Genomic DNA, 45777 nt, shown 5'->3' on the forward strand with positions numbered 1-45777 from the left:
ACCGGTACACTTTTACTCCGAAATGAACGGACCCCAAAAGACCCGTCAGTGGTACATTTTTACTCCGCCGTTTATACCGGTAGCGGGAACAATGCCGAACGACGATCTTTACTTAAACGTCTTGTCGGGCGTGCATCGCGGGTTCAGATGTAGCCTTTCATACTCGCCATGCGAATGAGAAAAATGATGCATATATCACGACGCACCCTGATCGGATCAACAGGCGTCCTCGCTATCGCCAGCATCGCGGGTTTCCGCATGTTGGACGAATCGGCAGAGGCGAAGGAGGGGTTCGAACTCAACCTGAGCGAGGAGGAATGGAAAAAGCGCCTGACGTCACAGCAATTTGCCGTCCTGCGCCGCGCCGCAACCGAGCGTCCTTATTCCAGTCCCTTGAACAAGGAACATCGCAAAGGACTATTTCTGTGCGCAGGCTGCCGCCTGCCGCTTTTTTCCTCAACCACCAAATATGACAGCGGTACTGGTTGGCCCAGCTTCTGGAAACCCTTGCCCAATGCGGTGCGGACGTCCACAGACTATGGGATCGGCTATCCCCGCACGGAAGTCCACTGCCGCCGTTGCGGCGGGCATCTGGGCCATATTTTCGATGATGGTCCAAAGCCCACAGGCAAACGTTATTGCATGAACGGCGCGGCGATGCTCTTCAAACCAGCGGCGGCTTAATTGACGATGCGATAGACCCGAATGGCCTGATCCTGTCGCATTGGGACGGGTTGAAGCCAGGTGGGGACCTGCCCTGCTTCCAATCGTGCGGCAAGGCCGGTTGGAGCATGCTTCACATATTGGCCGATTTCAGATTTTTGGGGGCAATAAACCAGATAGTCCGCGCCAGTACCCATCACCGTTTCACGGGCTTCTGGTTCCGCACTCATAAACGCCGTGATGACAGTCGCCATGGCATGATGATTACGGTGGTGAGCTGTCGCGATAACTCGGTGATGGGTATGGACCAGCAGATATGGTCCAATATCGAGAGGCGCAAACAACGTCGCAGGCGGCAAGGCAGCAAGATATCGCAGTCCGGATGGCGTCGTGCATTGCGCCTTTTCCGAGCCATGGGCGGTCGCAGTTTCCCGAGAGAAAGCATTGGCAAGCAAGGCCGTTGGCAGGGCGGGAATCAGAAGCACGGTTGCCACCGACGCAATGATCCTCGTTGATGTCCGGTACAGTGTCCGCGCCCTGCTCATACCGGTCAGGAACAGCCAGGCATTGCCGGGAAGCATGAAAAGATGGGCAATCGACATGGCCCGCATGACCAGAAGGGAGAGTGTGAAAGCGCCCGCTGCCACAAACAGCGATTCGATCCATCGCGCACGTTTTGCGGCATCTTTCTGGGCACGAATAGCAAGTGCATACCCCACTGCACCCAGTATCGGCGCGACAAGAGTCATGAATATGGTAGCGGCTTGCTGATCCCAGATGGGAAGGCCTTCGCTAACCTTCAGATACCAGAAACGATAGACCAGAGGGTCAAGCGTTTCGAATGGCCCCGCCATGCATTCGCGTCCGGTCAACGACAATGCAATCAACGCGCCTGCACCTGGCACTGCAATGATGGCCACCCGATTGGTCGGATGATGATCAGGCAACAGGGCTTTCAGCCCCAAAATCAATAGCGCGGCCGTCCCCATGGGAATCAAAAAAGTTGGCGACATGGTGTCACAATAAAAGCGCAATGAAACAGACAGGCCGCGGGTAACCAACAGCAAAGCAGCGGCACCCAGCGTAACCGTCCATAAATATGCGGCCAACCGATCCCACTGATCGGGATGGCGCAGATATTTCAGGGCATACAACGCGCCAAACAGCGCGGCATAGGGCAGCGCTTCGCTGGATATGATAAGCCAGAACGCAACCGCCAGCCCCGTCAAAATGCCACTCTTGCGCGGGGAAGGCAGCAGACTGGCATAGAACGCCCATGCGGCCATCACAATCTGCCAGCCATGATGGTCAATCCGCATGGGCATGAGCTGGATCAACACTGGCATGGTAAGGCCAAGAAGCACGACGGCCAGGACGGCCAACGCAGCACCCGCCAAACGCCGGACTGCACAAGCGAAAATACCGAACAATAGCCCCATCACCAGCAACGGATAGACCGCAAGAACGGCTCGTTCCGAATCGATCTGGTTTAAAAATGAAGATGTGAACCAGAGAAGAGCGGCAATAGGAAGATCGATCAGGCGCGACCAGTGCATCGGACCACCCTCAGGCGGATTTATCCGATATTGGGTGACATCGAACCAGCTTTGGCCCGCCATCCAGTCGCGAATTTGCACCAATCGCAGCGCATCATCGGCATCGCGGAAATCCAGAATCGCGATCAATCCATAGGACAGAACCAGCATTGCCGCCGAACAGATCAGCCATATGGCAAAGATCGCCAGCGGAAAGCGGCGGCCTGAAAAAAGGCCGTCCATCTTCATCTGGCAAAGACCACCTTCTTGCGCATCAGATAGGTCGCCTGAAAGCTGACCGCGATCGCAGCCAGCTTTGCAAGGCGCGGATCAAGTCCCAGCATATCGGCCGCCCCGACCATCGTCGTGGTGATGGCAAGGCCGACCAGTGCCGAACCCAGAAACAACGCCTTCTGTCGCGCGCGCGCGCTGCCCCGCACCGCTACCGCATCGGTAAATACCGCACGGCTGGAAAACATCCAATGCGCCGCGATTCCAACCGCATAGCCCAGTGCAGAAGCAATGACAGGCAAAAGACCCAGATGAAACAGCGCAAGAAAAACCGCCATATCCACGGCCAGCGCACCCGCACTTGATACTATGTAGCGCAAATAGGTCCAGTTGCTGAAAATGGAGCGCATTGCCGGCAGCATGACGTCAGGCTGCCCGGATGACGCGGTTGGGAACCATCCGTTCGGACGCCAACGCCGCACGCTGCCCCTCATCACCGGACTCATGATATTCCGCGTCTTCATTGACGGCCCATATGTCATACACGCGTGCGCCCGCCTCAATATTGCGGACGGTCAGCATCGCCGTCATCATGGCGTGATCCTGGTTATTGTAGCGGTGCATGCCGTTGCGCCCCACCATATGCAGCGTGGGATAGACCCCTTCGAGTTCCTTACGCATGTGAAGGACGTTTTCGGCATAGGCATCATCATAGACGGGATAGGCCTTTTCCTGTCGGACAACCGCGCCGTCAACAACGTCCTTCGGGTCGCACAGGCCGAGAATTGCCATTTCCTTTGCGGCCAATGCAATCAGGTCGGCATCGCTCGATGACCAAAGCCCGTCACCTTCGAAGCAGAAATATTCCAGTCCGACACAGGCGATACCCGCTTCGGGCACCATTTCGGGAGACCAGCTACGGAAATTCTGGACACGGCCAACCTTCACCTTGCTGTCGTGGATATAAATCCAGTTGTCCGGGAACAGATCGTCCGAACGGATCATCAGTGCGACGGTCAGGAAATCCCGATATTTCAGGTCCAGCGCCTGACCCAGTGTGGCAGGCAGCGGATGTATGCGTCCGGCCAGTTCGCGCATCGGCGCAGAACTGATCACATGAGCGGCGTTGATCGTGATCACAGCGCCATCGCTCGTCGTTGCTGCGACCTTCCACCGACCAGTCCCCTGGTCGCGGACAAGCTGTTTGAGCGCATGGCCCATCAACACCCGGTTACCGCCCTTCACCACGAAATCGCGCGCAGCATCCCACATCATGCCGGGACCCTGGCGAGGATAGCGGAAATTTTCGAGCAGGGTCTTGGTCGCCATGCCGTCATTGGGCCGCTTGTTAAGGCCGAGTGAGCGCTTGAGACCATCGATCACCGCCGCGCCAAGGCTCAACCCTTTGATCCGCTGCGCTGCCCAGTCGGCGGACATTTCATCGCAGGGCATGCCCCACACCTTTTCGGTGTAGGTCTTGAAAAAGATCGAATAGAGCTTGTGACCGAACTGGTTGACGACCCAGTCTTCGAAACTGCGGACATTCTGCCTGGGCTTCAATTTCCAGCGCAGATAGCTGAGCATGCAAAGTGTCGACCGGAAAATCCCCAGATTACCCAGCGCCTCAAAGGCACGCAGGGGGTAACTGTAGAATTTGCCCTCATAGTAGATACGGCTCATGCGTGGCCGCTGAATGAAATCGTCGGGCAGGATCTCGTTCCACAGGTCCACTACTTCTTTCGATTTGGAAAAAAAGCGGTGGCCGCCAATGTCGAATCGAAAGCCCTTATATTCCACCGTCCGGCTGATCCCGCCGACATAGACCGGGTCCTTTTCTATAACGGTGACGCTATAGCCCTTTTTTGTCAGCAGATAGGCCGCAGTAAGGCCGGCAGGGCCAGCGCCGATGATGGCGACGTCCACAGCTTGATCAGCGCGTGACATGCGGGATTCCCCTGTTTCAATGGTCCTGAAAACAGGGGTGAAGGAAATCTTCTAATGATTGGTTAACGGCGATTAAAGAAGTCCGCGATTGTGCCGTTCATTGGATCGCGCGGAGCCAAATCGTTCGTCCCGCCCATATGTAGGTGCGGGGCGAACGATTTGGCAATATCCCTGTTAGTGGCGGAAATGCCGCATGCCCGTAAAGACCATGGCCAGCCCCGCCGCATCGGCTGCCGCAATCACTTCATCGTCGCGGATCGAACCGCCCGGCTGAATCACCGCCGTCGCACCTGCCTCGACCGCTGCCAGCAAGCCATCTGCGAAGGGGAAGAAGGCGTCCGACGCGACAGCCGAACCAGCGGTGCGCGGTGCGGCCCAGCCATTTGTTTCCGCTGCTTCCTGCGCCTTGACAGCGGCAATGCGGGCGCTGTCCCGGCGGTTCATCTGGCCTGCGCCAATGCCTGCCGTCGCGCCGTCCTTGGCATAAACGATGGCGTTGGATTTTGTATGTTTGGCGACGGTCCAGGCGAACAGGCAATCGTTCAGCTCCTGCTCGCTCGGTGCGCGTTTGGTCACAATCTTCAACTGATCGCGCGTCACTTGCCCGTTGTCGCGGTCCTGAAGCAATACGCCGCCAGCAATTACCCTGACCTGCTGCCCGGCGCGTGCGGGGTCAGGCAGGTCGCCGGTCAAAAGTAGGCGTAAATTCTTCTTCTTGGCGAACACCGCCTTTGCCGCATCGTCGGCATCGGGAGCCGCCACGACCTCGGTGAAAATCTCGCTGATCGCTTCGGCGGTGGGGCCATCGAGCGGGCGGTTGACCGCAATGATGCCGCCAAAAGCCGATACGCTGTCGCAAGCCAGCGCCTGCCGATAAGCGTCGATCAGAGTGTCGGCGCTGGCCACGCCACAGGGGTTGGCATGTTTGACGATGACGACCGTGGGCGGGCCATCGCGGAATTCGCTGACCAGTTCCAGCGCGGCATCGGCATCGTTGAGATTATTGTAGGACAGTTCCTTGCCCTGCACCTGGCGCGCCTGAGCGATTCCACGCGCGGCAGGTCCGAACGGCAAATAGAGCGCCGCGCCCTGATGCGGGTTTTCGCCATAACGCAGCGACATGGAAAGACGGCTAGCCATAGTCCGAACGGGAGGAAATTTCTGTTCCTGATCGACGTAGGCGAACCAGTTGGCGATCATGCTGTCATAAGCCGCCGTCGCGGCATAAGCCTTGGCTGCCAGCATCCGGCGAAAGTCATAGCTTGTAGCGCCGCCCTTTTCGTCCATTTCGGCGATCAGGCGCGCATAGTCGACCGGGTCCGTAACGATGGCAACGCTTTCATGGTTTTTCGCCGCCGAGCGAACCATGGAGGGACCGCCAATATCGATATTCTCGATAATTTCATCCCGCTCCGCGCCACGCGCAACCGTTTGGGCGAAGGGATAAAGGTTGACGATGACCAGATCGATGGCGCCGATGGCATGTTCATCCATGGACGCGACATGTTCGGGGTTGTTGCGCACAGCAAGCAGGCCGCCATGCACCTTTGGGTGAAGCGTCTTGACGCGCCCGTCCATCATTTCGGGAAAACCCGTCAGGTCGGAAATATCCTTCACCGCCAGCCCTGCCTCGCGCAACGCCTTGGCCGTGCCGCCAGTGGATACCAGTTCAACGTCATGACGCACCAGCGCCTGACCCAGTTCAACAAGCCCGCTCTTGTCAGACACCGACAACAGCGCCCGCTTCACCTTCACTTCGTTCATCATTTCCCTTTATCCGACCCGTTTGAGCAGCCAGCCGACACTTGCGCCGCCCGCCGCCGTTTCTCCGGTCACAACCAGTTGCTTTGCCGGGTGAGGTCGGCCTTCGCCATCCACCCAGAGACTATCCTCTATCGTCAGCGCCCCACCGCCCGCGCGGAACTGCCACAGCGGACCCATTGCGATACGCAGCAATGCCCCCTGCTTGTCTGCCGTTAGCGTCGGTTCCACATCGGGCGCAAGGTGAAAGCAGACGGCAAATCCCGTGGCGGCTGGTTTGCGCCGCCCAACAGGCAGCAACATATCCTCGCCGCGAATCTCGCGCCCGTCCGTCCCCATCAGCAGCAAACGACGGTGCAGAAAACCCAGCCTGCGAACATAGCCGTCATGGCTGATTTCCAGGCGGCTGCCCTGCTCCAACTCCTGTCGGTCAAGCTCCACTTCAGTCACGCCACGCCCCAGCGTGCCGTCATTCAAAATGGCCGTGCTGTTCCGATCGTCCAGCACGAGCGTGCTGTGCGCCGCCGTTGTGCGCAGGCCCTGTGCCAGATCTTGAGGAATAGTCCCGCCAGTCAACGCGGCGCCGCCGCAATTGACGATCAGCCGATGCGGTCCATCGCTGATTTCCATGGCATTGGTCGATGCACAGCCGGCAACCGCCAGATGCGACACCGGCGGCGGCGCTGCATCGACAAGCAGCACGGTTTGTCCCGCCGACAAGCGCTGATAACCCCAGTCGCGCGCCTGTCGCAACGGCCGGGTCCGCACACCGCTCGCAGCGACAACGGCTTCGACCAGGGTGTCGGCAATGGCCGCGCTTCCCTGCCAACTGCCCAAACCGCCATCACCATGAGCGATGCCGAGCAAGGCTGGCACTGTGCGATGGAGGGCCATTTGGATGAAATCGGGAATGTTTTCCCGCCGGACATCATAAACCGCGCCCAGCATGGACAGCAGCATGATTCCTTCAAGTTGTGCCGCAGGCGATCGTGACACGCTGCCGCCATCAGCGTGAAAGGCGCTGTCGATTGCCCGCTCCAGTCCCGCCTCACCAAAAATGCGGCGCGGACCGCCGCCGGGTATCAACAATGATGCGGCAACAATGCCACCCCAGGCAACGAGGCGCGGCAAACCGGCTTGCGCCTTGTCTGCTCCCCGGTCGAGATGACGAGCGGTACGAGCGATGCAATTAAGCACAAGCGAGCGATAGACGAGATCCGTGCTCGATAGAATAAGCGGCGCATGCGCGGTCCAGAACAACAGCCGCCAACCCGCATTGTCCGCGCGCCATGCCGGTTCGCTGGGGCGTTCGGCATGAACTGCCAGCCATTTCCGCACGACCGCTTCGGCAATGGGTGCGGCCTGTTCGCGCGTGGCCATGGTGGACAGATCGCGGAGCCATCGAAAGCTGTGAATATAATCGGCAAAGGCCGGGTCGATATTCAGATTGGCGAAATCCAGCGTGTCGATTGGCTGCTTCATCCCCCGAAAGAGGAAATAACCCGCGCGCAAAGCCTTGCCCGCGCGTGCGTCGCCGGGAATGGCATCATTGGGCACCGCCAGCAGCTTCAGCGGGTATTTACCCCGGAGCCGCATGGAATGCAGCGGCGTACGCCAGGTCAGGCGATAAAAGTTATTGGCGAGGCGTTCGGCAAGCGAAAGGCCCTTGTCACCGGAAAGGCGGATCAGCCTTTTGCCCTGCTCAATCCCGTCCTGGGCGAAATCCGGTGGCGTCTGATCGTTCACCCGCCCCTCAATGCCGCAATATTCGCCGCATAGGCCTCAACACCGCCACGGAAGGTCGCGGTGCCTGCCACCAGCACATCAGCCCCAGCCGCGATGGCGCGTGGAGCGGTATTGACGTCGATGCCGCCATCGACTTCCAGACGGATGTCCTTGCCGGTTTTGTCGATCATCTTGCGCACCGCCTCGATCTTGCGAAGCTGGCTTTCGATGAAGCTTTGGCCGCCAAAGCCGGGGTTGACGCTCATGATGAGGACAAGGTCGATATCCTCTATCAGATAATCGAGCATTTTGGCGGGCGTCGCCGGGTTCAACGATACCCCCGCCAGCTTGCCCAGCGACTTGATATGCTGGACGGTGCGGTGCGTATGCGGCCCCGCTTCCGGATGGACGGTGATGATGTCGGCGCCTGCCGCCGCAAAGGCATCGAGATATTGATCCACCGGCGAAATCATCAGATGAACATCAAAAATCTTGGCCGTGTGCTGACGCAACGCCTTTACCACGGCCGGACCGATCGTGATGTTAGGGACGAAATGCCCGTCCATCACATCGACATGGATCCAGTCGCACCCGGCCGCATCAATTGCGCGCACCTCCTCCCCCAGTCGTGCAAAGTCGGCGGAGAGGATGGATGGTGCGATCTTGATAGGGCTATGCATGGAATTGCGCATTACCTGCAGGGCGTCGGGTTCGCAACTCCTGTGACAGCAAAGTTGACGATCCGCATTCTTTTTGCGGTCATTCAGTTTTTTTCAGGCGTGCGATGAAAAATCCGTCAAGCCGCCCTTGCTCCGCCAGCATGGACGGCAACGTGCGGACCCAGCCTTCAGCCGCCGATACGATGCCCGCCGGCAGTATCTCCGCTTCGACCGGATCGAGCGCAAAGGCATCTGAGGCGGTGAGGAGACGTTCAATCTGTCGCTCTCCTTCAGCCTGTTCCAGCGAACAGGTGGCAAAGACCAGAACGCCGCCCGGCTTTAACCAGTCTGCGACACGATCAAGCAATGATTGCTGTAGTTCCGCCAGTTCCGCGATCTGGCGTTCGCCGATGCGATGAAGCACGTCCGGATGACGACGGAAAATACCAGTCGCAGTGCAGGGCGCATCGAGAAGAATGGCATCGACCGGCGCTTCAGGCTGCCACTGGCGCAGGTCGGCCTGCACGGTTGTGGCGGACAAGCCTGTTCTGGCCAGATTCTCGTCCAGCCGCACCAGACGCTTTTGTGACTGGTCCACCGATGTCACGCGCCAGCCATGGGCAGCAAGCTGCATCGTCTTGCCTCCCGGTGCGGCGCATAGGTCAAGTACATGACGACCGTCACCCTGCCCAAACAAGCGTGCGGGCAGGGAAGCTGCCAAATCCTGAACCCACCATGCACCATCAGCAAAGCCAGGAAGAGATGCGATGTCGCCCGATTGCGCCAATCGGACATGCCCAGGCAAAAGGCTGGTTCCACCCAGCCTCTCACACCACAGGTCGGTTTCCAAGCTGTCCTTCAGCGTAAGATCGATGGCAGGGGAGGCCGCCAGCGCTTCTTGTGCCGCCTGCACCATGTCTGCTCCCCACTGCTCCTGCCAGCGCACGGCTACTTCGGGCAATAGCGAAGGAATCTCTGGAAGGCTTGCTCCAGCACGCATCAAAGTGCCGAATACGCCATGGACCAGTTTGCGCGGTCCCCCATCTACCAGCGGCAGTGCGGTTGAAATCGCCGCGTGGGGGGGCGTCTTCAGGACAAGCACTTGTACAAGGGCAAGGCGCAAAACAGCGCGCGCCTTTGCATCTGGCGGCAGAACTCTGCGTGTGGCCCCATCGATCAGGGCATCGAGATCAGGCATATGGCGCAACACTTCAGCGACAATCGCATGGGTGAAGGCCTTGTCCGCTCGATCAGCAAGGCCCTGCGTTGCTCCATGGAGCGCCAGTTCCAAAGGTTCGCCACGGCGCAATATGGCATCAAGCAGCTTCAAGGCAGCACGACGGGCCGGAAGGCCTGCCGGATGAGCGGGATAAAGTGACATGCGCGAGGCCCTAAGCGATTTTACGTTTTGTTCAAGCCGCGCTTAAAACCATTTAGTAACGGAACCGTTACGAAAAACTAATGCCTGTTATGAGGATCGAGTGCGCTGGATCGCCGTGGCACTGGTCTGTCGTGGGGAAACAGGGCTGATCTGCAGCCATTTCGCGGCATTGTGGAAGGAAGCGCAACCTCTGGCAGGACCCCCATCCCCGCCGCCATTTGTTCCAGCGCCGCAATGCGACTTTCGGTGGCCGGGTGGGTGGAAAAGAGTTGGCTGACATGGGCCGGAACGATGTAAAGTTGGGCAGCCGCCGGATTGCGCTCTGCAACCGGATTGGGAATTCGTTCTGCACCGCTCGCAATTTTTCGTAGCGCAGAGGCCAGCGCGCGTGGATTGCCGCTAATTTCCCCGCCTGCTCGATCCGCGCCATATTCGCGCGTCCGGCTGATCGCCATTTGCACGATCATCGCCGCGAAAGGCGCAACCAGTACCGCCAGAATGCCCGCGAAGCCAAACCCTCTGCCATCGCCATTGCGGAAGAACAGGCCAAAATTGGCCAGCATCGAGATTGCGCCGGCTATGGTTGCCACCATGGTCATGATCAATGTGTCACGATTACGCACATGACCCAGCTCATGCGCCATCACGCCGGCGATTTCATCCCGGTTCAGCATGGATAGCAGACCAGTCGTCGCCGCAACCGCCGCATTCTCAGGATTGCGCCCGGTAGCAAAAGCGTTGGGATGCGGACTGTCGATCATATAGACTTTCGGCATTGGCAGGCCCGCACGCTCGGCCAACTGTTGCACCAGTCCATAAAATTCAGGCTCCGTGCGACCGTCCACCTCTCGCGCATGGTGCATACGCAGGACGATCTTGTCGGCGTTCCAGAATGTGAAAAGGTTCATCCCCGCTGCAACCAGTAGTGCAAGCGCTGCACCACCAGCCCCGCCAAATGCATAGCCTAGGACCATGAACAGCGCCGTCAGCGCCGAAAGCAGCATCAAGGTTTTCAAGCCGTTCACTTGCCAAGTCTTCCCATCAATGATCAGTATAGTGTTCGGCCATGAATGTTGGGTGACATATCGACCCGTTCAAGATGAAAAGGATAGAAAATGGGCAAACGTCCCGATCATGTAAAACCCCCGGCTCACCTGTCAAAAAGTCCGCCCGTGCCCGAGCCGGATCCCGTCGACAAGGACATGACGGCAGACCGGAATGATCCATCAAACCCGGTCCGTTATGGTGATTGGGAACGCAAGGGTATCGCGATCGACTTCTGATCCTGCCCAAATGGCTTATAAACCCGCCCCCATTGCCCACCAGTCGTCGCGTTTTTTACACACTATTCGACGGTTCGTGCGATCCATGCGAGCAGCGGGCGTGCAGTATCATGTGGTCACACCTAGGATTCAAAGAATAACCAAACAGACCGGGCCTTCGGGAGATCGCAATATCATGCTGCAGTATAATGATTTTTCCCTGTCCGGGCGCCACTGCGAACCCAATGGAAATGCCATGGACGATGCCCCGCTTCGCCCCGATCCTGCGCAGGGCAATATCGACCCCGATGATGCGCTGTTCAAAGCTATTGGCAAGCTGATTTATAGCTGGGGCAAGCTTGAGTCCCAATTGGAAGGGAAGATCGGCGAACTGCGGCAAATCGCGGGAGACGTTCGCCTTACGGGGGCGCGGACCAAGCCTACAATAGGCAAGATGCTCGCGGAACTTCGCGCCATAATTTCGATGCGCAACCGGCGCGACAATCAACAGCTTGTGGAAATCACGCAGATTGAATGCGTGATCCAGAAAATCGACATGTTTCGCATGCTGGTGATACAGGGCTTTCAATCCCCCGCCGACCAAAGCGAAGCAGGAGGCCGCTCCTTCCTGTGCCGGGATGCCAAAAACAATGTCGTGTGCATTGCCCTGGAAGAATTGAACGAAAAAGTCTCTCGCCTCGACGATTGCCGGAAACGTCTGCTCGCATTGTGATGTGCACTGACATTATTTCGGACAATGTTGCCCTTCGACTGAATTAACAATTCCACCATGCTTGACCTTGCGAAATCGAACCGCAATGGCTGTGCTCTATTCTGTGCGCGGCAACAGCAAAAGGATGATCGATGACCCTGAAAAAGATCCGAAAGGCCGTGTTTCCCGTCGCAGGCCTTGGCACGCGATTTTTGCCTGCGACCAAGGTCGTGCCAAAGGAAATGCTGCCGGTGGTCGACCGCCCGTTGATCCAGTATGCCGTCGATGAGGCGCTGGAGGCTGGCATCGAACAAATGATCTTTGTCACGGGCCGGGGCAAAGGCGTGATCGAAGACCATTTCGACATCGCCTATGAACTGGAACATACCATGTCGGCGCGCGGCAAGGATCTGTCGATTCTGGCGCCGACTCGATTAATGCCGGGAAATGCGGCCTTTGTCCGCCAACAGGAACCAATGGGCCTTGGCCATGCCGTATGGTGTGCCCGCGAAATTGTCGGCGATGAACCCTTTGCCGTGTTCCTCCCCGATGAATTCATGGTTGGGACGCCCGGATGCATGAAACAGATGGTCGATGCCTATGAAAAAGTCGGCGGTAACCTGATCTGCGCGCTGGAAGTGCCGATGGACCAGACGTCAAGCTATGGCGTGCTTGATCCCGGTAGCGTCGACGGCACGTTGACGGAAGTCAGGGGCCTGGTCGAAAAACCCGCGCCAGGAACCGCCCCGTCCAATCTCATCATCGCCGGCCGCTATATTCTCCAACCGCAAGTCATGCAGCTGCTTGAGCGACAGGAAAAGGGCGCTGGCGGGGAAATCCAGCTAACCGACGCCATGGCCGCGATGATCGGCAATCAGCCGTTCCATGGGGTGACCTTTGACGGCCGCCGTTTCGATTGCGGGTCAAAGGCCGGATATATCGAAGCCAATTTCGCGCTGGCGCTGGAACGTGAAGACATGCGCGATCACATCCGCGCATTCGCCATGGATTTGCTCAAACTATGACCCCCTTTCCCCTTGGGAATCATACCGTTGCGACAAGTAGGCTGGGCTCGCCATCATAGCCCTCTGAAGGGACTATTGCATCATTCGTGCATTTCCTGATTTTCGTCGTTCCCGCGAAGGCGGGAACCCATCTCCCGACGTAAAATCAAGCGGTCAGGTCAGGAAATGGATCCCCGCCTTCGCGGGGATGACGGTAAAATGAAATTATGCAACGATCCCCACAGGGGAGAGGGAATTCAGATCAGAACGGCACTTCATCATCCAGGTCATTGTCAAAGCTTGGACCGCTGCTGCGCGCACCGCTGCTTTTGGCACCGCCCATGCCGCCATCGTCATAGCCACTGCTTGATGCGCCCCAGCCTTCGTCACTACGCCCGCCGCCACTCGATCCGCCCGACGATCCGCCTTCACGTCCATCGAGCATCACCAGCTTGGCATCGAATCCCTGCAGCACCACCTCTGTCGAATAGCGGTCAGCGCCCGATTGGTCCTGCCATTTGCGCGTGCGGAGCTGGCCCTCGATATAGACCTTGCTACCCTTGCGCAAAAAGCGTTCGGCAACGCCGACCAGACCTTCTGAAAAAATGGCGACGGTGTGCCATTCGGTCCGGTCCTTGCGCTCACCCGTGTTGCGGTCTTTCCAGCTTTCCGATGTGGCAATGCGGATATTGCACACCTTGCCGCCATTCTGAAAGCTGCGGACTTCCGGGTCGGCGCCCAAATTCCCAAGGAGAATCACCTTGTTGACGCTACCTGCCATGCTGTCTCCTGTCGTCTCGCAATTGCTGGAGCGACGCCGCGCGCCGCATTTGGAAACCGCCCTTATAGCCCCAGCGCGGTTGCCGTCCAGAAGGTAATCCCGGCAAATACATAGGCGAGCACGAACAAATAGCCGACCATGAATGCCGGCCAGCGCCAACCATTGGTTTCACGACGCGCAACCGCAATGGTGGAGATGCATTGCGGCGCGAAAACGAACCAGGCAAGAAAGGCGAGAGCGGTCGCCAACGACCAGCGGCCCTGCAAACGCTGACTCAGTGATCGCTCGGTGGCGATTTCATCGTCGCTCTGTTCAATCGAATAGACCGTGGCAAGCGCCGACACCGCGACTTCACGCGCAGCCATGGCTGGAATCAGCGCCAATGAAATGTCGCGGTTGAACCCGACGGGTTCCATGACCGTACTGAGTCCGCCCGCAATCCGGCCCGCGATGCTGTAATCAACGGGCGACACCGCACTGCCTTCAGGCGGCTTGGGAAAGCTCAGCAGCGCCCAGAGAACGACCGTGGAGATAAAAATGATGGTCCCGGCCCGCTTCAGGAAAATCGCGGCGCGCTGCCACAATCCCAAAATTATATCACGTGGGCGCGGCCACTGATATTTCGGCATTTCCATCAGGAAACCACTGCTTTTGCCCCGCGTGACGCTCCGCCGTAATACCAGCGCCGTTACAAGCGCACCGGCGATCCCGCTGACATACAGGATGAAAAGCACCAGCCCCTGAAGGCCAATGCCGCCAGCCAACGTCCGGTTGGGAATGAAAGCGGCGATAATCACGGCATAGACGGGCAAGCGCGCCGAACAGGTCATCAATGGCGCGATCAATATGGTCGTCAGACGATCCTTGGGATCGCTGATCGTCCGTGTCGCCATGATACCCGGAATAGCACAGGCGAAGGACGACAAGAGCGGGATGAAGGCGCGGCCAGACAAGCCCACGCGCGCCATCAATCCATCCATCAGAAAGGCCGCACGGACCATATAGCCAGTCGCTTCCAACATCAGGATGAAGAAGAACAGGATCAAAATCTGCGGCAGAAATACGATCACCGAACCGACGCCGTTGATGACCCCGTCAACCAGGAAGGAGCGAAATATATTGTCGGGCAGAACGGCGGTCACCATGTCCGCCATCGCCGCCGCCCAGCCTTCGAGCAATGCCATCGGCGGCGCGGACCATGAAAAGACGGCCTGAAACATGACAAAAAGCAACACCGCCAATATGACCGGCCCCAGTAACGGGTGCAGCACCACAGTATCGACCGCAGAAGTCAGCCGTCGAACCGGCGTTTCCGAACGCACCGCATTTTGGGCAATCCGGCGCGCCCGCGCCTGCACATCGGTAAAGCTACCGGCCGATTGCGGCGCCGGGTTAGGCGCCTTGCCGTCGCCAAGGACAACCGCCAGTTGCTCGCGAAGATCATCAAGGCCCCGCTTGCGCACCGCGACAGTCGGAAGCACTGGCACACCAAGGTCGCGGGACAAGGATTCGGGGGACAGTTCCAACCCGTCCCGCTTTGCCAGATCCACCATGTTAAGCGCGGTCACAACAGGCAGATCGAGCGCAATCAACTCCAGCGCGAATCGCAGGTGATTGTCCAGATTGGCGGCGTCCAGCACAATGACCAGCGCATCAGGTTGTCGTTCGCCCGCTTGCCTGCCCATAACGACATCACGCGTAACCTGTTCATCGGGGCTGGCCGGATTAAGGCTGTACGTGCCGGGAAGGTCGACCAGTTCAACCGGGCGGCCATCGCTCAGCATCAAGCGTCCCGACTTCCGTTCGACCGTTACACCTGGATAATTGCCAAGTTTCTGCCGTGCGCCCGTCAACGCATTGAACAGGGCGCTTTTGCCGGCATTGGGATTGCCGACCAGCGCGACCAGCGGAATACTGCTCATGCTGCGTCCTTCACCTCCGCAGAGGGCCGCACGGTAATGGCGGCAGCATGCAAGCGGCGCATGGCGACGATCATGCGTCCCACCCGGCATGCGATGGGACCGCGCCCAAACAGACCGCCATGATGGAGCGCTTCAACAATGACGCCCTCGCTAATCCCTAGCTCCTGCAAACGCTGCCCCTCAAGGTCGGACAGTTGGGACCAGTTCACCCTGTCGATACAGGCTGGTTGGCGAAGCGGAAGCTGGTCAAGGCGCACGTGCGAAACTTTCAATGCTCAACGGGAACAAAACGCAATCTTGCGATTGATTATCAATAACCGTGAGAAATTACCAGTCCCACATGCAAACCTGTCCACTTATATTGCCGGATACCGCAAACGACCAATAAACCGCGTCAGGCTGGGCCGCCGTTCGGCACGCGCCTGCCATTGAGCCTTGGCCTTTTCGAATCGCATGATCCCGTCGATCCGCCGTGCCAGAAACTCGCGGGTTTCCGCCACGTTTTCACTTTCATCGTCCAGAAATACCAGAAGCGTCGCGGTATAGATGCCCCCCAGAATTGCCCGCTTGCTGTAATGGTTGAAATCCGTCGTGCTATCTCCGGCAAGGCGCCACATCTGATCTGCCGCCCGCCAGCCCATCCGCGCAGCCTTTATCATATTCTGCGGCATGGCCAGAATTGCCTGCGCCCTGCGTAATGCCTCACGGTTCGGTGTAAGCCGTTCGAGTCGCGCTTCAACAAGAGTGGTGATTTTCTCACGCACCTTTTGCGACGAGAGCCTTTCGGGTGAAACGTCCTGCGCCATTGCCTTGTCGAGCCATTGGAACCAGGCGTCGATCATATCGGTCGTACCGCCGGGGAATGCCAACGCCACCATCGCCGGGTCAAGATTCGCCTCATACGCCGCACTGGTCAGCGCCTTGTGGTTCCATCCATCAAAAGCCGCATGGCCGGGCAGCCGCGGCGCAAGATAGTCGCGCACTTCATCAAGGGTGGGAACTTCGGGTAAAGGCATCATGCTTGTCTCCCTCTCGAATCCGCCGGGATCAGGCTGCGAACTTCTGCCCGATCTCGAACATGGCAATGGCGGCCTTGGCCGCTTCGCCGCCCTTGTCCTTTTCGGACATGCGAGCACGGGCAAGAGCCTGTGCTTCATTTTCCACCGTCAAAATGCCATTGCCAATAGCAATGCCATCCATCGAAAGCGCCATCAGACCGCGCGCGCTTTCATTCGATACGATTTCGAAATGATAAGTTTCGCCACGAATCACCACCCCGATCGCAATGAAACCATCATAGCGGCCCGACTCGGCCGCGATAGCGATCGCACCGGGAATTTCGAGAGCGCCGGGCACCGTCAGTACATCAGATTTATGGCCCGCCTCGTGCAATGCCGCCTGCGCGCCTTCGATCAACATGTCATTGAGATGATCGTAGAAGCGCGCTTCGACGATGAGAAATTTGGCCATGGCTTGGTCCTTCAGTTTTCGATGCGCTGTTCGCCAACCACGGCAAGGTCATAGCCGTCAAGCGCAACAAGGCTGTGATGGCTGTTGGTGAGCAGAATCATGTCATGCACGCCCAGTTCGGCCAATATCTGAGCGCCCACGCCATAATCGCGCAATTCATCCATATTTGTCTCTTCTATTCCGGCCTTCATGCGAAACATACGCGTGAAGGCATCGGCGGTGTGCCGGTTCAGCACGACGACGATGCCGGATCCCGCCTCCCCGATAATTTCCATCGAAAGGGAAAGAAGCGTACTGCGCGATCCCTCCTGCCCCAGAAGATCGGAAAAGGGCGAAAGCTGATGCATACGGACCAGGGTTGGCTTGTCAGGATCGATTCGACCCTTCTGAAGCACGATTTGTTCTGTGCCCGTAGCCTTGTTGTAAAAGGTCATCGCGGTCCAGGCCCCGCCCCAACGGCTGACAAATTCCACTTCCGCACGCTTTTCAACCAAATGATCGTTCCGGCGGCGATAGGCAATGAGGTCACGGATCGTCCCGATTTTCAGCCGGTGCTTTTGCGCGAAGGGAATCAAGTCGTCCATGCGCGCCATGGTGCCGTCGTCCCTCATGATCTCGCAGATCACACCTGAAGGATTAAGGCCCGCCAGTCGCGCCACATCGACGGCCGCTTCGGTATGCCCTGTGCGGACAAGAACGCCACCATCACGCGCAACCAGCGGAAAGACATGGCCGGGCGTGACAATATCTTCGCGCCCGCGCGCCGCATCGATAGCAACGGCGATGGTCCGGGCGCGGTCGGCGGCACTGATACCCGTAGTTACGCCCTCACGCGCTTCGATCGAAACGGTAAAGGCCGTTTCATGACGCGTCCCGTTATGTCGACTCATCAGATCAAGGCCCAGCGCCTCCACCCGTGCCCTGGTCAGCGTGAGGCAAATCAGGCCGCGCCCGTGGGTAGCCATGAAATTGATTGCATCGGGTGTCGCCATTTGCGCGGGAATGACAAGGTCGCCTTCATTTTCCCGATCCTCATCGTCGACCAGAATGAACATACGGCCATTGCGCGCTTCGTTGATGATTTCTTCGGGACTGGCCAGTGCCGTGCCACCTGCGCGTTTCAACAGATACTGTTCCAGTTTCCCCAATGTGTCGGCAGTGGGATTCCAGTCCGTTTCATCCATTTTGCGCAGGGAGTTGGCATGAAGGCCCGCCGCACGGGCGAGGCCGGAGCGCGACATACCACCATCGGTGATGAGACCGCGCAGCTTTTCCATCAGATCAGTGCTCATGCAGGCCTGTTATCACATTAAAATGTGATATTGAAGCCAAAACTTCACATCTCGGTTCAGCTATCGGGCGTCACTTGCCTCATCCGCGCCAGGTAACGCGCCAGAACATCGATTTCCAGGTTGAACATCCGTCCAGCAGGCAGTGCTTCAAGCGTCGTCATCTGCGCTGTGTGCGGAATGACATTGATGCCGAAATGGACACTGCCATCGGGCTGATCTTCAACCTCGTTGACGGTCAGGGAAATGCCGTCAATGGCGATTGAGCCTTTGGGCGCCAGACTTGGCGCCAACTCCTTTGGCGCAGATATGACAATACGGGTCGAATCACCCTGTGGAGTTGCCGACACCAGCGTGCCGACGCCATCTACATGGCCGGTTACAATATGCCCGCCCAATTCATCGCCTACGCGCAACGCCCGCTCAAGATTCAGCCGCGCACCGGGGACCCACATTCCTGAGGGAGTCCGGGACAGGGTTTCACTGGAAACGTCCACCGCGAACCAGTCGTCGCCCTTTTCAACAACGGTCAGACAGACACCCGAACAGGCGATGGACGCGCCGATCGCGACGCTATCCATGTCATAATTGCTTGCAATGCGCAGATGCAGGTCGCCCCGCTGTTCCGCGCTTTCGATCTGACCCATATCCGTGATGATGCCTGTGAACATGTGAAGGTTCCTAGGATGCGTCGACGCGCTCGTAAAGCTCCATCCGATCCGGGCCAAGCATTCGGGTATCGGCAAGTCGCCAGCGGCCATGCGCCGCTGACAGGCTTTCAAGCCCGATATCGCCTAACGCCGCCTTGCCAGCTCCAATTAAAATCGGCGCGCGATACAGCAACAGCCGGTCCACCAGATCAGCCGCAAGGAAAGTGGAAGCCGTCCTCGCGCCGCCCTCGACCATCAGAAAATCCGTATCCGGCAAAGCAGAAATGTCGTCTGGCGCAACTATTGCCGTCCACCCCTTGGGCGGCCTGCCGCTTCCCAGCATGATCGGACGCGGTGAGCGAGTCTCAAGCCCTGGCAAGCGCACATCAAGCCGGGACTTGTCGGCATCAACCGTTCCACGCCCCACCAGAATGGCGTCATGACGTGCGCGCTCCAGATGGGTATGCGCCCGCGCTGCCGGCCCCGTGATCCAGCGGCTTTCGCCATCGGCCCGCGCAATCTGTCCATCCAGCGAGGTCGCCAGTTTCAATGTGACATGCGGTCGGCCAAGCACCTGCCGCGTGAAAAAGCCTGCCATGGCAGCGCGCGCTCTATCTGCCAGCACACCAGTCACGACCTCCAGGCCCGCATATTGCAAGGCCGCCTCGCCCTTTCCATTGGTCCGCCCGTCGGAATCACGAGCGGCAATCACAACACGTTTCACGCCAGCTTCAATAAGCAATCGGCTGCATGTCGGACCGCGCGGCGAATCGTGAAAACAGGGCTCCAGCGTGACATAGGCCGTCGCTCCGCCTGCCTGTTCACCGGCCTGTTGCAGCGCCATGGCCTCGGCATGAGGCCGCCCGCCTGGCTGGGTCCAGCCACGCCCGGCAACGCGCCCGTCGCGCACGATGATACAGCCGACATTGGGATTGGGTGCAGTCCGCCCCCGCCCGCGTTCGGACAAGCTGATGGCAACGGCCATGTAGGCCTCATCCGACAGCACGGCTATCGGGCGGCTTCCCGGCTTGCGGCAGCGGCTTGCTCTTTCGCCAGGGCCTGTGCCTCCATTTCATCCAGTTTCGCCCGCAATCTGTCGATGGCCTCCTGTTCCTTCCGGTCGCCGACCTTTGCTTCCTTGCGCCATTCTATTCCCAGTGCGTCCGCCGCTTTTCGAAATTGGGCCTGCTTGGCCTTTGTCACAACTATGCGACGCTCCAGATCCAGTTTCTGTTGGGCAATGATATCGGCGTCGGATCGGTCGGCTTTCCAGTTCTGCACATAGATGATCTGCGGCCCGGGCATGATGTTGGTTTTCGCATCGATCAGGAACGCCCAGACAATCGCCCATGTTGCCGCCACCGACAGCAATAGAAACAAAACCTTGTGTCGGCGGCCCTGGAGAAAATAGTCGCGCAGGTCGATCCAGGCACGCTTGGGCGAAACAGGGCGGGGGAAAATGGCCATGGCTCCTAAATAGGCCATGTTCCGTCGCGATGCCAGAGGGGTCGCGGCCAGACACGAGACAAGTCTCGATCTATGATGTTGCGGGGGCCAGTCGAGCAATTGCGGCATCCCGACCGATCAGCGGCAACAGAGCCGCCATCTCAGGGCCATGATCGCGGCCAGTCAGCGCCAGACGCAGAGGCAGAAACAATGGCTTGCCCTTGCGGCCCGTTTTCTCCTTGAGTGCGGCAGTGAGGGATTTCCATACGTCCTGGCTCCATGGCAATTCCGCCAGCAGGTCAGCGGCGAGCGCCACAAATACGCGGTCATCCCCTTCCAGACCGGGCGACTCGACCGGCCCGGTCACGACACGCCACCAATCGCTCGCCTGAGCCACCGTTTCCAGATTGGGACGGATGGCGTTCCAGCCGACTTCCCCCATGCCTTCGGGTAAACGGTCCCTGATCGCCGCATAGTCCAGCATGTGGACAATGCGCTGGTTGAGCGCGGCCAGCTCTGCCTCATCGAAGCGGGCGGGTGCACGGCCAAAGCGGCTGAAATCGAAGGTGTTGAGAAGCGGCGCGACGTCCACCACCGGCTCAACGGGATCACTGGTGCCGATCCGGGCGAGCAAGCCGACAACCGCGACTGCCTCCATGCCCTCTTCCCGGAATGTCGATACGCCCAGCGACCCCAGCCGCTTGGAAAGTTTGCCCTCGGTCCCGACCAGCAGCGCCTCATGCGCGAACGCAGGAGGCGAAGCGCCCATGGCGGTGAACATCTGGATCTGGGTTGCGGTATTGGAGACATGATCCTCTCCCCGCACCACATGTGTCACACCCATATCCACGTCATCAATCGCAGATGGCAGCATATAGAGCCACGACCCGTCCTCGCGCCGGATCACCGGATCGCTGATCAGCTTTGGATCGAAATGCTGCTCGCCACGGATCAGGTCGATCCAGCCAATCGGTGCCTCATGATCCAGCCGGAACCGCCAATGCGGCCGCCGCCCCTCTGCCTCCAGCGCACGGCGTTCGACATCGGAGAGGCTGAGCGCGGCGCGATCATAGACCGGCGGCAAGCCACGCCCGAGTAATATCTTGCGCTTGAGGTCAAGTTCCTGGGCTGTTTCATAACAGGGATAGACTCGCCCGATCTCCCTCAACGCCTCGAACTTTTCCTCATAGAGCGCAAAGCGCGCGGACTGCCGTTCTTCACCGTCCGCGCTCAAGCCAAGCCACGCCAGGTCAGCGCGAATCGCATCGACATATTCTTCTTTCGACCGCTCGGTATCGGTATCGTCGAGCCGCAACAGAAATCGCCCGCCATTCTTGCGAGCCCACATCCAGTTGTGAAGCGCAGTGCGGATGTTACCGACGTGCAAATGGCCGGTTGGTGACGGAGCGAAGCGGGTAATGACTGTCATGTGGTCCTGAATGCGTTGGTGATGGGATAGCGGCGGTCGCGGCCGAAATTGCGGGTGCCAAGCTTCACGCCCGGCGGAGCCTGTCGGCGCTTATATTCAGCGACGTAGAGCAGGCGTTCGATCCGCGCGACCGTCTGTTCGTCAAAACCCCGGGAGACCAGTTGGGCGACCGACAATTCCTCTTCCACCAGCCCATAGAGGATGGGATCGAGCACCTCATACGGCGGAAGGCTGTCCTCATCCTTCTGGTCCTCGCGCAGTTCGGCGCTGGGTGGCTTTGTAATGATCCGCTCCGGCATCACCAGCCCTTCGGGGCCAAGGCCAAGTGAAGGCCGGTTTTCATTGCGCCACCGCGACAGGTCGAAGACCGTCGTCTTATAGGCGTCCTTCAGCACGGAATAACCGCCCGCCATGTCGCCATAGATGGTGGCATAGCCGACCGACATCTCGCTCTTGTTGCCGGTGGTCAGCAGCATATGGCCGAACTTGTTGGAAAGCGCCATCAGGGTAACGCCCCGGATACGCGACTGGATATTCTCTTCGGTGAGATCCGGCTGCCGATCGGCAAAGGCGGGCACGAGCATCGTGCCGAATGCCTCAACCGCCGGGCCGATGGGGATGCTGTCCAAACGGCATCCCAGCATCGCCGCGCACGCCGCCGCGTCCTCCAGGCTCTCCTGACTGGTGAAGCGTGACGGCATCATCACGCACCACACCCGGTCCGCGCCCAGTGCATCGACGGCGACGGCAGCACTTAACGCACTGTCGATTCCGCCCGACAGGCCGAGCACGACGCCCGGAAAGCGATTGCGATTCACATAATCGCGCAGGCCCAGTACCATCGCGTTATAAATGTCCGCCGGATAGGGATCGAGTTCGGCAAGCGCACCGGACGCGCAGGTCCAACCATCCGGCCCCTTGCTCCAGTGCGTCATCACCAGCGCCTCGTCCCAATCAGGCAACTGGTGCAGTAGGCTCCCGTCCGCGCCCAGTACGAAGGACGCGCCATCGAAAACCAGCTCATCCTGCCCACCGACACGGTTGAGATAGGCGATCGGCAATCCGGTTTCCCGCACACGCGCGGCACAGATGGCGTTGACTCGCCGCTCATCCTTGTCGATCTCATAAGGGCTGCCATTGGGCGTGATCAGGATTTCCGCGCCCTGTTCCCGCAAATGCGCGCAGACGAAGGGAAACCAGACATCCTCGCAAATTGGGAAGCCCAACTTCACCCCGCGAAAAGCTACAGGTTCCGGCAAAGGCCCTGGCGCGAACAGACGCTTTTCATCGAACGTGCCGTAATTGGGCAGCTCGCGCTTCTGGCGGATGGCCGTGACCTCTCCTCCATCAAGCAGCGCGACAACATTGAACAACACACCCTGCGCCGCGACGACAGTGCCAACCAGCATGGCCGGACCGCCATCGGCTGTCGCCTTCGCAAGCCGCAACAACTCCTCACCCGCCCGTTCGATCAATGCGGGCTTCAGCACAAGATCCTCTGGCGGATAGCCGATCAACTGCAATTCGGGGTAGACGATCAGGTCTGCGCCCCGCGCCTTTTCCCGCCACAGCAGCATGGTGTCCGCGTTGCCACGCAGATCGCCTACGGACTGGGTGATCTGGGCCAATGCAATAGTTAGTCGTTCGGTCATAGTGCAGGTCCGTAGAACATTTCGTCGAAGCTTGGAATTGGCTTGCGGAACTTTGCATACCGATATCAAAACATTCGTCGTTCCCGCGAAGGCGGGAACCCATCTCCTGAACCATCCACCTGACGCACGGGCTGGAAATGGATTCCCGCCTTCGCGGGAATGTACGGTCGATACAGCCTTTCCCAATCCGCATTTGGAGTCTAAAGGGTCGCCAAAGAGCGCGTCACAATATTGTCACGGGGTGCAAAAGCCATGAAATTGATGTCGGGGAATTCCAACCTGCCGCTTGCGCAGGCGATTGCCGATTATATCGAGCTGCCCCTGATCGATGCGAGTGTTCGCCGCTTCGCCGATGAAGAAATATTCGTTGAGATTCATGAAAATGTCCGCGGCGAGGATATTTTTGTCATTCAATCGACCAGCTATCCGGCAAACGACAACCTGATGGAACTGCTGATCATGATCGACGCGCTCAAACGATCGTCGGCCCGGCGGATCACGGCCGTTCTGCCTTATTTCGGCTATGCCCGACAGGATCGCAAACCCGGCCCCCGCACCCCGATTTCCGCTAAACTTGTGGCCAATCTGATCACCGTCGCGGGTGCGAATCGCGTGCTGTCGGTCGATCTCCATGCCGGTCAGATCCAGGGCTTTTTCGATATTCCCACCGACAACCTTTATGGTGCGCCGGTCATGTCGGCGGATATTCAGGCACGTTTCGGCGACAAGAATATCATGGTCGTATCGCCCGACGTGGGCGGCGTCGTCCGCGCCCGGGCACTCGCCAAGCGGCTCGACAACGCCCCGCTGGCTATCGTCGACAAGCGCCGCGAACGCGCTGGCGAATCGGAAGTGATGAACATTATCGGCGACGTGAAGGACCGTTTCTGCATTCTCATCGATGATATTGTCGATTCGGCCGGTACGCTGTGCAATGCCGCCGCCGCGCTGAAGAATGAAGGCGCGGAGGATGTCGTCGCCTATGTAACCCACGGCGTCCTGTCGGGTGGCGCAGTCGCGCGGGTCGATGCGTCGCAGTTGCGCGAACTGGTCATCACCGATTCGATCCTCGCCACGGACGCAGCATGCGATTCAAACTGCATCCGGCATCTGCCCATCGCCCCGCTGCTGGGCGAAGCAATCAAGCGGATTGCGGACGAAAGTTCGGTGTCCAGTCTGTTCGATTGACGGTATGACGACCAAAGCCGATCTTGATCTTGCCCAGCGCCTTGCCGATGCGGCAGGCCAAGCCATCCTGCCCTTTTTTCGCGCGCGTTTCGATGTTGAGACAAAGGACGATATGTCGCCGGTAACACAGGCCGACCGCGCCGCGGAAGCCGCGATGCGCGCCATTCTTGAAAAAGAACGCCCTCATGACGGCATCATCGGCGAAGAATATGGAGCCGAGCGTGAAGATGCCGGACGAGTGTGGGTCCTCGATCCTATCGACGGCACGCGCAGCTTCATTGCGGGGCGGCCGATCTTTGGCACATTGGTTGCGCTGATGCAGGAAGGCTGGCCCACCATCGGCATCATCGATCAACCGATCACGCGCGAACGCTGGTGCGGCATGGCAGGTCAGCCTAGCCTCTTGAACAAGCAGCCTATCCACACGCGCCCCTGCCGCGCGCTCGACCAGGCGATCCTCGCCAGCACCGGCCCGCAATATTTCCCCGGCTCCACGGGCGAACATTTTTCTATCCTCGCGGGGCAATGCCGCGACACGATCTGGGGTGGCGACTGCTATAATTATGCGCTGCTGGCGAGCGGCCATATCGACATTGTGGTCGAATCGGGCCTCAAGCTCTATGACATCGCCGCTTTGGTGCCAGTCGTGGAGGGCGCGGGCGGCCATATGTGCGACTGGCAAGGTAATCCGCTGGACCGCGACAGCAAAGGCGACGTGGTCGCCATGGGCGACCTCGCACGCATGGACGACATATTGGAGGCATTGGCGCACGGGCATGAGGGGCATTGACCGTTATGCCTTGCCAAAGCGCGCCATCCCACCTATAGGCGCGCCTTCCTGAGAGAAATCTACAGGATTCTGAAGGGATGGTCCGGCCAGTAGGGCTGCCGAGTCCGTCCACAATCGTCAGACCAAGGAGACGAAAATGCCCAAGCTCAAGACCAAGAGCGGTGTGAAGAAACGCTTCAAATTCACCGCGACCGGCAAGGTCAAGCACGGCGTCGCTGGCAAGCGCCACCGTTTGATCAGCCACAACGCCAAATATATTCGCCAGAACCGCGGCACCAAAGTGCTTTCGGACGCTGACGTTGCCCATGTGCGCCTCTGGGCGCCCTATGGCCTGAAATAAGGAGCATTAGGACATGGCACGCGTCAAACGGGGTGTTACCACCCGCGCCAAGCACAAGAATATTCTTGAACAGGCAAAGGGCTATTATGGCCGCCGCAAGAATACCATCCGGATCGCCCGTCAGGCAGTCGAAAAGGCGGGCCAATACGCCTACCGCGACCGCAAGGTAAAGAAGCGCAATTTCCGTGCGCTCTGGATTCAGCGCATCAACGCCGCAGTCCGCATGGAAGGCCTGACCTATGGCCAGTTCATGCACGGACTGAAGCTCGCTGGTGTCGAACTCGACCGGAAGGTCCTAGCTGACATCGCAATGCACGAAGGCGATGCCTTTAAAGCCATCGTTGCTCAGGCCCAGGCAGCCCTGCCGAAAGCATAAGCCAGCGATAGCTGACAAAATGAAAAGGGTGCCGCGGCAATGCTTCGGCACCTTTTTTCTTGTTTTACCGACCCCCATTTCGTCATTCCCGCGAAGGCGGGAATCCATCTCCCGAGGTCGCCTATGCGGGAAGATTTCCAGCCAACCATCTACATCATGGCTAGCCACAAGAACGGAACACTTTACACTGGCGTAACCTCAAACCTGCTCAAGCGCGTCTATGAACATCGTTTGGGCTTGATTCCCGGCTTCACGACAGACTACGGCGTCAAGCGGCTGATATACTTCGAACAGCACGCAACGATGGTCAGTGCGATCGGGCGGGAAAAACAGATCAAGAAGTGGGTACGGCAGTGGAAGGTCCATTTGATCGAACAGAACAATCCTGATTGGGACGATATAGCTGTTACGTTCGGATTTGATCCTTTGCCATCAAGACGTGCCGACTAGACGCAATTACAAATTTCAAGGTCGGGAGATGGATTCCCGCCTTCGCGGGAATGACGAAGAGATATGACTGATCAATCCAAATCGACATATATTCTCGATCCCAATTTGGGTGAGCAGCTTGTGCATGAAATCAAGGCGGGAACACGAGATCGAATGCTCGTTGCCCTGAACGCCTGGGCTGAAGCCAATTCGGCAGCAGTCTCTTCAACTTCTTCGGTAACCGAATTGGAAAGCGTTCGGGTAAATGCGTTGGGAAAATCGGGCACTGTCACACAACTTTTGAAAAGTCTCGGTTCATTATCCCCCGAAGATCGCCAAGAAAAAGCTCCAGACGTTCACCGCCTGCGCGAAGCCGTGACCGCCGCGATCGCCGAAAAGAAGGAATCATTGGAAGCCGCCGCACTCGATGCCCGCCTCGCGTCCGAAACGCTCGACATGACGCTGCCGACCCTGCGCGAGCAGCAGGGTTCGGTGCATCCGGTAAGCCAGGTGATGGACGAACTGGCCGAAATCTTCGCCGACCTTGGTTTTTCAGTCGCCACCGGGCCGGAAATTGAGGACGACTGGCATAATTTCAGCGCACTCAATATCCCCGAAACACATCCCGCGCGTGCGATGCACGATACTTTCTATTTCCCCGATGAGCATGATGGCCATCGCATGTTGCTGCGCACCCATACCTCGCCGGTTCAAATTCGCACAATGACCAGCCAGGAACCGCCGATCCGTATCATTGCGCCCGGGCGCGTCTATCGATCCGATTCAGACGCCACCCATACGCCGATGTTCCACCAGATCGAGGGGCTGGTGATCGACAAGGGCATCAACCTTGGCCACCTCAAATGGACGCTGGAAACTTTCCTGAAGGCATTTTTCGAGCGTGACGACATCGTTCTGCGCCTGCGCCCCAGTTACTTCCCCTTCACCGAGCCATCGGTCGAGGTCGATGTCGGCTATTCCATCGAGAAGGGTCAGCGCGTCATCGGCGGATCGGAAGGCTGGATGGAGGTGCTGGGCTCCGGTATGGTCCATCCCAACGTCATTCGCGCTTGCGGGCTTGATCCTGTGGAATGGCAGGGCTTTGCCTTTGGCACCGGCGTCGACCGGCTAGCGATGCTGAAATACGGGATGAACGATTTGCGCGCCTTCTTTGATGGCGATTTGCGCTGGTTGCGCCACTACGGATTTTCGGCGCTCGACGTCCCCACACTGTCGGGGGGAGTGGGCGCATGAAATTCACCCTGTCATGGCTTAAGGAGCATCTGGAAACCGGCGCTCCTTTGGATCAGATCCTCGAAAAACTGAATGCCATAGGCATCGAGGTTGAGGGCGTCGAGAACCCCGCCGAGAAACTCGCCCCCTTCCGCATCGCCCGCGTCCTTTCCGCCGCGCCGCATCCACAGGCGGACAAGCTGCAGATATTATCGGTCGATGCAGGGGATGGCCCGCAACAGGTCGTCTGCGGCGCGCCTAACGCACGCGAGGGGCTGGTCGGCGTGTTCGGTATGCCGGGCGCCTATGTACCGGGAGCGGGCATCACATTGAAAGTCGCGGCGATTCGGGGCGTGGAATCCAACGGCATGATGTGTTCGACCCGCGAACTGGAACTGGGCGAAGACCATGACGGGATCATCGAACTGCCTGCCGATGCACCTGTGGGGAAAGTTTATGCCGAGTGGGCGGGCCTGAACGATCCCGTCATCGAAGTAGCCATCACACCCAACCGGCAGGATTGCATGGGCGTGCGCGGCATTGCCCGTGATCTGGCGGCAGCTGGCCTTGGCGCATTGAAGCCACTCCATGTGCCCGCGATCGAAGGCGATGGTCCCGGTCCAAACGTGCGTACCGACGACCCCGAAGGCTGCCCTGCCTTTTTTGCCCGGTCGGTGAAAGGCGTGACAAACGGACAATCACCCGAGTGGTTGCAAAAGCGCCTTAAATCCATCGGGCAGAAACCGATTTCTGCACTGGTCGACATCACCAATTACATCATGATCGATCTCGGTCGTCCGCTGCACGTCTACGACAAGACGAGCCTCACGGGCGGCCTTGTCGCGCGCAAGGCGAAAAGCGGCGAAGAGGTTCTGGCCCTCAACGGAAAGACCTATATGCTGGACGACAGCATGACCGTCATCGCCGATGACGAGAGGATACACGATATTGGCGGCATCATGGGCGGCGAACATTCGGGCGCGCAGGACGGTACAAGCGAAGTGCTGATCGAATGTGCTTATTTCATCCCCGAAGCCATTGCGAAGACCGGGCAGAAACTCGCCCTTATATCCGACGCGCGCAGCCGGTTCGAGCGCGGCGTCGATCCCGCCTTTCTGGACGATGGCCTGTCCATCGCTACGCAGATGGTTCTGGACCTCTGCGGCGGCACCGCCAGCGCGCCGACATGCGCGGGAGAACCTCCACTGGAGGCGCGGACAATCAAATTCGATCCCGCCGCTGTCCTCTCCCTTGCTGGGGTTGAGGTGGATCGCGACATGCAGAAAGCTATCCTCGAAAAGCTTGGCTTTGACGTACAAGGCACTGATATATGGGCAATCTCCGTTCCTTCATGGCGTCGTGACGTCGAAGGCAGCGCCGATATCGTCGAGGAAGTCGTGCGAATTTACGGTATCGACAAGGTGCCTTCCACGCCCCTGCCCCGTGCGCCCGGAGTCGCCCGCCCGACCGCGACGCTCGACCAGATGACAGAACGCCGCGTTCGTCGTGCCGCCGCCGCGCGTGGCCTGAACGAAGCCGTCAACTGGTCGTTCGTCTCGGAAAAAGAAGCCGCTTCCGTTGACGGCGGCGCGTGGGTGCTATCCAACCCGATTTCGGAAGACATGAAGGTCATGCGTCCCTCCCTGCTCCCCGGTCTGTTGTCCGCCACACGGCGCAATGCTGATCGCGGCGCATCCACCATCGGTCTATTTGAAGTTGGGCGGCGCTACTTTGTCGGCCAGAACGGCGAAAGCGACGAACGCGCAACCGTGGGCATCGTCCTGGCCGGCGATAAAAGCCCGCGTCATTGGTCCACGGGCAAGGCAACCGCCTTTGATGCCTATGATGCCAAGGCAGAAGCCATCGCCCTGCTCTCTGCCGCAGGCGCGCCCGTCGAAAATCTGCAGATGATGGGAGAGGCAAGTGCCGCTTATCATCCCGGCCAATCGGGTACGCTGCGTCTGGGGCCAAAAAAGATACTGGCGGAATATGGCGTACTGCACCCGAAAATGCTGAAACAATTCGACCTGTCTGGCAGCGTTGTGGTGGCGGAGATTTTCCTTGACGCCATCCCTGCCAAACGCCGGACGGGCTTCATGCGCGTCCCCTTCACGCCGCCCGCGCTGCAATCGGTAAAGCGCGATTTCGCGTTCCTCGTACCGCAAGCTCTGGAGGCCGATCAGCTTGTCCGCGCAATGCGCAATGCCGACAAGAAAGCCGTTGTCGATGCGCGCCTGTTCGATGTTTTCACCGGGCAGGGCGTACCGGACGGCCAGAAATCGCTCGCCATCGAAGTGACTCTGCAACCCGGCGAAAAGAGCTTCACCGAAGAGGAACTGAATGCCATCAGCGCCGCCATCGTCAAGGCGGCGGAAAAGCTGGGCGGGACATTGCGGGGATGAGGAACCAAATAATTACGAGTACCCCTTCATGACCATTCTCACCCGCCGTACCTTCGCCATCATTTCCCACCCGGACGCAGGCAAGACCACGCTGACCGAAAAGCTGTTGCTGGAAGGCGGCGCTATTCACCTGGCCGGTGAAGTGAAGGCGCGCGGGGCAAATCGCCGCGCCCGTTCCGACTGGATGAAGATCGAGCAACAGCGCGGTATTTCCGTTACTTCATCGGTCATGACCTTCGAACGGGACGGCCTGACGTTCAACCTCCTCGATACACCGGGACACGAGGATTTTTCCGAAGATACCTATCGCACGCTGACCGCTGTCGACAGTGCGGTCATGGTCATTGACGCCGCCAAAGGCATCGAACCGCAAACGCGTAAATTGTTCGAAGTATGCCGCCTGCGCTCCGTGCCGATCATCACCTTCATCAACAAGGTCGATCGGGAGGGCCGACCGCCCTTCGAGTTGCTTGACGAGGTTGCGGACATATTGGCGCTCGACGTCTGCCCGATGAGCTGGCCCGTCGGCATGGGGGGGGAATTTGAAGGGATTTATGATCTCTATACCAATCGCCTGATGCAGCCGACCGGTGACAGCCGTAATTTCGAGGGCAAGACTGGCCAATATACAGGTCTGGATGATCCCACGCTTGCTGAAACGCTTTCCAACGAAGGCTTGGAGCGGCTGCGCGAAGAAGCCGAACTGGCACAGGCGGGCTATGCCGAATTCGACGGCGCGGCCTATCGGCATGGCGACCTGACGCCGGTATATTTTGGGTCCGCGCTTAAAAAATTCGGCGTGACCGAGTTGATCGATGCGCTCGCCCAGCATGCCCCGCCGCCACGCCCGCAACCCGCCGAGCCCGAAGCTGTCGACCCCACGCGCGGCGATGTCACGGGTTTCATCTTCAAAGTGCAGGCGAATATGGACCCGCAGCATCGTGACCGGATCGCCTTCATGCGGCTATGTTCCGGCACATTCAAGCGCGGCATGAAACTGACGCCAAGCGGCCATGGCAAACCGATAGCCGTGCATAGCCCGATCCTCTTTTTCGCGCAGAATCGGGAACTGGCGGATGAAGCCTATCCTGGCGACATCATTGGTATCCCCAATCATGGCACATTGCGTGTGGGCGACACACTGTCCGAAAAGGCCGATGTTCGTTTTACCGGCCTGCCCAATTTCGCACCGGAAATCCTGCGCCGGGTGGCACTGAAAGACCCGACCAAGACCAAGCAGCTTCGCAAAGCGCTGGACGATATGGCCGAAGAGGGTGTGACACAGGTTTTCTACCCGGAAATCGGCGCCAACTGGATTGTCGGTGTCGTCGGTCAGTTGCAACTCGATGTGCTGCTGTCCCGGCTGGAGGCTGAATACAAGGTCGATGCGGGGCTGGAAATGGCGCCCTTTGAAACCGCGCGCTGGATCAGTGGGGACGATGGGACGATGAAGGCGTTTGCCGACATAAACCGGTCCAACCTCGCCAAAGACCGCGATGGTAATCCCGTCTATCTGGCCAAAAGCGCCTGGGACGTCGGCTATGTGCAGGAACGCAACCCCGACATCCGGTTCAGCGCGACACGAGAGCGGTAAATCAAGCCGCGCGATTCTCCAGCGCTTTTTGCCGACGCCTCTGAACCGATGAACCTATGCCCATCGCCTCCCGGTATTTGGCGACAGTGCGGCGGGCAATGTCAAAACCCTTGTCGCGCAGCATATCCACCAATGTGTCATCGGAGAGAATTTTCTTCGGGTTTTCAGCGGCGATGAGAGTCCTGATATGGCTTTTGACCGCTTGAGCGGAAACGGCCTCGCCGCCATCATTGCTCTGAATCCCGCTGGTAAAGAAATATTTGAGCTCATAGAGGCCGCGCGGGCAGGACAGATATTTATTGCTGGTGACCCGGCTGACGGTCGATTCATGCATTTCAATCGCCTCGGCGACCATTTTCAGGGTCAGCGGCTTGAGATATTCGACGCCCCGACGAAAGAAGTCGTCCTGCTGCTTCACGATTTCGCTGGCGACCTTGATGATCGTCCGCTGCCGCTGATCCAGCGCCTTGATCAACCAGTTTGCGCTTGCCAGACAGTCGGCCAGCCACGCCTTTGACGTCTTGTCATGCTGCCCGCCGGAAAGCTCGACATAATAGCTGCGGTTGACCAGCAGCCGGGGCAGCGTCGCGTTGTTGATTTCGATGGCCCAGCCATCATTGCGTTCGGCAACGAACAGGTCGGGCACAACCGCCTGACTGACATCCGCCCCATATTGAAGGCCGGGCTTTGGGTCATAAGCGCGCAATTCGCGGATCATGTCGGCCAGATCCTCGTCATCGACGCCGCACACGCGCTTGAGTTGCGGCAAGGCGCCACGACCCAGTAATTCCAGATTATCGATGAGCCGCGCCATGGCGGGATCGTAACGGTCCGCCTCCTTCGCCTGAAGCGCCAGACATTCGGAAAGATTCCGTGCGCCAACCCCTGTCGGATCGAAGGTCTGAACGGTCGCCAGAACCTCTTCCACTTCATGAAGCGGCGCATTCAGGCGATAAGCGGTTTCCAGAAGGTTGGCCTCCAGATAACCCGCCTCGTCAATCTGTCCGATCAATTGGGTGGCGATCAGCAAAGCATGTCCTGCCAAAGCCGACCCCGCCTGGGCCAGTAAATGTTCGTGCAACGACATGGCGGGGGCGGAAAAGCTGTCGAAATCAGGTCCTTCCTCACTATAGCTGCTGCCATAGTCATTCCCCGAAGGCCCAATGCTGCGTTCCTGCGCAGCGGGCATGTCGGCTTTGCTGTCATGGTGGAAGGTTTCTGCACCATAATCTACATCAAGAGGATTATCCGTGTCGCCATGCCCGCCATTCAGCAGCGCATCGGTGTCCGCGCTGTCGGGAAGATCCGCACGAGTTTCAGAAGGGTCGAGATGTCCCTCGCCAGGCTCAAGCACTTCAGGCGCATTGTCGGTTGCCTCCAAAAGCGGATTTTTTTCCAGTTCTTCGGCAATATAGGTTTCAATTTCCAGGTTCGACAGCGCAAGCAGGCGAATGGCCTGTTGCAATTGCGGCGTCATGACCAGCGATTGGCTTTGCCGCAGGTCGAGACGTGGAGCCAGCGCCATTACACGCGCTCCGACTTGACAAAAATGACCCGCCCCCGCGTCATTTCACAGTTCGAACCCCTCGCCCAGATAGAGGCGACGAACTTCCTCGTTGGCGACCAGCGCCTCCGGATTACCGGCAAACAGCACCTTGCCGTCATAAATGATGCAAGCCCGATCCACGATGTCGAGCGTTTCGCGAACATTATGGTCGGTAATGAGCACGCCGATGCCCCGCTCCTTCAATTGGCAAACAAGTCCGCGGATATCCGCGATGGAAATAGGATCAATGCCCGCGAAAGGTTCGTCCAGCAGCATGATCGAAGGACTTGCGGCCAGCGCCCGCGCAATTTCACAGCGCCGCCGCTCGCCCCCCGACAGGGCCATGGCCGGCGCAGCGCGCAGGTGCGTCATGCCGAATTCACCCAATAATTCCTCCAGCCGTTCGGCGCGCGCGGCCTGTTCAGGTTCGGCAAGCTCCAGCACCGCCATGATGTTCTGTTCCACCGTCATGCCACGAAAAATGGAGGTTTCCTGGGGCAGATAGCCAAGGCCAAGTATGGCGCGACGATACATCGGTAGCGGCGTGATATCGTCGCCATCCAACAGGATACGTCCCGAATCAGGCTTCACCAGGCCCATGATGGAATAGAAACAGGTCGTCTTGCCCGCGCCGTTGGGACCCAGCAGGCCAACCACCTCGCCCTTCGCCACCGACAGCGATACATCGGTCAGCACCGCGCGCTTGTCATAGCTTTTGGCGATCGACACGACCGAAAGGCCGCTGGTTTGTGCCTCTAATGTCAGCGCGGCTTCAGGCCGATCGATTATTCCGATATCGTTCATTGCTGATCCTTGAGCTACCTATGTGCTGGCAGCCTTTCGTTAACCATGCGTAAACGCAGAGCCAGTCTCTACCAATTTGGCAAGCTTTGTGCATGGGAAAACCCTCCCATGCAAAAAAACTTTGCGTGCCGGTTAAAAAACGGGGCGGTTATTGCTGGTCGCGCTGCGGCACGGTGAAGGTGCCGGTGACCCGCCCGCCGCTATCATCGACGCCCGATCCGGCACCGCGTCCATCGACCGTCGAACGGCCTGTGCGCAAATCGATGACCAATCGCCCGCCGGTCAGTCGATTCGATCCTTGCACCAACTGTACATTGCCCAGCATCGTGATAAGCCGCCGGTTAAGGTCATATATGGCCACACTGCCCCGCGCCGTTTCGTTCCCCTTGGTCACGACGACATTGCCTGAGGCATCGATACGATCAATCTCTATGCCCCCGTTCCCACTTTCATTCCGATAGGCGACCGTCATGCGCGCCGCGTCAAGTGCGAGCCCCGCCTGGGTCACATGAACATTGCCCGTTACGACGACACGGTCCGCACGGTCCTGCACCTCTATGCGATCGGCGGAAAAGTTTACCGGAGCATTGCTGTCATGATTTTTCAGCACCTGCGCAGGCGCAACCGCGCCCGGAAGGATGGCGGTTCCCAAAGCGACACCAAGCGCGAATCTGGCGAAATTGTTCATGGTTGCCGCCCTTTGAGGCCATTTTGATCGATGCGCAAGCGTGCATGCCCCACCAGCGTCACCGAGCGGTCATGCAAATCCGCCTTGAGCTGGTCGCCGCTGAAAGTGCCAATGGGCGAGCGGCCATCAACGCGGCTCTGACTCAACATCGTGCGCGCTTTCAGATCGATGCCGACATCGCGGGTGGTGAGGCGATAGCCACCTGCCGATTGAAACTGGACAGGGCCTTGCACAATGACTTTCTCCCCATCCATGTCGTATAACCCCTTCTGCGCATTGAGAAAGGCCGGACCATCGCTCAGCAGAATCCGCGCGGACATGTCATTGAGTTCAACGATCGGTTCACGTGAGCTTTTTTGCACGGCCGACCCGGCGCGAAGCGAAAAGGGCTGTCCCTTGCTGTCTTCCCCGCGATAGAGCGCTTCGGTGACCCGCATGCGTTCGCGTGCGACCTCGACCTTGTTTTTATCAAGGACAAAACTGATGTCGCTTGTGTGCGTAAATGGCGCAGTGGCGAGAAAGGCTGTCAAAATGCCCATGGCAATGGGCAACACGCGCTTTAGGGGACGAATCACCCGATCATGGCTGCTGCCGGGTGCCGCCCATACATGCCGCTTGCCGCGCTCTCGTTCCGCCTGGATGGACATTGGCAGCCCTATATATGCGCAAATATGTCGGTTTCCGGCCATCCCGCGAGATCAAGCAGCGCGCGGTGGGGCAGAAAATCGAAACAGGCCTGGGCAAGCTGAGTCCGGCCTTCGCGCGCCAGGCGGCGGTCCAGCTCAGTACGCAATAAATGGAGGTATCGGACATCGGACGCGGCATATTCCTTTTGCGCGTCTGACAGCTGCGGTGCGCCCCAGTCGGAACTTTGCTGCTGCTTGGAAATTTCCTGCCCAACCAGTTCTCGCACCAACTCTTTCAGGCCATGACGGTCGGTATAGGTCCGTATCAGGCGCGAAGCGATCTTGGTGCAATAGGCGGGCGCCGCAAGAACGCCCAGATAATGCTGGATTGCGGCAATATCGAACCGCCCGAAATGATAAAGCTTAAGCCGCCCGGGATCGCCCAGAATTTTCTTCAGGTTCGGTGCGGCATAGTCACTTCCCGGCGCAAAACGCACCAGATGCTCATCGCCATGACCGTCGCTGATCTGCACAACGCACAAGCGATCGCGCGGTGTGAGGAGACCCATGGTTTCGGTGTCGACGGCAACCGGACCATCGGCGAGTACGCCTTCTGGAATATCTTCTTCATGGAAATATACTGTCATGAAATTCCTTTAGGCGCTGCGTGTCCGCAACTCAATGCAGCGTTTCGACCGAGTCCGTCCCACTCTTTTTTGTCCTGGCGCGACGTCCAGCTATATTGAGCATCTCGATAAAGGCCGAAAAAGCCATGGCCGCATATATGTAACCCTTGGGCACATGCACGCCAAAGCCATCGGCAATCAACACGGCTCCGATCATCAACAGGAAGCCCAGTGCCAACATCACCACAGTCGGATTGCGGTCGATGAATCGGGCGAGCGGATCAGCGGCAACCAGCATGACACCGACTGCGAAGACCACGGCGATGACCATGACCGGTAAATGGTCCGTCATGCCGACCGCTGTCAGGATGGAATCGATCGAAAAGACCATGTCGAGCAACAAAATCTGGATAATGACCGATCCAAAGCTGATTGCGGCATGCCCTTTCTTGTCCAGCAGATTGCCCGATGCTTCCACATCCATATTATGATGGATTTCCTTGGTGGCCTTCCACACCAGAAACAAACCACCGGCTATCAGGATCAGGTCACGCGCCGAAAAAGCGGTTTCATAGGTGGGGTGTCCGCTCAGCGCATCAACAGGGCCAACCAGTCCCAGATCGAAGAGCGGCGCCGTCAGGCTCACAAGCCAGGCGATTCCCGACAGCAGTCCAAGACGCAGGATCAATGCCAGAGCAATGCCCAGCCGTCGTGCCTTGCTTTGCTGATGCGCGGGAAGTTTATTGGAAAGAATGGAGATGAAAATCAGATTGTCGATGCCAAGCACGACCTCCATCACGATGAGAGCGGCAAGGGCGGCCCATACGGCAGGATCGGTGAATATCATGAACATTTCGGGCATGGAATTTCTTTGCCCAAAGCGTTACAAAGTCGCAAGTTCCAAATGACCGCAAAATTTTTGGCGACAGATATTTAAATGGGGGAGCAGGTATGAACGATCCGGCAACTACTGATCCGCAGCGGACGGCAGGTTTCGATTTCAATGGTCCCAGCATCGTTGCATTGTTGTATCTGGGCGGCTTTATCACCGGCATTAGTGCTCTTGTCGGCCTCATACTTGCCTATGTCTGGAAAGGTGAAAACCGCCCAGCCTGGGAAATGAGCCACTATGAATTCCAGATTCGCACCTTTTGGCTTGGCTTGCCCGCCAGCATCGTCGGCATCGTCCTGATGATCGTGGGTATCGGCTTTCTGATCCTGCTCGCCGTCTGTGTCTGGGTAGTGGTTCGGTCCGTTATCTCATTGTTGAAAGCACAGAAAAAAGAAGCGATGCCAGACCCCAGATCGCTGCTTTTATAAGTCCGGTCCATAACCAAGTAAAATCGTTCGCATGGCAGGGAAAATTCCGCTATAACGAATCCAGTGCTGCATCTTTTTGCGGCGGGTATTGTGTGGCTTTCGTCCGTCAAACATGCCCTGATCGGATGGGACGAAGCGAAAGTGACTAACAGGGCATGAGTTTTGACAGAGGACGTCGCGGCGGGCGCGGCAAGGACAAGCGGGACGGTTTCGGCGACGAAAGTTATGGAGGTTACGCGGAACAAGGCGGCGGTCGTTTTGGCGGCGGCTCTGATCGCGGTGGCGGCTTTGGCGGAGGCTTCGGTGACCGTGGCGGTTTTGCCGGCGGCGGTGATCGTGGTGGCTTCGGCGGTGGTGCTGGCGGTTTCGGCGGCGCACCTCGCGGTGGCGGCGGTGGTGCACGCGGCGGCATGCCTGCACAGGTCGTTGGCGAAGGCAAAGGCGTTGTAAAATTCTTTAATGGCCAAAAGGGCTTTGGCTTCATCGTTCGTGACGATGGTGGCGAAGATGTGTTCGTGCATATCAGCGCTGTTGAACAGGCTGGTCTTACGGGCCTGGCCGAAGGCCAGCCGCTGGAATTCACGCTCGTGGACCGGGGCGGCAAGGTTTCGGCTACTGACCTGAAGATTGAGGGAGAACCTCTTCCGGTCACTGATTCGCCTCCTGCGCAACGAGATCGCGGCGATCGCACCGGCTTTGGCGGTGATCGCGCAACGCCACAGCGCCAGCTGACAGGCGAAAAATCCAGCGGGACAGTGAAATTCTTCAATGCCATGAAGGGGTTTGGTTTCATCCAACGCGATGACGGTCAGCCTGACGCCTTTGTTCATATCAGCGCCGTCGAACGCGCCGGCATGAGCGGGCTTAATGAAGGAGATCGGCTGGATTTCGAACTGGAGGTTGACCGGCGTGGTAAATATGCCGCAGTGAATCTACAGCCTAAGCAAGACTGAATCGACTCAGTTAACATCTGCGTTCGTAGTAAAGCCGGGCCTTAATGGTCCGGCTTTATACGTTGTGCCAAATCAGCGTCATATCTGATGTGACTGGATGATTATAATAGTAAGCCCAAGCTGACAAATTCATGCCATTGCATCGCACCATCGTCACTTCCCGGCGATATTCATGGGGCTGCGGAAAGCGGTTCGTGCATTCTTCATAATCGTCGAGCAGAGGCAATAGATTTTCCGGCGAATGGAGATGGAAAAGATCGCCGTTGACTACGCTGCCAGGGTCATCCGTCCGCACTAACCCAGGATACCAGTCAATCCGGTACAATGCGCCTTGTGTCGTGGCCGTTCCCACGTAATCAGCGCCGCTGGCGAGTGTCGCCGCCATCGGATGATCGCTACTGCGCCGAAGCGAGCCATAAACGAAAAGCAGATCAGGATCTGTCATATGCACAGGCATAGAGTACCAGCGGGTGCAAATCGCGGGATTTTGATATAAACGGCAAAACCCATAAAATGAAAACCGCCCACCGGATATATACCGAGGGGCGGTTTTTCATGTTCAGGCGAACAGGACAGTCGTATAGGTCAATATATTGACCGCAACGGCAATCAGTCCCACCCCACCATATTGGGCGATACTCATATAAACCTCCTGCACATATTTCTTCTGGTTCGCCTCAAATGGCGAAACACCGCATAATTCGCAAACGCAAAAATGTTCGATGCAATTGCAGAAAATGCAATTGCTTTATCTACCTGAAAAATGGTGATTAATTTTGCATCTCTACATCGAAGACGATATACTGCGCTGCAACATATCGTCCGTTACGGTCATGGTGAAGATCGGAGCATGGTTCGGAGGACCATCCGCTACCGCGTCCTGGAACATCGCACGGGCTTCCTCATCATCATAGACCATCTTGCGGTCAAAAGCCGCTTGCCATGTCGCTTCGTCGGGCCATTCGGCATATCCAACAAAGCGACCGTCGGCATTTTGGTGCAGGCGCGAGCCATAGGAGCCATATATTCGCGTGATCTCCGCCGTCCCGCGCCGCCAAGCCTCACGAAATTGTTCTTCCTTGCCCGGGTGTACCCGCCACCAATAGACCGCAACGAACATTCTTGTCTCCTATCTGCCATGCGCCGCTTATGCGATATTTTCTGTCCAATCGTCCCTTGGGCCGATTTTTCTTTCAAGCCGGAATTGCAGGCCCGCAGTGAACAGCGGCGTCGGCGTATGGGCGAATTGCTGAGGCGTCATTCCAATGAAGTACCGGAATTCACGGTTGCGGTGCGACTGATCGAAATAACGTAGTGCGGCCAACTCGTCATCGCTTGGATCGCCCAGCCCACGTATAGCCGTGGCCATATCCAGGAAGCGGCTCCGTCGGAGGATCAGTTTTGGTGTAAGGCCAAAGCCGGTCAGGCACTGCCGCTCGAACTGCCGTTCCGACAAGCCAAGTTGTGCGGCCACATCCTGTACCTGCCGCTTGCTGTCATGACGGGCGATGAATTCAAATACGGCCATCGCCCGGTCAATATGTCTCGTGCCGATATAATCCAGTCGCCTTAACAGTTCCGTCTCGACCGCAGCAACAATGTCGGCATCTTCGGTTAGCCTGGCTACATTATCGTACAAGCGATCTGCCGCATCACCCCATATGTCTGCAAGAGGCAGCATCCGATCCGCAAATTCACTGGCCGGTCGACGGAACAGGCCTCTCCAGCCGCAGGGACGAAATGCGACGCCAATGATCCGGAATGCGCCTCTGACACGCACCCGCAAAGGTTTGCTGCTGGCACCAAAAAAAACGACCTTACGCCCATCGCGCCAAACGCCCGGCTCGACTTCAGCGGCCCAGTCCCCCCTCTGCAAAATCCGGACAAAGGCGTTTTCCGCCAAAAGCTGGTCCACCAGTTCAAAATCATCCGGAAGCGCCGCTGAAAAAATATAATGTCGTGCAATATATGGAGCCAACGCCGCCGACGGCGGATAGCTGCGCGATGTCAGCATGCCCATGGCCCATTCCTGTTATCGGTGCGATCCGAAGGACATCGTAGGTTTTCCTCAGGCAGCACGCAATAGCGACGAAACACCGCATTCCCACGATCGAAGGCGACCATTGGCCACAAAGCATGGAACGGATGACGGGTCGAAAGGTTATTCCAACATAGTACAACAAGCCCAAGGAGGGTTGCATGTCTCGAACTACTCTGGCTTGCCTCGCCACTGGAACCGCACTTCTTTTAGCCGGCTGCACGGGCAGCCGTGTCGGTGACAGCGCTTTGATCGGCGCGGGTGCGGGCGCGGTGGCAGGGGAAGTCATCAGCGGCAGTCCGGTTACCGGCGCAGTCGTTGGTGCAGCGGGTGGCGCCGTTGTAGGCGTAGCCACGAAGGATGATGATTCGCGGCGTCGCTGATCTGCTTTCCTTCTCCCTCCCATATCTCTAAATGGAAGCAGGGATAGTCGGAAGACGGGATAAAAGCAGCCATGCCACACAGCGATGTTATCATATTAGGCGGCGGCTTGACGGGCATGACGCTCGCGCTGGCGCTTGATGCGCATGGCGTTCGTTGCGCGGTCGTTGATCCGGTTGACACCCAAAAGACTATCGCCACCGATTTCGATGGCCGGGTGTCGGCCATTTCCAGTTCCAGTTACCGTCTGCTCGAAGCCATTGGCGTGGGCCAGCATCTCAGCGGCAAAGGTTGCCCCATCCGCAAAATCTGGGTCAGCGACGGCCTTGCCCCTGGCACACTGGATTTCACACCGGGCGAAGATGATGACCCGTTGGGCATCATGTTCGAAAACCGTGAGTTGCGCCTTGCCCTGCAAGCGGCATCGCGCACCGCCAAAAAGCTCGACCTGCACATTCCCGGAAGGGCGGCACACGTCGATCGGAACAGCGACGGCGTGCGAGTCGTGCTGGAGGATGGAACGGCGCTGTCGGCCGGCCTGCTGGTCGCGGCGGAAGGACGCCATTCACCCACGCGTGATGCGGCGCACATCAATGCTGCCCGCTGGACCTATGACGAAGTTGCTATCGTCACCGCGATCCGTCACGAAAAGCCCCACGATAATGTCGCCTACGAGATATTCTACCCCGACGGCCCATTCGCGCTGTTGCCGATGCTGCCGGGTAACCGTTCGGCGATTGTCTGGACAGTGCCCAAAAAGCGCGCGCCAGCTCTGCTGGCACTGAACGAGCGTGCATTGCTGGCCGAAATGCAAAAGCGCATTGGTGGTTTTCTAGGGGAAATCAGCTTTGCCGCACCACGGTCCAGCTATCCCCTGGGCTTCCATCACAGCGCCCGCGTCGTTGACACCCGGTTGGCGCTGGTGGGTGATTCGGGACATGGCATCCATCCGGTCGCCGGACAGGGTTTGAACCTCGGCTTCCGCGATGTCGCAGCACTGACAGAAGTGCTGGTGGACGGAATGCGGCTCGGCCTCGATCCGGGTGACGCGCAACTGCTCAAACGCTATGATCGCTGGCGAAGCTTGGACAACCTGATGGTTGCAGGAGTCAGCGACAGCACCATCCGCCTGTTTGGCCTGCGGGGAAAGACAGCCTCCGCCGCCCGCCGCCTGGGCATGAGCATGATCGGCAAGCTGCCGCCGCTCAAGGACCGCATCATGAGCGAAGCGCGCGGCGAGTCGGGCGACAGACCCAAATTGCTGCAGGGCATGGAACTATAAGCGTCTTTATGGGAGGATCACCGAAATGACTGAACTCACGGACATAGCATTCACGACGATCAACGGCCAAAAGGCCTCACTGGCCGATTACAGTGGAAAGGTCGCGCTGATCGTCAATACCGCCTCCAAATGCGGACTGACGCCCCAATATGAGGCGCTGCAAGGGCTTTATGAAGAATATCAGGATCGGGATTTCACGGTGCTTGGTTTTCCAGCCAATAATTTTGCTGGACAGGAGCCAGGCACGGACGGCGACATCGCCAGCTTTTGCAGCGTGAATTATGGCGTCACATTTCCAATGTTGTCGAAAATCAGCGTCGCAGGCGATGACAAACACCCCTTATACGCGGCGCTGATCGAAGCCGCTCCGCCGGCTCAACCCGATGGCGGCGAAGCGATGCGCCAGAAACTATCCGGCCACGGCATAACACCCAATCCCGCTCCCGAGATTACCTGGAATTTCGAAAAATTCCTGATTGGCCGGGACGGCAAAGTGATTACACGTTTTGCACCCGACGTCGCACCCGATGCGGATGTTGTTGTCGAGGCAATCGAAGCCGCTTTATAACAAAGGCGCATCAGGCGCGCCGGTCGTTCAGCCTCCGCGCCTCGTCCACCAGCATCACCGGCACGCCGTCACGTAGGGGATAGGCGAGCCCTGCCTGTTCGGAAATCAGTTCCCGCGCCTCTTCGTCATAGCGCAGCGGTCCGCGTGTCAGTGGACACACCAATATTTCAAGCAGTGCAGGGTCAAACCCTGTCATTGCAGCGTCGCCCGGTCATCGCCGTCGTGGCGCGCGAAGAACTGCATCAGCTGAATGATCAGCTCGGCCCGGTCATTAAGGCATTCGGCCTCCAGCAACGCCTGTTTGGCTGCGGCATCGAATGGCGCAATCTGGGCAATGCCATTGACCAGAGCCGCGTCGTCCAGCTTCGACACAGCGGTCCAGTCGACCGCATAGCCCTGCACCTCGGCAAAACGCCGCGATTCCCGTTCCAGTGCCGCACGCTCCACGCTTGCCAATATGTCGTCGTCAGAAGGGTCATCTTCAATTTCCGCCTCGATCTGGCGAAAGGCAGTTGTCACGTCGAGTTCCCTGCAAACGCGAAAGCGGGAGATGCCCTCCAGCACAATATTGTACCGCCCGTCCTCCAGCGCCTCGACATCGGCGATGCGGCCAAGACAACCCATATTATAAAGAGGCGGTAACAGCCCTTGCTCCCGCGGCTGGATCATACCGATGCGTCGGTCCCGCGCCATGGCGTCGCTCACCAATGCACGATAGCGTGGCTCGAAAATGTGAAGCGGCAAATGCATGCCCGGAAACAGCAGCGCCCCGGCAAGAGGAAAGATGGAAATGCGCTGAATTGCCATTTCAACCGAACAATATTGCCGACAGGCGACGACGCTGAGCCGAAACCCACGCATCTTCCAGACCAACGACTTCGAACAGCTTCAACAGTTGGGTGCGAGCGGCGCCATCGTTCCAGTCCCGGTCGCGCCGAATGATCTCCAACAAGGCATCGGCCACACCATCATTGTCGTGCTGCGCCATCAAACCGCCCGCCAGTTCAAAGCGTGCCTGATGATCGTCGGGGTTTTCATCAACCTTGCGCTGCAAGGCATCCAGATTATCGACCGGCACTGCCTGTTGCGCCAGATCCAGTGCCGAACGAACTCGCGTCATGGCAGGCGTTTTGGCCAGCTCTTCGGACAGGCCGGCGTAAATGGCCTCGGCTTCCCCGGTCTCACCCATGGCGATCAGCGCCCGCAACTGGCCCGCCAGCGCATCCGCACTGTCCGGGGCTATGTCGATAATCTGGGTAAAAATACTCAACGCACGCTGCGCATCCCCGCCCGCCAGTGCCTCTTCGCCCATGGCGAGCAGCGGCGCTATATCCTGCGCCACATCCTTTTCGTGCGACTCGATGGGTAATTTCGCCAAAAGCTGATCAAGCATCTGCTTATATTGCGCCTCGGTACGGGCGGGCGTCAGGTCGGCGACCGGCTGACCCTGAAAAACAGCATAGACGGTGGGGATGGACTGCACACGAAACTGGCTGGCGATGAATTTATTTTCATCGACATCCACCTTGACCAGTTTCACGCCCTTGTCGGCATAATCAGCCGCAATCTTGTCCAGAACAGGAGCCAGTTGTTTACATGGCCCGCACCATTCCGCCCAGAAATCCACAATGATCAATTGCGTCATCGAAGGTTCGACAACGTCGCGCCGGAACACCTCCACCTCAGCCTTTTCCGCCTCACTCAATCCCAACGTCGCCAATTAAGGTCTCCTGCTTGTCCGTTTTGAATAGCACATAATGTGGGGCATTACCCCCGCTGCGCAACCATAACGCCAATATTGTTTCACGAAAGCGGCGAAAGGGACTTGCCGATACAAAAAACCGATGCTAGTTCCCGCGCCTCACCTGCCACCCGGCCCAGCGCCATGTGGCCGCCGAGCGGGCGTAGCTCAGGGGTAGAGCACAACCTTGCCAAGGTTGGGGTCGAGGGTTCGAATCCCTTCGCCCGCTCCAGAAATCATCGTGAAATCAATGGTTTCTGGGGCGAGAACTCGGTCGGCGAATAGTCCGATTTATTCCAGTTCACCACCAGTTCACCACCGCGACTGGGTAGACCCGGAATCTTGCTGCCATTGTGGCGCGGAACGGAGGGGAACGTCTTCCCCTGCGTTTGAGCTTCGCTTCGCGAATCTCAAACGACCCCTTCTACGGGGCTGCGCCCCGTAACGCCCCTTCAAGAGTGAGAGTGCTGCCGGTTGGCCGTGACGGATTGAGTGTCACGAGAGAGGCTCGGGACCGATCCGTCGCGGAGACCCAAGCGATGGCACATGCATGCACCCACCGTTCCGCGAGCGCGCGGACCAATCTCTACGAACAGATCACCAACCGTATCATCGCCGAATTGGAAGCCGGCCGCGTCCCCTGGGTCCAGCCCTGGGGTTCGGCCGCCGCGAGCATCGGCATGCCCTATAATGCCGTCAGCAATCGGCGTTACAGCGGCATCAACGTGCTTACGCTCTGGGACGCCATCGTCTCGCGCGGCTTTTCCTCCCATGCCTTCTTGACCTTCCGGCAAGCGCTGGCACTCGGCGGTCACGTTCGGCGCGGCGAACAGGGCGTGGGCGTCATCTACACCCGTCGTTTCATTCCGAAGGAGGAGCGCCGCCGTGCCGACAATGAGGGCCACGAGCCGTCGGGCGGCATTCCCTTCCTCAAATGGTTCACCGTCTTCTCGGTCGAGCAGTGCGAGGGATTGCCCGAACGCATCTGCGAGCCGCCGCCGCCGATCCCAGAAGGACTGATCCTCCCGCAGGCCGAGGGGCTGATCGAAGCGACCGGTGCAGACTTCCGCATCGGCGGTCCATCGGCCTATTACTCACCCCGGCACGATTATGTGCAGGTGCCGCGGCCTGACGATTTTCATGATCCGGTCAACTGGCACCGGACGGCTTTTCATGAGCTTGGTCACTGGAGTGGCGGCAAGTCCCGGTTCAATCGCGACCAGACCGGCAGTTTCGGTTCGGTCACTTATGGAAAGGAGGAACTGGTCGCCTTATCTGGACAGTCTGCGCCGCTCGCAACTTTGCAGTAAGGTCGGCGATGGACGCCCACGGTAGG

Annotated in this window: 49 protein-coding genes and 1 tRNA gene; 19 read left to right on the forward strand and 31 right to left on the reverse strand. The window is 58.4% G+C overall.

All coding sequences use genetic code 11. From position 1 onward, the window contains the following. The first annotated feature begins 186 nt into the window (after positions 1-186). Positions 187-684 carry a peptide-methionine (R)-S-oxide reductase MsrB gene (gene msrB, locus L3X40_RS13305; RefSeq protein ID WP_445177193.1) on the forward strand — a complete coding sequence of 166 codons (498 nt, stop codon included), beginning with the start codon at positions 187-189 and terminating at the stop codon, positions 682-684. Here msrB and L3X40_RS13310 read toward each other — a convergent pair. From L3X40_RS13310 to htpX, 8 genes are all read right to left on the reverse strand, one after another. Next, a complete protein-coding gene (locus L3X40_RS13310) occupies positions 681-2447 on the reverse strand; it encodes a hypothetical protein (protein WP_237366055.1) in 1767 nt (588 codons plus the stop codon). The two genes, msrB and L3X40_RS13310, sit on opposite strands and share 4 nt — an antisense overlap. Next, positions 2444-2839 carry a GtrA family protein gene (locus tag L3X40_RS13315; protein WP_237366056.1) on the reverse strand — a complete coding sequence of 132 codons (396 nt, stop codon included), beginning with the start codon at positions 2837-2839 and terminating at the stop codon, positions 2444-2446. The genes L3X40_RS13310 and L3X40_RS13315 overlap by 4 nt, the downstream gene beginning before the upstream one ends. A 16-nt stretch (positions 2840-2855) precedes the next feature. After that, positions 2856-4373 carry an NAD(P)/FAD-dependent oxidoreductase gene (locus L3X40_RS13320; RefSeq protein ID WP_237366057.1) on the reverse strand — a complete coding sequence of 506 codons (1518 nt, stop codon included), beginning with the start codon at positions 4371-4373 and terminating at the stop codon, positions 2856-2858. A gap of 174 nt (positions 4374-4547) precedes the next feature. Beyond that, the gene (gene purH, locus L3X40_RS13325; protein ID WP_237366100.1) at positions 4548-6137 is read right to left on the reverse strand and encodes a bifunctional phosphoribosylaminoimidazolecarboxamide formyltransferase/IMP cyclohydrolase; all 1590 of its coding nucleotides are present in this window, start codon (positions 6135-6137) and stop codon (positions 4548-4550) included. Between the two features lie 9 nt (positions 6138-6146). Beyond that, positions 6147-7880, reverse strand: a complete 1734-nt coding sequence (locus L3X40_RS13330; protein WP_237366058.1) for a heparinase II/III family protein — start codon at positions 7878-7880, stop codon at positions 6147-6149. Beyond that, positions 7877-8539: a ribulose-phosphate 3-epimerase gene (rpe, locus tag L3X40_RS13335; RefSeq protein ID WP_237366059.1), complete on the reverse strand. Its 663-nt coding sequence runs from the start codon at positions 8537-8539 to the stop codon at positions 7877-7879. Before rpe ends, L3X40_RS13330 begins: the two co-directional genes overlap by 4 nt. Before the next feature lie 79 nt (positions 8540-8618). Then, entirely contained in the window at positions 8619-9899 is a 1281-nt protein-coding gene (locus L3X40_RS13340; RefSeq protein WP_237366060.1) for an RsmB/NOP family class I SAM-dependent RNA methyltransferase, read from the reverse strand. Positions 9900-9976: 77 nt separating this feature from the next. Continuing rightward, complete coding sequence (gene htpX / locus L3X40_RS13345; RefSeq protein WP_237366061.1) at positions 9977-10924, reverse strand: zinc metalloprotease HtpX; 948 nt, start codon at positions 10922-10924, stop codon at positions 9977-9979. A 90-nt stretch (positions 10925-11014) separates the two neighbouring features. Between htpX and L3X40_RS13350 the strand changes: the two genes are divergently transcribed. The 3 genes from L3X40_RS13350 (at position 11015) to galU (ending at position 12898) form a co-directional block, all read left to right on the forward strand. After that, complete coding sequence (locus tag L3X40_RS13350) at positions 11015-11182, forward strand: DUF1674 domain-containing protein (RefSeq protein WP_237366062.1); 168 nt, start codon at positions 11015-11017, stop codon at positions 11180-11182. A 175-nt stretch (positions 11183-11357) separates the two neighbouring features. Further along, positions 11358-11894 carry a hypothetical protein gene (locus L3X40_RS13355; RefSeq protein ID WP_237366063.1) on the forward strand — a complete coding sequence of 179 codons (537 nt, stop codon included), beginning with the start codon at positions 11358-11360 and terminating at the stop codon, positions 11892-11894. A gap of 131 nt (positions 11895-12025) precedes the next feature. Then, positions 12026-12898, forward strand: a complete 873-nt coding sequence (gene galU / locus L3X40_RS13360) for a UTP--glucose-1-phosphate uridylyltransferase GalU (RefSeq protein ID WP_237366064.1) — start codon at positions 12026-12028, stop codon at positions 12896-12898. 241 nt (positions 12899-13139) lie between these two features. Here galU and ssb read toward each other — a convergent pair whose 3' ends face one another. From ssb to L3X40_RS13415, 11 genes are all read right to left on the reverse strand, one after another. After that, entirely contained in the window at positions 13140-13658 is a 519-nt protein-coding gene (ssb, locus tag L3X40_RS13365) for a single-stranded DNA-binding protein (RefSeq protein ID WP_237366065.1), read from the reverse strand. Between the two features lie 62 nt (positions 13659-13720). After that, positions 13721-15580, reverse strand: a complete 1860-nt coding sequence (gene feoB, locus L3X40_RS13370) for a ferrous iron transporter B (RefSeq protein WP_237366066.1) — start codon at positions 15578-15580, stop codon at positions 13721-13723. Continuing rightward, entirely contained in the window at positions 15577-15837 is a 261-nt protein-coding gene (locus tag L3X40_RS13375) for a FeoA family protein (RefSeq protein WP_237366067.1), read from the reverse strand. Before L3X40_RS13375 ends, feoB begins: the two co-directional genes overlap by 4 nt. A gap of 99 nt (positions 15838-15936) precedes the next feature. Then, on the reverse strand, positions 15937-16599 hold the full coding sequence (locus L3X40_RS13380) for a COQ9 family protein (RefSeq protein ID WP_445177191.1): 663 nt from the start codon (positions 16597-16599) through the stop codon (positions 15937-15939). 28 nt (positions 16600-16627) lie between these two features. Continuing rightward, positions 16628-17050: a 6,7-dimethyl-8-ribityllumazine synthase gene (gene ribH / locus L3X40_RS13385; protein ID WP_237366068.1), complete on the reverse strand. Its 423-nt coding sequence runs from the start codon at positions 17048-17050 to the stop codon at positions 16628-16630. 11 nt (positions 17051-17061) lie between these two features. Next, positions 17062-18342 carry a 3,4-dihydroxy-2-butanone-4-phosphate synthase gene (gene ribB, locus L3X40_RS13390; protein ID WP_237366069.1) on the reverse strand — a complete coding sequence of 427 codons (1281 nt, stop codon included), beginning with the start codon at positions 18340-18342 and terminating at the stop codon, positions 17062-17064. 56 nt (positions 18343-18398) lie between these two features. Then, a complete protein-coding gene (locus L3X40_RS13395) occupies positions 18399-19010 on the reverse strand; it encodes a riboflavin synthase (RefSeq protein WP_237366070.1) in 612 nt (203 codons plus the stop codon). A gap of 10 nt (positions 19011-19020) precedes the next feature. Continuing rightward, positions 19021-19974 (reverse strand): bifunctional diaminohydroxyphosphoribosylaminopyrimidine deaminase/5-amino-6-(5-phosphoribosylamino)uracil reductase RibD, encoded by a 954-nt coding sequence (ribD, locus tag L3X40_RS13400; protein WP_237366071.1) that lies wholly within the window; start codon positions 19972-19974, stop codon positions 19021-19023. 23 nt (positions 19975-19997) lie between these two features. Further along, the gene (locus L3X40_RS13405) at positions 19998-20456 is read right to left on the reverse strand and encodes a hypothetical protein (RefSeq protein WP_237366072.1); all 459 of its coding nucleotides are present in this window, start codon (positions 20454-20456) and stop codon (positions 19998-20000) included. 70 nt (positions 20457-20526) lie between these two features. Further along, positions 20527-21864, reverse strand: coding sequence for a glutamate--tRNA ligase (gene gltX, locus L3X40_RS13410; protein ID WP_237366073.1), 1338 nt, complete (start codon positions 21862-21864; stop codon positions 20527-20529). Next, entirely contained in the window at positions 21861-23516 is a 1656-nt protein-coding gene (locus L3X40_RS13415) for an NAD+ synthase (RefSeq protein ID WP_237366074.1), read from the reverse strand. The genes gltX and L3X40_RS13415 overlap by 4 nt, the downstream gene beginning before the upstream one ends. 252 nt (positions 23517-23768) lie before the next feature. Here L3X40_RS13415 and L3X40_RS13420 point away from each other — a divergent pair, with 252 nt between their 5' ends. The 8 genes from L3X40_RS13420 (at position 23769) to L3X40_RS13455 (ending at position 31868) form a co-directional block, all read left to right on the forward strand. After that, a complete protein-coding gene (locus tag L3X40_RS13420) occupies positions 23769-24704 on the forward strand; it encodes a ribose-phosphate pyrophosphokinase (protein WP_237366075.1) in 936 nt (311 codons plus the stop codon). A 4-nt stretch (positions 24705-24708) separates the two neighbouring features. Further along, complete coding sequence (hisN, locus tag L3X40_RS13425) at positions 24709-25494, forward strand: histidinol-phosphatase (protein WP_237366076.1); 786 nt, start codon at positions 24709-24711, stop codon at positions 25492-25494. Positions 25495-25630: 136 nt separating this feature from the next. Then, positions 25631-25834: a 50S ribosomal protein L35 gene (gene rpmI / locus L3X40_RS13430; protein WP_237366077.1), complete on the forward strand. Its 204-nt coding sequence runs from the start codon at positions 25631-25633 to the stop codon at positions 25832-25834. Between the two features lie 13 nt (positions 25835-25847). Beyond that, on the forward strand, positions 25848-26210 hold the full coding sequence (rplT, locus tag L3X40_RS13435) for a 50S ribosomal protein L20 (RefSeq protein ID WP_237366078.1): 363 nt from the start codon (positions 25848-25850) through the stop codon (positions 26208-26210). Between the two features lie 123 nt (positions 26211-26333). Beyond that, complete coding sequence (locus L3X40_RS13440; RefSeq protein WP_237366079.1) at positions 26334-26660, forward strand: GIY-YIG nuclease family protein; 327 nt, start codon at positions 26334-26336, stop codon at positions 26658-26660. Between the two features lie 63 nt (positions 26661-26723). Next, positions 26724-27893, forward strand: coding sequence for a phenylalanine--tRNA ligase subunit alpha (pheS, locus tag L3X40_RS13445; RefSeq protein ID WP_445177192.1), 1170 nt, complete (start codon positions 26724-26726; stop codon positions 27891-27893). Continuing rightward, positions 27890-30274, forward strand: a complete 2385-nt coding sequence (gene pheT, locus L3X40_RS13450) for a phenylalanine--tRNA ligase subunit beta (protein WP_237366080.1) — start codon at positions 27890-27892, stop codon at positions 30272-30274. The genes pheS and pheT overlap by 4 nt, the downstream gene beginning before the upstream one ends. 28 nt (positions 30275-30302) lie before the next feature. Further along, a complete protein-coding gene (locus L3X40_RS13455) occupies positions 30303-31868 on the forward strand; it encodes a peptide chain release factor 3 (RefSeq protein WP_237366081.1) in 1566 nt (521 codons plus the stop codon). A 1-nt stretch (position 31869) separates the two neighbouring features. Here the strand turns inward: L3X40_RS13455 and rpoN are convergent, their stop codons facing one another. From rpoN to L3X40_RS13485, 6 genes are all read right to left on the reverse strand, one after another. Then, positions 31870-33393: an RNA polymerase factor sigma-54 gene (rpoN, locus tag L3X40_RS13460; protein ID WP_237366082.1), complete on the reverse strand. Its 1524-nt coding sequence runs from the start codon at positions 33391-33393 to the stop codon at positions 31870-31872. 45 nt (positions 33394-33438) lie between these two features. Next, positions 33439-34218, reverse strand: a complete 780-nt coding sequence (lptB, locus tag L3X40_RS13465) for an LPS export ABC transporter ATP-binding protein (protein WP_237366083.1) — start codon at positions 34216-34218, stop codon at positions 33439-33441. Between the two features lie 148 nt (positions 34219-34366). Further along, a complete protein-coding gene (locus L3X40_RS13470; RefSeq protein ID WP_237366084.1) occupies positions 34367-34906 on the reverse strand; it encodes an LptA/OstA family protein in 540 nt (179 codons plus the stop codon). After that, entirely contained in the window at positions 34903-35553 is a 651-nt protein-coding gene (gene lptC, locus L3X40_RS13475) for an LPS export ABC transporter periplasmic protein LptC (RefSeq protein WP_237366085.1), read from the reverse strand. The genes L3X40_RS13470 and lptC overlap by 4 nt, the downstream gene beginning before the upstream one ends. A gap of 8 nt (positions 35554-35561) precedes the next feature. Beyond that, positions 35562-36179 (reverse strand): ribonuclease D, encoded by a 618-nt coding sequence (locus tag L3X40_RS13480; protein ID WP_237366086.1) that lies wholly within the window; start codon positions 36177-36179, stop codon positions 35562-35564. Between the two features lie 31 nt (positions 36180-36210). Beyond that, a complete protein-coding gene (locus tag L3X40_RS13485; RefSeq protein ID WP_237366087.1) occupies positions 36211-37020 on the reverse strand; it encodes a TerC family protein in 810 nt (269 codons plus the stop codon). Positions 37021-37109: 89 nt separating this feature from the next. Here L3X40_RS13485 and L3X40_RS13490 point away from each other — a divergent pair, with 89 nt between their 5' ends. Both L3X40_RS13490 and L3X40_RS22340 read left to right on the forward strand, forming a co-directional pair. Next, the gene (locus tag L3X40_RS13490) at positions 37110-37478 is read left to right on the forward strand and encodes a DUF4870 family protein (protein ID WP_237366088.1); all 369 of its coding nucleotides are present in this window, start codon (positions 37110-37112) and stop codon (positions 37476-37478) included. A 155-nt stretch (positions 37479-37633) separates the two neighbouring features. Then, positions 37634-38431 (forward strand): cold-shock protein, encoded by a 798-nt coding sequence (locus L3X40_RS22340; protein ID WP_272907952.1) that lies wholly within the window; start codon positions 37634-37636, stop codon positions 38429-38431. Positions 38432-38486: 55 nt separating this feature from the next. Here L3X40_RS22340 and L3X40_RS13505 read toward each other — a convergent pair whose 3' ends face one another. The 3 genes from L3X40_RS13505 to L3X40_RS13515 all read right to left on the reverse strand — a co-directional run bounded on the left by L3X40_RS13505 (position 38487) and on the right by L3X40_RS13515 (position 40451). Further along, positions 38487-38876 (reverse strand): gamma-glutamylcyclotransferase family protein, encoded by a 390-nt coding sequence (locus L3X40_RS13505; RefSeq protein WP_237366089.1) that lies wholly within the window; start codon positions 38874-38876, stop codon positions 38487-38489. 339 nt (positions 38877-39215) lie between these two features. After that, positions 39216-39551: an antibiotic biosynthesis monooxygenase family protein gene (locus L3X40_RS13510; RefSeq protein WP_237366090.1), complete on the reverse strand. Its 336-nt coding sequence runs from the start codon at positions 39549-39551 to the stop codon at positions 39216-39218. A gap of 27 nt (positions 39552-39578) precedes the next feature. Beyond that, positions 39579-40451: a DUF6597 domain-containing transcriptional factor gene (locus tag L3X40_RS13515; RefSeq protein WP_237366091.1), complete on the reverse strand. Its 873-nt coding sequence runs from the start codon at positions 40449-40451 to the stop codon at positions 39579-39581. 179 nt (positions 40452-40630) lie between these two features. Here L3X40_RS13515 and L3X40_RS13520 point away from each other — a divergent pair, with 179 nt between their 5' ends. The 3 genes from L3X40_RS13520 (at position 40631) to L3X40_RS13530 (ending at position 42700) form a co-directional block, all read left to right on the forward strand. Beyond that, positions 40631-40852 (forward strand): YMGG-like glycine zipper-containing protein, encoded by a 222-nt coding sequence (locus tag L3X40_RS13520; RefSeq protein ID WP_237366092.1) that lies wholly within the window; start codon positions 40631-40633, stop codon positions 40850-40852. A gap of 71 nt (positions 40853-40923) precedes the next feature. Then, on the forward strand, positions 40924-42132 hold the full coding sequence (locus L3X40_RS13525; RefSeq protein ID WP_237366093.1) for a UbiH/UbiF/VisC/COQ6 family ubiquinone biosynthesis hydroxylase: 1209 nt from the start codon (positions 40924-40926) through the stop codon (positions 42130-42132). Positions 42133-42157: 25 nt separating this feature from the next. After that, positions 42158-42700 carry a glutathione peroxidase gene (locus L3X40_RS13530; RefSeq protein WP_237366094.1) on the forward strand — a complete coding sequence of 181 codons (543 nt, stop codon included), beginning with the start codon at positions 42158-42160 and terminating at the stop codon, positions 42698-42700. 10 nt (positions 42701-42710) lie between these two features. Here the strand turns inward: L3X40_RS13530 and L3X40_RS13535 are convergent, their stop codons facing one another. The 3 genes from L3X40_RS13535 to L3X40_RS13545 are packed head-to-tail and all read right to left on the reverse strand — an operon-like array spanning position 42711 to position 44420. Further along, a complete protein-coding gene (locus L3X40_RS13535; protein WP_237366095.1) occupies positions 42711-42896 on the reverse strand; it encodes a Trm112 family protein in 186 nt (61 codons plus the stop codon). Then, complete coding sequence (locus L3X40_RS13540) at positions 42893-43507, reverse strand: LON peptidase substrate-binding domain-containing protein (protein WP_237366096.1); 615 nt, start codon at positions 43505-43507, stop codon at positions 42893-42895. Before L3X40_RS13540 ends, L3X40_RS13535 begins: the two co-directional genes overlap by 4 nt. A gap of 1 nt (position 43508) precedes the next feature. After that, positions 43509-44420: a tetratricopeptide repeat protein gene (locus L3X40_RS13545; RefSeq protein ID WP_237366097.1), complete on the reverse strand. Its 912-nt coding sequence runs from the start codon at positions 44418-44420 to the stop codon at positions 43509-43511. 178 nt (positions 44421-44598) lie between these two features. On the opposite strand from L3X40_RS13545, the gene L3X40_RS13550 reads away from it, so the two are divergent. Together L3X40_RS13550 and L3X40_RS13555 are read left to right on the forward strand one after the other, a co-directional pair. Next, positions 44599-44673: transfer RNA gene (locus L3X40_RS13550), tRNA-Gly, on the forward strand. A 307-nt stretch (positions 44674-44980) separates the two neighbouring features. Continuing rightward, positions 44981-45751: an ArdC family protein gene (locus tag L3X40_RS13555; RefSeq protein ID WP_237366098.1), complete on the forward strand. Its 771-nt coding sequence runs from the start codon at positions 44981-44983 to the stop codon at positions 45749-45751. The last annotated feature ends 26 nt before the right edge of the window (positions 45752-45777 follow it).

Source organism: Rhizorhapis sp. SPR117 (assembly GCF_021742065.1).

Excerpts from the sequence above, each read along its gene's own strand:
- L3X40_RS13540 (WP_237366096.1), bottom strand. The coding sequence starts at position 43,507 with ATGGCAATTCAGCGCATTTCCATCTTTCCTCTTGCCGGGGCGCTGCTG.
- ribD (WP_237366071.1), bottom strand. The coding sequence starts at position 19,974 with ATGGCCGTTGCCATCAGCTTGTCCGAACGCGGGCGGGGGCGGACTGCA.
- L3X40_RS13405 (WP_237366072.1), bottom strand. The coding sequence starts at position 20,456 with ATGGCCATTTTCCCCCGCCCTGTTTCGCCCAAGCGTGCCTGGATCGAC.
- rpoN (WP_237366082.1), bottom strand. The coding sequence starts at position 33,393 with ATGGCGCTGGCTCCACGTCTCGACCTGCGGCAAAGCCAATCGCTGGTC.
- L3X40_RS13530 (WP_237366094.1), top strand. The coding sequence starts at position 42,158 with ATGACTGAACTCACGGACATAGCATTCACGACGATCAACGGCCAAAAG.
- L3X40_RS13420 (WP_237366075.1), top strand. The coding sequence starts at position 23,769 with ATGAAATTGATGTCGGGGAATTCCAACCTGCCGCTTGCGCAGGCGATT.
- L3X40_RS13415 (WP_237366074.1), bottom strand. The coding sequence starts at position 23,516 with ATGACCGAACGACTAACTATTGCATTGGCCCAGATCACCCAGTCCGTA.
- feoB (WP_237366066.1), bottom strand. The coding sequence starts at position 15,580 with ATGAGCAGTATTCCGCTGGTCGCGCTGGTCGGCAATCCCAATGCCGGC.
- L3X40_RS13350 (WP_237366062.1), top strand. The coding sequence starts at position 11,015 with ATGGGCAAACGTCCCGATCATGTAAAACCCCCGGCTCACCTGTCAAAA.
- rplT (WP_237366078.1), top strand. The coding sequence starts at position 25,848 with ATGGCACGCGTCAAACGGGGTGTTACCACCCGCGCCAAGCACAAGAAT.
- L3X40_RS13355 (WP_237366063.1), top strand. The coding sequence starts at position 11,358 with ATGCTGCAGTATAATGATTTTTCCCTGTCCGGGCGCCACTGCGAACCC.
- L3X40_RS13525 (WP_237366093.1), top strand. The coding sequence starts at position 40,924 with ATGCCACACAGCGATGTTATCATATTAGGCGGCGGCTTGACGGGCATG.
- L3X40_RS13510 (WP_237366090.1), bottom strand. The coding sequence starts at position 39,551 with ATGTTCGTTGCGGTCTATTGGTGGCGGGTACACCCGGGCAAGGAAGAA.
- lptC (WP_237366085.1), bottom strand. The coding sequence starts at position 35,553 with ATGTCCATCCAGGCGGAACGAGAGCGCGGCAAGCGGCATGTATGGGCG.
- L3X40_RS13440 (WP_237366079.1), top strand. The coding sequence starts at position 26,334 with ATGCGGGAAGATTTCCAGCCAACCATCTACATCATGGCTAGCCACAAG.
- L3X40_RS13490 (WP_237366088.1), top strand. The coding sequence starts at position 37,110 with ATGAACGATCCGGCAACTACTGATCCGCAGCGGACGGCAGGTTTCGAT.
- purH (WP_237366100.1), bottom strand. The coding sequence starts at position 6,137 with ATGAACGAAGTGAAGGTGAAGCGGGCGCTGTTGTCGGTGTCTGACAAG.
- L3X40_RS13315 (WP_237366056.1), bottom strand. The coding sequence starts at position 2,839 with ATGCGCTCCATTTTCAGCAACTGGACCTATTTGCGCTACATAGTATCA.
- L3X40_RS13515 (WP_237366091.1), bottom strand. The coding sequence starts at position 40,451 with ATGGGCATGCTGACATCGCGCAGCTATCCGCCGTCGGCGGCGTTGGCT.
- ribH (WP_237366068.1), bottom strand. The coding sequence starts at position 17,050 with ATGGCCAAATTTCTCATCGTCGAAGCGCGCTTCTACGATCATCTCAAT.
- lptB (WP_237366083.1), bottom strand. The coding sequence starts at position 34,218 with ATGAACGATATCGGAATAATCGATCGGCCTGAAGCCGCGCTGACATTA.
- L3X40_RS13320 (WP_237366057.1), bottom strand. The coding sequence starts at position 4,373 with ATGTCACGCGCTGATCAAGCTGTGGACGTCGCCATCATCGGCGCTGGC.
- L3X40_RS13505 (WP_237366089.1), bottom strand. The coding sequence starts at position 38,876 with ATGACAGATCCTGATCTGCTTTTCGTTTATGGCTCGCTTCGGCGCAGT.
- L3X40_RS13480 (WP_237366086.1), bottom strand. The coding sequence starts at position 36,179 with ATGACAGTATATTTCCATGAAGAAGATATTCCAGAAGGCGTACTCGCC.
- L3X40_RS13395 (WP_237366070.1), bottom strand. The coding sequence starts at position 19,010 with ATGTTCACAGGCATCATCACGGATATGGGTCAGATCGAAAGCGCGGAA.
- L3X40_RS13340 (WP_237366060.1), bottom strand. The coding sequence starts at position 9,899 with ATGTCACTTTATCCCGCTCATCCGGCAGGCCTTCCGGCCCGTCGTGCT.
- msrB (WP_445177193.1), top strand. The coding sequence starts at position 187 with ATGCATATATCACGACGCACCCTGATCGGATCAACAGGCGTCCTCGCT.
- pheT (WP_237366080.1), top strand. The coding sequence starts at position 27,890 with ATGAAATTCACCCTGTCATGGCTTAAGGAGCATCTGGAAACCGGCGCT.
- pheS (WP_445177192.1), top strand. The coding sequence starts at position 26,724 with ATGACTGATCAATCCAAATCGACATATATTCTCGATCCCAATTTGGGT.
- L3X40_RS13380 (WP_445177191.1), bottom strand. The coding sequence starts at position 16,599 with ATGATGCCTTTACCCGAAGTTCCCACCCTTGATGAAGTGCGCGACTAT.
- L3X40_RS13535 (WP_237366095.1), bottom strand. The coding sequence starts at position 42,896 with ATGACAGGGTTTGACCCTGCACTGCTTGAAATATTGGTGTGTCCACTG.
- L3X40_RS13520 (WP_237366092.1), top strand. The coding sequence starts at position 40,631 with ATGTCTCGAACTACTCTGGCTTGCCTCGCCACTGGAACCGCACTTCTT.
- ssb (WP_237366065.1), bottom strand. The coding sequence starts at position 13,658 with ATGGCAGGTAGCGTCAACAAGGTGATTCTCCTTGGGAATTTGGGCGCC.
- L3X40_RS13555 (WP_237366098.1), top strand. The coding sequence starts at position 44,981 with ATGGCACATGCATGCACCCACCGTTCCGCGAGCGCGCGGACCAATCTC.
- L3X40_RS13310 (WP_237366055.1), bottom strand. The coding sequence starts at position 2,447 with ATGAAGATGGACGGCCTTTTTTCAGGCCGCCGCTTTCCGCTGGCGATC.
- rpmI (WP_237366077.1), top strand. The coding sequence starts at position 25,631 with ATGCCCAAGCTCAAGACCAAGAGCGGTGTGAAGAAACGCTTCAAATTC.
- ribB (WP_237366069.1), bottom strand. The coding sequence starts at position 18,342 with ATGAGCACTGATCTGATGGAAAAGCTGCGCGGTCTCATCACCGATGGT.
- gltX (WP_237366073.1), bottom strand. The coding sequence starts at position 21,864 with ATGACAGTCATTACCCGCTTCGCTCCGTCACCAACCGGCCATTTGCAC.
- galU (WP_237366064.1), top strand. The coding sequence starts at position 12,026 with ATGACCCTGAAAAAGATCCGAAAGGCCGTGTTTCCCGTCGCAGGCCTT.
- L3X40_RS13485 (WP_237366087.1), bottom strand. The coding sequence starts at position 37,020 with ATGCCCGAAATGTTCATGATATTCACCGATCCTGCCGTATGGGCCGCC.
- L3X40_RS13470 (WP_237366084.1), bottom strand. The coding sequence starts at position 34,906 with ATGAACAATTTCGCCAGATTCGCGCTTGGTGTCGCTTTGGGAACCGCC.
- rpe (WP_237366059.1), bottom strand. The coding sequence starts at position 8,539 with ATGCATAGCCCTATCAAGATCGCACCATCCATCCTCTCCGCCGACTTT.
- hisN (WP_237366076.1), top strand. The coding sequence starts at position 24,709 with ATGACGACCAAAGCCGATCTTGATCTTGCCCAGCGCCTTGCCGATGCG.
- L3X40_RS13455 (WP_237366081.1), top strand. The coding sequence starts at position 30,303 with ATGACCATTCTCACCCGCCGTACCTTCGCCATCATTTCCCACCCGGAC.
- L3X40_RS22340 (WP_272907952.1), top strand. The coding sequence starts at position 37,634 with ATGAGTTTTGACAGAGGACGTCGCGGCGGGCGCGGCAAGGACAAGCGG.